The 56,353-nt window shown below is 72.6% G+C and carries 57 protein-coding genes, 1 tRNA gene and 1 pseudogene (1 of these 59 running past the window's edge); 33 read left to right on the top strand and 26 right to left on the bottom strand.

The window, feature by feature from the left end; genetic code table 11:
- The first annotated feature begins 112 nt into the window (after positions 1-112).
- From BM051_RS01145 to BM051_RS01135, 3 genes are all read left to right on the top strand, one after another.
- Positions 113-466, top strand: coding sequence for a YciI family protein (locus BM051_RS01145; protein WP_092526573.1), 354 nt, complete (start codon positions 113-115; stop codon positions 464-466).
- Positions 467-592: 126 nt separating this feature from the next.
- On the top strand, positions 593-1,816 hold the full coding sequence (locus BM051_RS01140) for an RNA polymerase sigma factor (RefSeq protein WP_092528337.1): 1,224 nt from the start codon (positions 593-595) through the stop codon (positions 1,814-1,816).
- 18 nt (positions 1,817-1,834) lie between these two features.
- Positions 1,835-2,461 (top strand): maleylpyruvate isomerase family mycothiol-dependent enzyme, encoded by a 627-nt coding sequence (locus BM051_RS01135; protein WP_092526570.1) that lies wholly within the window; start codon positions 1,835-1,837, stop codon positions 2,459-2,461.
- 86 nt (positions 2,462-2,547) lie between these two features.
- Here BM051_RS01135 and BM051_RS01130 read toward each other — a convergent pair.
- The 3 genes from BM051_RS01130 to BM051_RS01120 form a co-directional block, all read right to left on the bottom strand.
- Positions 2,548-2,622 (bottom strand) — tRNA-Val (locus BM051_RS01130).
- Positions 2,623-2,699: 77 nt separating this feature from the next.
- Positions 2,700-3,161, bottom strand: coding sequence for a peroxiredoxin (locus BM051_RS01125; RefSeq protein WP_092526567.1), 462 nt, complete (start codon positions 3,159-3,161; stop codon positions 2,700-2,702).
- Positions 3,162-3,254: 93 nt separating this feature from the next.
- Complete coding sequence (locus BM051_RS01120; RefSeq protein ID WP_092526564.1) at positions 3,255-3,680, bottom strand: DUF3052 domain-containing protein; 426 nt, start codon at positions 3,678-3,680, stop codon at positions 3,255-3,257.
- A 423-nt stretch (positions 3,681-4,103) separates the two neighbouring features.
- Between BM051_RS01120 and aceE the strand changes: the two genes are divergently transcribed.
- From aceE to BM051_RS01090, 6 genes are all read left to right on the top strand, one after another.
- Positions 4,104-6,911, top strand: coding sequence for a pyruvate dehydrogenase (acetyl-transferring), homodimeric type (aceE, locus tag BM051_RS01115; protein WP_092526561.1), 2,808 nt, complete (start codon positions 4,104-4,106; stop codon positions 6,909-6,911).
- Positions 6,912-7,253: 342 nt separating this feature from the next.
- Entirely contained in the window at positions 7,254-8,468 is a 1,215-nt protein-coding gene (locus BM051_RS01110; protein ID WP_092526558.1) for a PucR family transcriptional regulator, read from the top strand.
- 165 nt (positions 8,469-8,633) lie between these two features.
- Positions 8,634-9,584, top strand: coding sequence for an ACP S-malonyltransferase (locus BM051_RS01105; protein WP_092526555.1), 951 nt, complete (start codon positions 8,634-8,636; stop codon positions 9,582-9,584).
- Positions 9,581-10,576, top strand: coding sequence for a beta-ketoacyl-ACP synthase III (locus BM051_RS01100; RefSeq protein ID WP_092526552.1), 996 nt, complete (start codon positions 9,581-9,583; stop codon positions 10,574-10,576). Before BM051_RS01105 ends, BM051_RS01100 begins: the two co-directional genes overlap by 4 nt.
- Before the next feature lie 74 nt (positions 10,577-10,650).
- Positions 10,651-10,896, top strand: coding sequence for an acyl carrier protein (locus BM051_RS01095; RefSeq protein WP_092526549.1), 246 nt, complete (start codon positions 10,651-10,653; stop codon positions 10,894-10,896).
- 35 nt (positions 10,897-10,931) lie between these two features.
- Positions 10,932-12,179: a beta-ketoacyl-[acyl-carrier-protein] synthase family protein gene (locus BM051_RS01090; protein WP_092526546.1), complete on the top strand. Its 1,248-nt coding sequence runs from the start codon at positions 10,932-10,934 to the stop codon at positions 12,177-12,179.
- A 390-nt stretch (positions 12,180-12,569) separates the two neighbouring features.
- On the opposite strand, the gene BM051_RS01085 is transcribed toward BM051_RS01090, so the two are convergent.
- The 3 genes from BM051_RS01085 to BM051_RS01075 form a co-directional block, all read right to left on the bottom strand.
- The gene (locus BM051_RS01085) at positions 12,570-13,169 is read right to left on the bottom strand and encodes a hypothetical protein (protein WP_243859284.1); all 600 of its coding nucleotides are present in this window, start codon (positions 13,167-13,169) and stop codon (positions 12,570-12,572) included.
- A 63-nt stretch (positions 13,170-13,232) separates the two neighbouring features.
- On the bottom strand, positions 13,233-13,736 hold the full coding sequence (locus BM051_RS01080; RefSeq protein WP_092526544.1) for a DUF3145 domain-containing protein: 504 nt from the start codon (positions 13,734-13,736) through the stop codon (positions 13,233-13,235).
- Between the two features lie 243 nt (positions 13,737-13,979).
- Positions 13,980-15,458, bottom strand: coding sequence for a S8 family serine peptidase (locus BM051_RS01075; protein WP_092526541.1), 1,479 nt, complete (start codon positions 15,456-15,458; stop codon positions 13,980-13,982).
- A gap of 289 nt (positions 15,459-15,747) precedes the next feature.
- Here BM051_RS01075 and BM051_RS01070 point away from each other — a divergent pair, with 289 nt between their 5' ends.
- Both BM051_RS01070 and BM051_RS01065 read left to right on the top strand, forming a co-directional pair.
- Positions 15,748-17,796 (top strand): hypothetical protein, encoded by a 2,049-nt coding sequence (locus BM051_RS01070; RefSeq protein ID WP_092526538.1) that lies wholly within the window; start codon positions 15,748-15,750, stop codon positions 17,794-17,796.
- A 180-nt stretch (positions 17,797-17,976) separates the two neighbouring features.
- Positions 17,977-18,522: an Lsr2 dimerization domain-containing protein gene (locus BM051_RS01065; protein ID WP_092526535.1), complete on the top strand. Its 546-nt coding sequence runs from the start codon at positions 17,977-17,979 to the stop codon at positions 18,520-18,522.
- On the opposite strand, the gene BM051_RS01060 is transcribed toward BM051_RS01065, so the two are convergent.
- The 4 genes from BM051_RS01060 to BM051_RS01045 all read right to left on the bottom strand — a co-directional run bounded on the left by BM051_RS01060 (position 18,509) and on the right by BM051_RS01045 (position 22,118).
- Positions 18,509-19,894, bottom strand: coding sequence for an NAD(P)(+) transhydrogenase (Re/Si-specific) subunit beta (locus BM051_RS01060; RefSeq protein ID WP_092526532.1), 1,386 nt, complete (start codon positions 19,892-19,894; stop codon positions 18,509-18,511). The two genes, BM051_RS01065 and BM051_RS01060, sit on opposite strands and share 14 nt — an antisense overlap.
- Positions 19,891-20,196, bottom strand: coding sequence for an NAD(P) transhydrogenase subunit alpha part 2 (locus BM051_RS01055; protein ID WP_092526528.1), 306 nt, complete (start codon positions 20,194-20,196; stop codon positions 19,891-19,893). The genes BM051_RS01060 and BM051_RS01055 overlap by 4 nt, the downstream gene beginning before the upstream one ends.
- Entirely contained in the window at positions 20,196-21,311 is a 1,116-nt protein-coding gene (locus tag BM051_RS01050) for a Re/Si-specific NAD(P)(+) transhydrogenase subunit alpha (RefSeq protein ID WP_243859283.1), read from the bottom strand. Before BM051_RS01050 ends, BM051_RS01055 begins: the two co-directional genes overlap by 1 nt.
- 126 nt (positions 21,312-21,437) lie before the next feature.
- Positions 21,438-22,118, bottom strand: coding sequence for a TetR family transcriptional regulator (locus BM051_RS01045; protein WP_243859282.1), 681 nt, complete (start codon positions 22,116-22,118; stop codon positions 21,438-21,440).
- A 130-nt stretch (positions 22,119-22,248) separates the two neighbouring features.
- Here BM051_RS01045 and BM051_RS01040 point away from each other — a divergent pair, with 130 nt between their 5' ends.
- The 7 genes from BM051_RS01040 (at position 22,249) to BM051_RS01015 (ending at position 28,325) form a co-directional block, all read left to right on the top strand.
- A complete protein-coding gene (locus tag BM051_RS01040) occupies positions 22,249-23,349 on the top strand; it encodes a ferredoxin reductase (RefSeq protein WP_092526518.1) in 1,101 nt (366 codons plus the stop codon).
- Positions 23,350-23,360: 11 nt separating this feature from the next.
- On the top strand, positions 23,361-24,479 hold the full coding sequence (locus BM051_RS01035) for a fatty acid desaturase family protein (RefSeq protein WP_092526515.1): 1,119 nt from the start codon (positions 23,361-23,363) through the stop codon (positions 24,477-24,479).
- An 11-nt stretch (positions 24,480-24,490) separates the two neighbouring features.
- Positions 24,491-24,688, top strand: coding sequence for a hypothetical protein (locus tag BM051_RS01030; RefSeq protein ID WP_092528333.1), 198 nt, complete (start codon positions 24,491-24,493; stop codon positions 24,686-24,688).
- An 80-nt stretch (positions 24,689-24,768) separates the two neighbouring features.
- Positions 24,769-25,179: a secondary thiamine-phosphate synthase enzyme YjbQ gene (locus tag BM051_RS01025; protein WP_092526512.1), complete on the top strand. Its 411-nt coding sequence runs from the start codon at positions 24,769-24,771 to the stop codon at positions 25,177-25,179.
- A gap of 574 nt (positions 25,180-25,753) precedes the next feature.
- On the top strand, positions 25,754-25,900 hold the full coding sequence (locus BM051_RS28875; RefSeq protein WP_166677605.1) for a hypothetical protein: 147 nt from the start codon (positions 25,754-25,756) through the stop codon (positions 25,898-25,900).
- An 11-nt stretch (positions 25,901-25,911) separates the two neighbouring features.
- The gene (locus BM051_RS01020) at positions 25,912-27,066 is read left to right on the top strand and encodes a methyltransferase domain-containing protein (RefSeq protein WP_092526509.1); all 1,155 of its coding nucleotides are present in this window, start codon (positions 25,912-25,914) and stop codon (positions 27,064-27,066) included.
- 257 nt (positions 27,067-27,323) lie between these two features.
- Entirely contained in the window at positions 27,324-28,325 is a 1,002-nt protein-coding gene (locus tag BM051_RS01015; RefSeq protein ID WP_341770764.1) for an epoxide hydrolase family protein, read from the top strand.
- A gap of 45 nt (positions 28,326-28,370) precedes the next feature.
- On the opposite strand, the gene BM051_RS01010 is transcribed toward BM051_RS01015, so the two are convergent.
- Positions 28,371-29,264, bottom strand: coding sequence for a LysR family transcriptional regulator (locus tag BM051_RS01010; RefSeq protein WP_092526506.1), 894 nt, complete (start codon positions 29,262-29,264; stop codon positions 28,371-28,373).
- A 401-nt stretch (positions 29,265-29,665) separates the two neighbouring features.
- Between BM051_RS01010 and BM051_RS01005 the strand changes: the two genes are divergently transcribed.
- Both BM051_RS01005 and BM051_RS30570 read left to right on the top strand, forming a co-directional pair.
- Entirely contained in the window at positions 29,666-30,289 is a 624-nt protein-coding gene (locus BM051_RS01005) for a trypsin-like serine protease (protein WP_134045953.1), read from the top strand.
- Positions 30,267-30,524, top strand: a complete 258-nt coding sequence (locus BM051_RS30570; RefSeq protein ID WP_424923249.1) for a trypsin-like serine protease — start codon at positions 30,267-30,269, stop codon at positions 30,522-30,524. Before BM051_RS01005 ends, BM051_RS30570 begins: the two co-directional genes overlap by 23 nt.
- Positions 30,525-30,598: 74 nt before the next feature.
- Here the strand turns inward: BM051_RS30570 and BM051_RS00995 are convergent, their stop codons facing one another.
- Complete coding sequence (locus BM051_RS00995; RefSeq protein ID WP_092526497.1) at positions 30,599-31,435, bottom strand: NAD(P)H-binding protein; 837 nt, start codon at positions 31,433-31,435, stop codon at positions 30,599-30,601.
- Between the two features lie 92 nt (positions 31,436-31,527).
- Here BM051_RS00995 and BM051_RS00990 point away from each other — a divergent pair, with 92 nt between their 5' ends.
- The 4 genes from BM051_RS00990 to BM051_RS00975 all read left to right on the top strand — a co-directional run bounded on the left by BM051_RS00990 (position 31,528) and on the right by BM051_RS00975 (position 34,559).
- Complete coding sequence (locus BM051_RS00990) at positions 31,528-31,935, top strand: winged helix-turn-helix transcriptional regulator (protein ID WP_177216873.1); 408 nt, start codon at positions 31,528-31,530, stop codon at positions 31,933-31,935.
- A gap of 152 nt (positions 31,936-32,087) precedes the next feature.
- Positions 32,088-32,948: an EamA family transporter gene (locus tag BM051_RS00985; RefSeq protein WP_092526490.1), complete on the top strand. Its 861-nt coding sequence runs from the start codon at positions 32,088-32,090 to the stop codon at positions 32,946-32,948.
- A 187-nt stretch (positions 32,949-33,135) separates the two neighbouring features.
- Positions 33,136-33,648, top strand: coding sequence for a DUF421 domain-containing protein (locus tag BM051_RS00980; protein ID WP_092526487.1), 513 nt, complete (start codon positions 33,136-33,138; stop codon positions 33,646-33,648).
- 197 nt (positions 33,649-33,845) lie between these two features.
- Positions 33,846-34,559: an HAD family hydrolase gene (locus BM051_RS00975; RefSeq protein ID WP_243859280.1), complete on the top strand. Its 714-nt coding sequence runs from the start codon at positions 33,846-33,848 to the stop codon at positions 34,557-34,559.
- A 234-nt stretch (positions 34,560-34,793) separates the two neighbouring features.
- Here the strand turns inward: BM051_RS00975 and BM051_RS00970 are convergent, their stop codons facing one another.
- Both BM051_RS00970 and BM051_RS00965 read right to left on the bottom strand, forming a co-directional pair.
- Positions 34,794-35,822, bottom strand: a complete 1,029-nt coding sequence (locus BM051_RS00970) for a DUF8017 domain-containing protein (protein WP_092526484.1) — start codon at positions 35,820-35,822, stop codon at positions 34,794-34,796.
- Complete coding sequence (locus tag BM051_RS00965; protein ID WP_092526481.1) at positions 35,823-37,574, bottom strand: proline--tRNA ligase; 1,752 nt, start codon at positions 37,572-37,574, stop codon at positions 35,823-35,825. It lies immediately after the preceding gene.
- 129 nt (positions 37,575-37,703) lie between these two features.
- Here BM051_RS00965 and BM051_RS00960 point away from each other — a divergent pair, with 129 nt between their 5' ends.
- The 5 genes from BM051_RS00960 to BM051_RS00940 all read left to right on the top strand — a co-directional run bounded on the left by BM051_RS00960 (position 37,704) and on the right by BM051_RS00940 (position 43,001).
- A complete protein-coding gene (locus tag BM051_RS00960; RefSeq protein WP_092526478.1) occupies positions 37,704-38,051 on the top strand; it encodes a VOC family protein in 348 nt (115 codons plus the stop codon).
- A gap of 28 nt (positions 38,052-38,079) precedes the next feature.
- On the top strand, positions 38,080-38,820 hold the full coding sequence (gene yaaA, locus BM051_RS00955; RefSeq protein ID WP_092526475.1) for a peroxide stress protein YaaA: 741 nt from the start codon (positions 38,080-38,082) through the stop codon (positions 38,818-38,820).
- Positions 38,821-39,121: 301 nt separating this feature from the next.
- The gene (locus BM051_RS00950; RefSeq protein WP_092526472.1) at positions 39,122-40,117 is read left to right on the top strand and encodes a serine protein kinase RIO; all 996 of its coding nucleotides are present in this window, start codon (positions 39,122-39,124) and stop codon (positions 40,115-40,117) included.
- Between the two features lie 211 nt (positions 40,118-40,328).
- Entirely contained in the window at positions 40,329-41,711 is a 1,383-nt protein-coding gene (locus BM051_RS00945; protein ID WP_243859279.1) for a DEAD/DEAH box helicase, read from the top strand.
- 90 nt (positions 41,712-41,801) lie between these two features.
- Positions 41,802-43,001, top strand: coding sequence for an 8-amino-7-oxononanoate synthase (locus BM051_RS00940; protein WP_092526465.1), 1,200 nt, complete (start codon positions 41,802-41,804; stop codon positions 42,999-43,001).
- Here BM051_RS00940 and BM051_RS00935 read toward each other — a convergent pair.
- Together BM051_RS00935 and BM051_RS00930 are read right to left on the bottom strand one after the other, a co-directional pair.
- The gene (locus BM051_RS00935) at positions 42,998-43,468 is read right to left on the bottom strand and encodes a GNAT family N-acetyltransferase (protein WP_092526462.1); all 471 of its coding nucleotides are present in this window, start codon (positions 43,466-43,468) and stop codon (positions 42,998-43,000) included. The two genes, BM051_RS00940 and BM051_RS00935, sit on opposite strands and share 4 nt — an antisense overlap.
- A gap of 32 nt (positions 43,469-43,500) precedes the next feature.
- Positions 43,501-44,283, bottom strand: a complete 783-nt coding sequence (locus BM051_RS00930) for a S1 family peptidase (protein WP_092526459.1) — start codon at positions 44,281-44,283, stop codon at positions 43,501-43,503.
- Positions 44,284-44,591: 308 nt separating this feature from the next.
- On the opposite strand from BM051_RS00930, the gene BM051_RS00925 reads away from it, so the two are divergent.
- The 3 genes and pseudogenes from BM051_RS00925 to BM051_RS00915 all read left to right on the top strand — a co-directional run bounded on the left by BM051_RS00925 (position 44,592) and on the right by BM051_RS00915 (position 48,515).
- Positions 44,592-45,461 (top strand): M15 family metallopeptidase, encoded by an 870-nt coding sequence (locus BM051_RS00925; RefSeq protein ID WP_243859278.1) that lies wholly within the window; start codon positions 44,592-44,594, stop codon positions 45,459-45,461.
- A 3-nt stretch (positions 45,462-45,464) separates the two neighbouring features.
- A pseudogene (locus BM051_RS00920) lies at positions 45,465-47,003 on the top strand (cobyric acid synthase); the annotation flags it as partial.
- 114 nt (positions 47,004-47,117) lie between these two features.
- Positions 47,118-48,515: a mycothione reductase gene (locus tag BM051_RS00915; protein ID WP_092526450.1), complete on the top strand. Its 1,398-nt coding sequence runs from the start codon at positions 47,118-47,120 to the stop codon at positions 48,513-48,515.
- 24 nt (positions 48,516-48,539) lie between these two features.
- Here BM051_RS00915 and BM051_RS00910 read toward each other — a convergent pair whose 3' ends face one another.
- Positions 48,540-49,808 (bottom strand): CynX/NimT family MFS transporter, encoded by a 1,269-nt coding sequence (locus BM051_RS00910; RefSeq protein ID WP_243859277.1) that lies wholly within the window; start codon positions 49,806-49,808, stop codon positions 48,540-48,542.
- Positions 49,809-49,904: 96 nt separating this feature from the next.
- Between BM051_RS00910 and BM051_RS00905 the strand changes: the two genes are divergently transcribed.
- On the top strand, positions 49,905-50,585 hold the full coding sequence (locus tag BM051_RS00905; protein WP_092526444.1) for a FadR/GntR family transcriptional regulator: 681 nt from the start codon (positions 49,905-49,907) through the stop codon (positions 50,583-50,585).
- Between the two features lie 58 nt (positions 50,586-50,643).
- Here BM051_RS00905 and map read toward each other — a convergent pair whose 3' ends face one another.
- The 9 genes from map to ispG all read right to left on the bottom strand — a co-directional run.
- Positions 50,644-51,501: a type I methionyl aminopeptidase gene (map, locus tag BM051_RS00900; protein WP_092526440.1), complete on the bottom strand. Its 858-nt coding sequence runs from the start codon at positions 51,499-51,501 to the stop codon at positions 50,644-50,646.
- Between the two features lie 9 nt (positions 51,502-51,510).
- Complete coding sequence (locus tag BM051_RS00895) at positions 51,511-51,906, bottom strand: type II toxin-antitoxin system VapC family toxin (RefSeq protein WP_092526437.1); 396 nt, start codon at positions 51,904-51,906, stop codon at positions 51,511-51,513.
- Positions 51,903-52,184: a type II toxin-antitoxin system Phd/YefM family antitoxin gene (locus tag BM051_RS00890; RefSeq protein WP_092526434.1), complete on the bottom strand. Its 282-nt coding sequence runs from the start codon at positions 52,182-52,184 to the stop codon at positions 51,903-51,905. Before BM051_RS00890 ends, BM051_RS00895 begins: the two co-directional genes overlap by 4 nt.
- A 30-nt stretch (positions 52,185-52,214) precedes the next feature.
- Entirely contained in the window at positions 52,215-53,069 is an 855-nt protein-coding gene (locus BM051_RS00885; protein WP_092526431.1) for a GNAT family N-acetyltransferase, read from the bottom strand.
- Between the two features lie 68 nt (positions 53,070-53,137).
- Positions 53,138-53,575, bottom strand: a complete 438-nt coding sequence (locus tag BM051_RS00880) for a VOC family protein (protein WP_092526428.1) — start codon at positions 53,573-53,575, stop codon at positions 53,138-53,140.
- Entirely contained in the window at positions 53,568-54,158 is a 591-nt protein-coding gene (locus tag BM051_RS00875) for an AraC family transcriptional regulator (RefSeq protein ID WP_341770763.1), read from the bottom strand. The genes BM051_RS00880 and BM051_RS00875 overlap by 8 nt, the downstream gene beginning before the upstream one ends.
- A gap of 14 nt (positions 54,159-54,172) precedes the next feature.
- Positions 54,173-54,415, bottom strand: a complete 243-nt coding sequence (locus BM051_RS30425; protein ID WP_341770762.1) for a hypothetical protein — start codon at positions 54,413-54,415, stop codon at positions 54,173-54,175.
- Between the two features lie 23 nt (positions 54,416-54,438).
- Positions 54,439-55,008: a Uma2 family endonuclease gene (locus BM051_RS00870; protein ID WP_092526425.1), complete on the bottom strand. Its 570-nt coding sequence runs from the start codon at positions 55,006-55,008 to the stop codon at positions 54,439-54,441.
- Between the two features lie 232 nt (positions 55,009-55,240).
- A protein-coding gene (ispG, locus tag BM051_RS00865; protein ID WP_092526422.1) for a flavodoxin-dependent (E)-4-hydroxy-3-methylbut-2-enyl-diphosphate synthase crosses the window boundary here: on the bottom strand, positions 55,241-56,353 show its 3' portion. It continues 39 nt past the right edge of the window; 1,113 of the gene's 1,152 nt are visible here — the last part of the coding sequence; its start codon lies off the right edge, out of view; the stop codon is at positions 55,241-55,243.

The following is a 56,353-nucleotide window of genomic DNA, read 5'->3' as shown; positions in this document are numbered from 1 at the left end:
CCTCCCGGCCGGAAAGAAATTTCGGATGCTTGTCCATCGCGTGGGTCCTCGTCCGTAGTAATGGCGAACGGCGGCCACGCCGGACGCCGAACGACGATCCAAGGAGCCAGACATGAAGTACCTGCTGCTGATCAACAGCGCCCCCACGGACGGGACCGACGCCGCCGACCAGTGCGCGTTCGAGGACTGGCAGGGCTACGACAAGGCCATCCAGGACGCGGGCGTCGTCGTCGACTCGCACGCGCTGGCCGACCTGACCACGGCGACCACGGTTCGGGTCGGGCCCGACGGTGAGCGGAGCATCACCACCGACGGGCCGTTCGCCGAGACCCGCGAGGTCCTCGGCGGCTACTACGTCATCGACGTGCCCGACCTCGACACCGCGCTGGAGTGGGCCGCCCGCTGCCCGGGCGCGCGGGACGGCGGGTCGGTCGTGGTGCGGCCGGTCGCCGACTTCGAGGGCTGAGGCATCGCGGGCATCGCGGGCATCGAGGGCATCGAGGGCATCGAGGGCATCGAGGGCATCGTGGAGGAGAGCCAGGCGCCCGGCACGCCGCGTTCGGAATCACCGGTGGCCGTGTCGGTGGAGACGATGTTCCGCGAGGAACGCGGCCGGCTACTGGCGTCGCTGGTCCGCCAGTTCGGTGACCTCGACCTGGCCGAGGACGTCGCGTCCGAGGCGATCGAGGCGGCGCTGGTGCGCTGGCCGGTCGACGGCATCCCGCCGAAGCCGGGAGCGTGGCTGCTGACCACGGCCCGGCGCAAGGCGGTGGACCGCCTGCGCCGGGACCGGACGTACGCGGCCAGGCTGGCGATCCTGCAGGTCGAGACCGACCGGACCGGGCCCGTCCCACCGCCGGACGTGGACGGTGACCTGCCCGACGAGCGGCTGCGGCTCTTCTTCACCTGCGCCCACCCCGCACTGCCCGCCGAGGACCGCACGGCGCTGACCCTGCGGTGCCTCGCCGGGCTGACCACGCCCGAGGTGGCGAGGGCCTTTCTCGTGCCGACGGCGACCATGGCCAAGCGGATCGTGCGGGCGAAGCGGAAGGTCCGGCAGGCGCGCATCCCGTTCCGCGTGCCCGGGGCCGACGAGTGGCCGCACCGCCTGCCCGGGGTGCTCCAGGTCGTCTACTCGATCTTCACCGAGGGCTACGCGGCCAGCTCGGGCGCGGACCTGCAACGCCTCGAGCTCGCCGAGGAGGCCGTCCGGTTGGCGCGCATCCTGCGCCGGCTGCTGCCCGCCGAGCGGGAGGTCGCCGGACTGCTCGCGCTGATGCTGCTGGTCCATGCCCGGCGGGCCGCGCGGACCGGTCCCGGCGGGGAGCTGGTGTTGCTCGAGGACCAGGACCGCGGCCGCTGGGACCACGAGATGATCGAGGAGGGTCGCCGGTTGGTGCCGGTCGCGCTGGCCGGCGGCCCACCCGGCCCGTACGGGGTGCAGGCGGCCATCGCCGCCCTGCACGACGAGGCGGCGGATCTGGCGAGCACCGACTGGCCACAGATCGTGGCGCTCTACGACGTGCTGCTCACGCTCACCCCGTCACCGGTCGTGGCGGTGAACCGTGCCGCGGCGGTCGCGATGCGGGACGGCCCGCCGGCGGGCCTCGCGCTGCTCGACGCGCTCGCCGACGAGCCGAGGCTGCGGACCTACCTGCCCTACCACAGGGCGCGGGCGGACCTGCTGCGCCGGCTCGGCCGGTTCGACGCGGCGGCGGCCGCCTACCGCACCGCGCTCGACCTGGCCGGCACCGAGCCGGAACGCGCCCACCTGCGGCGCGGACTGGACGCCGTCGAGCAACCCCACTCCCAGTGACCCGATTAGGAGACCGATATGGACATGTTCCTTGCGTGGACGAAGGCCGAACGGCTCGACCTCGCCGACTTCCTCGACGACCTCGGCACCGCTGAGTGGGATGTGCCGTCGCTGTGTGCCGGCTGGACGGTGCGCGACGTGGCCGCGCACCTGGCACTGTCCACCAGCGACACCCTCCTCGGCACGATCACCGGGATGATCAGGGCCCGCGGCGACTGGAACCGGATGAACGCCACCGCCGCGCGGGACTGGGCGCGGCGCTGCTCGCCGGCGGAGCTCGTCGCGCAGTTGCGGGAGATCGCGGGCTCAGCCCGGCGGTCTCCCGGCGCCGGACCGCTGGACCCGCTCGTCGACCTGCTCGTGCACGGACAGGACATGGCCCGACCGCTCGGCCGGACCTGGGCGATGGACCCACGGCGGGCCGCCGCCGCGCTCGACCACGTTCTGAGCAGCCGGTTCTATGGCGCCCGTCGCCAGTTCCGCGGCCTGCGGCTGGTCGCCACGGACACGGACTGGTCGGCCGGTGCCAGCCCCGACGAGGTCCGCGGTCCGGTGGCCGACCTCCTCCTCGTGGCGACCGGCCGCGCCGCGGGCCTCGCCGCCCTGTCCGGCCCGGGAGCCGAACGCATCCAGGTGAAGCCGTGACCGACCACGCGGACCGGGCGCCCGTCTCGGCGCCCCGTTCGGGATAGGGCACACCGTTCCCACTCGGCGCGGAGATCGCGTCCGGATGGTGGGCGCAGCAGGGTTCGAACCTGCGACCCCCTCCTTGTAAGGGAGGTGCTCTTCCGCTGAGCTATGCGCCCCGGTGCGGCACCTGGTCACGGTACCGCCCGTGCCGGGCCGGCCCGACCACGCCGGTCGGGCCGGCCCGTACCGCGTCTCAGGCCAGCTCGGCGACGGCCTTCTTCCACGCCTGCTGGTCGCGGGCCTCGCCGGGCTGGTTCACCTCGGCGAACCGGACCACGCCCTCGGTGTCGATGAGGAACGTGCCCCGGTTGGCCAGCCCCGCCTGCTCGTTGAACACGCCGTAGGCCTTGGCCACCTCGCCGTGCGGCCAGAAGTCCGACAGCAGCGGGAACTGGTACTTCTGCTGCTCGGCCCACGCCTTCAGGGAGAACGGGGTGTCCACCGAGACCCCGAGCACCTGCACGCCCTTGTCCGCGTAGTCGGAGAACTCGTCCCGCAGCTGGCACAGCTCACCCTGACAGATGCCGCTGAACGCGAACGGGTAGAACACCAGCAGCACCGGCTTGTCCCCCTGGAAGGAGGACAGGGTCACCGGCTGCTTGTTGTAGTCGTTGAGCGTGAAATCGGGGGCCTTGGAACCGACCTCCACCGCCATCAGTGCTTCCTCCCGCGTCCGTGTTCTCGCTTGCCTCGATGTCGCGACCAAACCCTATCGCGCGGCATGCCGGGAACCGCGGGGCCGAACGGGCTACCGACGTGATTTCGCCCTCGGCACCAGCCGGGTGGCCATCCACTCCGGCCCCACACTGAGATTGGACGTCTGCGACAACCCGACCGTGGGCACCGCCTCGGCGATGTCGCTCGGCTCCACGTGCCCAGGCTGGCCGGTCTTCGGGGTCAGCACCCAGATCACACCGTTCTCGTCGAGCGTCGCCCTGGCGTCGACCAGCGCGTCCCCGAGATCACCGTCGTCGGACCGCCACCACATCAGCACGATGTCGACGACCTCGTCGGCCTCCTCGTCGAGGAGCTCGTCGCCGATACGTTCCTCGATCGCCGCGCGAACCGCCTCGTCGACGTCCTCGTCCCAGCCGATCTCCTGGACCACCATGTCCGGCTTGACCCCAAGCCTGTCGGCGACGCCGTTGTAGTCAGCGTCTCCCGCGGCGACCACGACTTCACTCCTCCAACTAACAGCCGGGTGCGGCAGGTCACACCAGGGGCGCTGACGACCGCACATTCGTACAGAGATGGGGTAAGCGAACACCGGCGCGGCGCACGGCGCAACCGGCCACACCGGATCGACGGCAAGTCGTGTCGCAGGATACGCCGAGCGTGCGGCACCGGCGAGCCGACCGGCGGACGTCGCGAACCCCGCTCCCCACCCCTCCCGGCCCCGGTCTCGCCTAGGCTGGGGAAGGTACGCCCCACCAGCCGAAACGCGCCCGTGACGCGAGCCGCCGACGTTACCGGCGGGTAGCGATGACACGGGCGGCGTTCGGCGACGACGATGGCGGGTGAGCGCAATCGCCGCCACCACCGGGACGGCGAACCGAAGCAAGACGGTCACGACAAACGCAGACGGCGAGGAGATCCCTTGGCCCCCCAGAACGACAAGGTCGGTCGCGACGGCGCCACCGGCCAGGCGGCCCCGGCCCGCGTCCGGGTCATCCGCGACGGTCTCGCGGCACACCTGCCCGACATCGACCCGGAGGAGACGTCCGAGTGGCTCGACTCCTTCGACGCGGCACTGGCCAGGGGCGGCCAGCAGCGGGCCCGCTACCTGATGCTGCGCATGCTCGAGCGCGCCCGCGAGCGCAACGTCGGTGTGCCACCCCTCACCGCCACCGACTACGTGAACACCATCCCCACGGAGAACGAACCGTGGTTCCCCGGTGACGAGGAGATCGAGCGTCGCTACCGCGCCTACATCCGGTGGAACGCCGCGATCATGGTGCACCGCGCGCAGCGGCCGGGGGTCGGCGTCGGCGGGCACATCTCGACCTACGCCTCCTCCGCCGCGCTCTACGAGGTGGGCTTCAACCACTTCTTCCGTGGCAAGGACCACTCCGGCGGCGGTGACCACATCTTCATCCAGGGCCACGCCTCGCCGGGCGTCTACGCCCGCGCCTACCTCGAGGGCCGGCTCACCGCCGAGCAGCTCGACGGGTTCCGCCAGGAGTTCTCCCACGCCGGTGAGGGCGGCGGCCTGCCCTCCTATCCGCACCCGCGGCTGATGCCGGACTTCTGGGAGTACCCCACGGTGTCCATGGGCATCGGCCCGATGAACGCCGTCTACCAGGCCCGGTTCAACCGCTACCTGCAGTCGCGCGGCGTCAAGGACACCAGCGACCAGCACGTGTGGGCGTTCCTCGGCGACGGCGAGATGGACGAGCCGGAGTCGCGTGGACTGATCCACGTCGCCGCGGGTGAGGGGCTGGACAACCTCACCTTCGTGATCAACTGCAACCTGCAGCGGCTGGACGGCCCCGTCCGCGGCAACGGCAAGATCATCCAGGAGCTGGAGACGTTCTTCCGCGGCGCCGGCTGGAACGTGATCAAGGTCATCTGGGGCCGAGAGTGGGACGCGCTGCTGCACGCCGACCGCGACGGCGCGCTGGTCAACCTGATGAACACCACGCCGGACGGCGACTTCCAGACCTACAAGGCCAACGACGGCGCCTACGTCCGCGAGCACTTCTTCGGGCGCGACCCGCGCACGAAGGACCTCGTCAAGGACCTGTCCGACGCCGACATCTGGAACCTCAAGCGCGGGGGGCACGACTACCGCAAGGTGTACGCGGCGTACAAGGCGGCGCTGGAGCACCACGGGCAGCCCACGGTGATCCTGGCGCACACCATCAAGGGCTACGGCCTCGGCCCCGCGTTCGAGGGTCGCAACGCCACCCACCAGATGAAGAAGCTCACCATCGACGACCTCAAGTTGTTCCGGGACGCCCAGCGCATCCCGATCAGCGACGAGGAGCTGGAGCGTGACACGAAGCTGCCGCCGTACTACCACCCCGGCGAGGACTCGCCGGAGATCGAGTACATGCTCAGCCGGCGGCGCGCGCTGGGCGGGTTCCTGCCGGAGCGACGGGTGCGGGCCAAGCCGCTGGTGCTGCCCGGCGACCACGTGTACGAGGCGGTACGGAAGGGCTCCGGCAAGCAGGAGGTCGCCACCACGATGGCGATCGTCCGGCTGATCCGCGAGCTGGCCAAGGACAAGGAGATCGGCCACCGGCTGGTGCCGATCATCCCGGACGAGGCCCGCACCTTCGGCCTCGACTCGATGTTCCCGACGGCCAAGATCTACAACCCGCACGGGCAGAGCTACACCTCGGTGGACGCGAACCTGATGCTGGCGTACAAGGAGTCCGAGCAGGGGCAGCTGCTGCACGAGGGCATCAACGAGGCCGGCTCCACGGCGTCGTTCACCGCGGCGGGCACCTCCTACGCCACGCACGGCGAGCCGATGATCCCGATCTACATCTTCTACTCGATGTTCGGGTTCCAGCGCACCGGCGACGCGCTGTACGCGGCCGCGGACCAGATGGCCCGCGGGTTCCTGCTCGGCGCCACCGCCGGGCGGACCACCCTGACGGGTGAGGGCCTCCAGCACGCCGACGGTCACTCACTGCTGCTGGCCGCGACCAACCCGGCGGTGGTCAGCTACGACCCGGCGTGGTCGTTCGAGATCGCGCACATCGTGCGGGACGGGCTGCGCCGGATGTACGGCGAGGGCGGGCCGAGCGAGCTCGGTGAGAACGTCTTCTACTACATCACCGTCTACAACGAGCCCTACCAGCAGCCGCCGGAGCCGGAGAACCTCGACGTGGACGGCCTGCTGCGCGGGCTGTACCGGTACGCCGGCGCCCCGGAGGGCGAGGGGCCGGAGGCGCAGATCCTGGTGTCCGGCGTGCTGATGCCGGATGCGCTGCGGGCCCAGCGGATGCTCGCCGAGGAGTGGGGCGTGCGGGCCGCGGTGTGGTCGGCCACGTCGTGGACCGAGCTGCGCAGGGAGGCCGTCGAGGTCGACCGGGACAACCTGCTCTACCCGGCGGACAGCCCGCGGGTGCCGCACGTGACGAAGGCCTTGCAGGACGTCGCGGGCCCGGTGGTGGCGGTGTCGGACTGGATGCGCGCCGTGCCGGACCTGATCCGGCCGTGGGTGCCCACCGACATGCTCACCCTCGGCACCGACGGGTTCGGCTTCTCCGACACCCGGCCGGCCGCGCGCCGGTACTTCCTGGTGGACGCCGAGTCGATCATCGTCGGCGTGCTCACCGCGCTCGCCCGGCGCGGCGAGGTCTCCGGGGAGAAGGTGGTCGAGGCGACCCGGCGGTACCGGATCGACGACGTCACCGCCGCCGGCCCGCAGACCTCCGACTCAGGGGTCGCCTGATCAGGTCCCCGTCCCGCCGGGGTGCTCCACGAACGGGTGAGCTGGCTGGCGTTCCTTGATCGCCAGGGTCCATAGTGGAATTACCGGTGGGGACCGGGGAGACGAGGCCGTCCGGCGCAGCGACAACCGCACGCGCCGGGCGGCCTCGGGATTTGCGGGGGACCGGCGAAACTCGTCGAGGGCGACTCGTCCGACCACTGGAGCCGGGCACGGATCGCTCCACGATCCCGGTTTTCTGCTCTCCGGTTCGCCCGGTTCGACACCCTCGACCGCTGGGACCGGCCGCGCCTCCCCGCTCGCCCGCGGCCGCCGGCGCCACCGCGACGTACGATCGGCGGTGCGATGACCCAGACCAACTCCCGCCGGCGCGGTCCGACGCGGCACGGCCTCTCCGCCAGGACGTTGCGCGAGCTCGAACGCGCCACCGGCCGGCTCGCCTCGGCGAGCGTCGCGGCCATGGAGGAGCGGCTGCCGTGGTTCGGCCGGATGCCGGCGGACCAGCGGGCCAGCGTGCTGCTCATCACCCAGGCCGGCGCGGCGGGCTTCGTCGACTGGCTGCGCGACTCGAAGGAGGCCCTCACACTCACCACCGAGGCCTTCCGCGGCGCACCCCAGGAGCTGTCGAGGTGGATCAGCCTACGACAGACCGTCAGCCTGGTCCGGCTGGCCATCGAGGTCTTCGAGGAGCACCTGCCCGAGTTCGCCGCCGACGAGGCCGAGCGGGCCGCGCTCGTCGAGGGCATCCTGCGCTACGGCCGGGAGGTCGCCTTCGCCGCCGCCAACTCCTATGCCGCCGCCGCCGAGACCAGGGGCGCGTGGGACGCGCGGCTGGAGGCGCTGGTGGTGGACGGCATCGTGCGTGGCGACGCCGAGGAGGCCGTGCTCTCCCGCGCCACGGCGTTGGGCTGGGACCCCGCGGCCGCCGCGACCGTCCTGGTCGGCAACCCGCCGTCCGACGACCCGCCGAAGGTGGTGTTCGAGGTGCGCAGCCGGGCGGCCAGGGTCGGCCGACCGGTGCTGCTCAGCGTGCAGGGCTCCCGGCTGGTGGTCGTGGTCGCCGGCCCGACCGACGCCGAGGGCGGCCACCAGAAGGTCCTCAACGGGATGGCGGTGGCCTTCGGCGAGGGCGCGGTGGTGGCCGGACCGACCGTGCCCAGCCTCGCCGAGGCCCACCTGAGCGCGGCCGAGGCGCTGTCCGGGCTGCGCGCGGTGGTCGGCTGGCCCGCCGCACCCCGCCCGGTGCGGGCCACCGACCTGCTGCCCGAGCGGGCGCTGGCCGGCGACGCCGAGGCCGAGCGGCTGCTCGTCGAGGAGGTCGCGCGGCCGCTGGAGGAGGCAGGGCCGGCGCTGCTGGAGACCGTGCAGACCTACCTCGACACCGGCGGCGTGCTGGAGACCTGCGCGCGCACCCTGTTCGTGCACCCCAACACCGTGCGCTACCGGCTGCGCAAGGCCGCCGAGCTCACCGGCCGGCAGGCGGCCGACCCCCGCGACGCGCTGGTGCTGCGCATCGCGCTCATCGTGGGCCGGCTGGCCAGGGCCCGCGGCCTGTGGTGAGGTCGTTCTCCCCCGTTCGGCGGTGACGGCGATCACGAAAAACTACCCGAACCCGACAACGATGTCTCGACCCCGGAGTTCATCCGCCCGTCACCTTTGTAGCCCGCCCACAACTCCATGGAACGGACTTGGTGACCCCCGGCATCCCGCGGAACCCGCCCGATTGTGTTCCCTAGAAGGGTGATTGCCCTCCTTGCGCCCGGACAGGGTTCCCAGGCTCCCGGCATGCTCGCGCCCTGGCTCGAGGCCGAGGGTGCGCGGGACCGCGTCGACGAGTGGTCGCGGCTCACCGGTCTCGACCTGGTCCGGCTCGGCAGCGAGGCCTCCGCGGAGGAGATCCAGGACACCGCCATCGCGCAGCCGCTGATCGTCGCGCTCGCCCTGCTCGCCTTCGAGCGGCTCGACCGCGAGGTCGAGGTGCCGGCCGGCGCCCCGGTGGCGGGGCACTCGGTCGGCGAGCTCGCCGCGGCCGCCGTCGCCGGGGTGCTCTCCCCCGCCGACGCCGTCGCGTTGGCCGCCGTGCGCGGGGCCGAGATGGCCAAGGCGTGCGAGGCGGAGCCCACCGGCATGGCCGCGGTCATGCTCGGCGAGCCCGAGCGAGTGGTCGACTGGCTGGCCGAGCACGGCCTGACCGCGGCCAACCGCAACGGCGCCGGCCAGATCGTCGCCTCCGGCGCCGCCGGCGCCATCGAGCGGATCGTCGCCGAGCCACTGGAGGGCACCAAGGTGCGGGCGCTCAAGGTGGCCGGCGCGTTCCACACCGAGTACATGGCCTCGGCCGAGGCCGCGCTGCGCGAGCACGTCGCCGGCATCACGCCCGCCGACCCCACCCGCCCGCTGCTGTCCAACGCGGACGGCGCGGTGGTCACCAGTGGCGCCGAGTACCTCGACCGGCTGGTGCGGCAGGTCACCCGCTCGGTGCGCTGGGACCTGACCATGCGGGGGCTGGCCACGCTGGGGGCCACCGCGACCGTCGAGCTGCCGCCCGCCGGCACGCTCACCGGCCTGGTCAAGCGGGAGCTGAAGGGCACCGTCACCAGCGCGGTCGCGCTGAAGACCCCGGCCGCGCTGGACTCGGTGCGGGACCTGGTCGCACCGGGGGAGGACACCCAGTGACGACACCATCGACGCCGCGCCCGGCGTTGCGGCTCTCCCGGGGGCCGGCGGCCACCCGCATCCTCGGCATCGGCAGCACCCAGCCGGAGCGGGTGGTCACCAACGACGACCTCGCCAAGACCATGGACACCACGGACCAGTGGATCCGCGACCGGGTGGGGATCATCGAGCGGCGGTTCGCCGACAAGGACGAGCTGCTGGTGGACATGGCCGTGACGGCGGGCACCAGGGCACTGGCCGACGCCGGCGTCGAAGCGTCCGAAGTAGACACGGTGATCGTGCCGAACTGCACGATGCCGGCGCCGATCCCGAACGCCGCCGCCCAGGTCGCCGACCGGATCGGGGTGCGGGCCGCCGGCGCGTTCGACCTCAACGCCGCCTGCGCCGGCTTCTGCTACGGCCTCGGGGTCGCCTCCGACCTGATCCGCGCCGGCTCGTCCGGCAAGGTCCTGGTGATCGGCGCAGAGAAGCTCACCGACGTGGTGGACCCGGTGGACCGGGCGAACGCGATCATCTTCGCCGACGGGGCCGGCGCGGCCGTGGTCGGTCCTTCCGACGAGCCGGGCATCGGACCGGTGGCCTGGGGCAGCGCCGGCGAGCTCGTCGACACGATCTACATGCGCGAGCAGAAGTACATCTACCAGGAGGGCCAGTCGGTCTTCCGGTGGGCCACCACGCAGATCGCCCCGATCGCGATGCGCGCGGTCGAGGTCGCCGGCCTCCGGTTGTCCGATGTGGACGTTCTGGTGCCGCACCAGGCGAACCTGCGGATCGTCGAGGCGATCGCGAAGCGGCTGCGGGCCAAGGGCGCGCGGGAGGACATGGTCGTGGCCGACGACATCAAGTACTCCGGCAACACCTCGTCCGCATCGATCCCGATGGCGCTGGACCACATGCGCGCCGATGGCAGGGTCCGCTCCGGCGACGTCGTGCTGATGGTCGGCTTCGGCGCCGGGCTCTCGTACGCCGGTCAGGTCGTCATCTGTCCGTGATATCAACAACGCCGGTGGGCGCGGTGCCCGCCGGCCCGACCCATCGCAGCACACATTGAGGAAGGAAGTCCACAGTGGCAGACAAGGAAGCGATCCTGAACGGCCTGGCCGAGATCGTCGAGGAGGTGGCCGGCGTCGCGCAGGACGACGTGACCACCGAGAAGTCGTTCGTCGACGACCTGGACATCGACTCGCTGTCGATGGTGGAGATCGCCGTGCAGGCCGAGGACAAGTTCGGCGTGAAGATCCCGGACGACGAGCTCGCCAACCTCAAGACCGTCGGCGACGCCGTGGACTACGTCGCCGCCAACTCCAAGTAGCCCGGGCCACGAGCCCGTAACCTCGGGAGACTCCAATGAGCAACACCGACGTCGTGATCACCGGGCTCGGCGCGACCACGCCGCTCGGCGGGGACGTCGCGGCCACCTGGGACGGCCTGCGCGCGGGCCGGAGCGGGGTGCGCAGCATCGAGGCCGACTGGGTCGACCGGTTCGACCTGCCGGTGCGGATCGGGGCCACGCTCGCCGAGGAGCCGACGGAGAAGCTCCCGCGGGTGCAGGCGCGCCGGCTGGACCGGTGCGAGCAGATCGCGCTCATCGCCGCCCGGCAGGCGTGGGCGGACGCCGGCTTCGCCGAGCCGACGGACGAGCACACCGATGTCGACCCCGACCGGCTCGGGGTGTCCATCGGCACCGGCATCGGCGGTCCGCTGACCCTGCTGGCCCAGGACGACATCCTGGAGCAGCAGGGCATCCGCAAGGTCTCCCCGCTGACCGTGCCGATGCTCATGCCCAACGGGCCCGCCGCGCACGTCGGGATCGAGCTCAGGGCGCGGGCCGGGGTGCACTCGCCGGCGTCGGCGTGCGCCTCCGGCGCCGAGGGCATCGCCACGGGGTACCAGCTGATCCAGTCGGGCCGGGCGGACGTGGTGATCGCGGGCGGCACCGAGGCCTGCATCGCGCCCATCACCATCGCCGGGTTCGCGCAGTCCCGCACGGTGTCCACCCGCAACGACGACCCGGCGCGCGCGTCCCGCCCGTTCGACACGGAGCGGGACGGGTTCGTGCTCGGCGAGGGTTCCGGTGTGGTGGTGCTGGAGCGGGCCGACCACGCGGCGGCCCGCGGCGCTCGGGTCTACGCCCGGTTGGCCGGGTTCGGCCTCACCTCCGACGCCCACCACATCACCGGCAACCACCCGGAGGGCATCGGCCAGATCTCGGCGATGAACAACGCGATCCGGATGGCCGGGCTCACCCCGGCCGATGTGGGGCACGTCAACGCGCACGCCACGTCGACGGTGGTCGGCGACATCGGGGAGGCCGCGGCGATCCGCAACTCCGTCGGCCAGCACCCGGTGGTCACCGCGCCGAAGAGCGCGCTCGGCCACCTGGTCGGCGGTGCCGGCGCGGTCGAGGGCATCGTCACGATCTTGTCGCTCTACCACGGGATCGTCCCGGCGACGCTGAACCTCGAGAACCTCGACCCGAAGGTGGAGCTCGACGTCGTGGCCGGCGAGCCGCGCAAGATGGAGCTCACCGCGGCGATCAGCAACTCGTTCGGCTTCGGCGGCCACAACACCGCCCTGCTGTTCACCACGTCCTGAGCCGGCGCCGGTGGGGGTGGCTCGGTCCAAGCCGCCCCCACCGGCCTGCCCGGTACGCGCCGCATCGTTTCCGTCGCGCGGCGAGAAGCGGTCCTGGGCGAGCACGTCCTGACGCGGAGTCAGCGGGCAGGGCACCGGAGATCGGTGCGTGATGGCAGCTGGCCCGACCATCGGCAAGCCCGAGGCGGTGGTCCCGTGGTTCTCCCCGTCCCCTTCGTCCTTGCCGGCTTGTGCGGGGTGGGGCTCGGGTCAAGGGTGAGCGAAGCGAATCGCGCAGCGACGCCGAAGGCGCCCTTGAGGCGAGCCCCACCCCGTAACACACTGCCGGCCAGAAGGGGACGGGACACCGCACCCGGAAGCCGAAAGTCTCAGAGCACTCCTGGCAACTGATCAGCTCTGCGGGCAGGGCTCCCGCTCGGGGGTGGTCCCCGCCGGGACCGTGTCCAGCTTCCACTGGCCGCCCTCCCGGAGCACCGGTAGCGCGAGGCGCCAGTGGACGCAGGTGGCCGGCAGCCCCGGCGGCGCGTCGGCGACGTCCTGGGTGCTGGTGAACGCCACCAGCACCTGCAGCCGCCCCTGCGGCGCGGTCTCGATTCGGTACACCAGGATGTTGCCGTCCCGGGTGCTGCGGTACTCGGTCAGCCACTCCCGCTTCGGCTTGACCGCGACCCGCTCGACGGTGACCGTGGTCTTCCAGCGCTCGTAGTTGCGCCCGTTGATGGCGTCGAAGTACGCCTGCAGCAGCCGGCGCACCGGCTCGCCCTCCGGATGGGTCGCGGCACCTCGTGCCAGCCGCACCATCGGGGAGCCCGGCTGCTGGTCCGGCGGCAGCGGCGTGCTCGTCGGGGTGGCGATCACCGCGTCGACCGGCTGCTCCGGCGGTCGGTACAGCTCGCGAGCCAGCAGGCCGCCGCCAACCGCGAGCGACACGACCACGACGAGCGCGGGCACCAACCACGGCAGCGTCACACGGGTTCTGTCGGCGGGCACGCCGACGAGCCTATCGGCAGTGGACCGGAGTCGTTCCCCCTCGTGGGTCGGGGTTACCGGGACTCAGCCGACCTGGTGCAGCCAGGTGACCGGAGCCCCGTCCCCGGCGTGTCGGAAGGGCTCCAGCGCCTCGTCCCAGTTCGCGCCGAGCAACTCGTCGAGCTTGTGCGCGAGCTGCTCGCCGGCCCGGCACTGCGCGACGAGGGTACGCAACTGGTCCTCGCCGACGACGATGTCGCCGTTGGCGCTGGTGCGGCCGTGCCACAGGCCCAGGCCGGGGACGTAGCAAAAGCGCTCACCATCCACCCCGGGACTCGGCTCCTCGGCCACCTCGAAGCGCACCATCGGCCACGCCTTGAGCGCGGCGGCCAACTTGGCGCCGGTGCCGGCCGGCCCGCGCCAGTCGCACTCGGCGCGCAACTGGCCGGGGGCGGCGGGCTGCGCCGTCCACTGTAGATCCACTCGGCCACCCAGGGTGCCCGAAATGGCCCACTCGACGTGCGGGCAAACCGCAGACGGCGACGAGTGGACGTACACCACACCATGGGTGCTGCCACGGGTGCTCACTGCTGACCTCCGCTACTCGACGAGGGGCGTCTTCCCCTACGACCTCGCGAGCATCGGATGCCTCGAGCGGGACTCGTGGCGAGTCCTAGCGCACATTGTGCACGGCGATCATCACTTTGGCCACAGGAACACCACAACTCTCATCCGTCGCAGCGCCGGTGACGTCGCCCCACCGTACCGGGAACCGCCCCCGCACGCTCGGCGATCACTCGTGCGGGGGCGTTGTCCCAGGTCGACGGCGGGTCAGAACCCGCCGAGCAGCCGTGCCGCGGCGACCGCGTCCACCAGGCCGGTGCCCTTGTCGTAGCTCGACGTGTATTCATCCACCCGTTCGTAGGGCGCACCATCGGTGTACTTGTAGGCGGTGGCCTTCAGCGCGTGCTCGATGTCGCCGGGCGTGGCGCCGGGGACCGCCTGGAACAGCTGCGCGACGATGCCGGTGATCTGCGGGGCCGCCATCGACGTCCCGCTGATCACGTTGTAGGTCGCCACGTCGAGCAGCCCCGGTCCGTTCCTCGACTGCAGGCCGGTGGAGCAGACCACGAGGTACGGTCGGCACGCGGAGAGGATCTTTTCACCCGGCGCGGAGACGTCCGGCCAGCTGCGCGAGTCGGTGCGCAGGCCGCGGGAGGAGAAGTCGGACACGGTGCCGTCCCTCGTCCCGGTGCCCTGGTCGAAATAGGACCCGACGGAGATCACTCCGGGTGTCGGGTCCTGGCCCGGCGGGTTGCTGTGGTTGGCCGAGCCGTCCCCGCCGTCGTTGCCGTTCGCCCACACGGTGACCACGCCCTCGGCGGCCAGCGCGCGCTGCAGCTTCACGGTCGCCGAGTTCGAGTCGAACTCCCCGCCACCGCTGGGACCGTACGAGTTGTTGATCACCTTGATCGGCGGGCAGGTGCTGTCGGGAACGCCTGCGCCACAGGGGGCGCGGTGGTTCTCCAGCACCCAGTTCAGCGCGGCGTCGCTACCGAGCACCACCAGCGCGGCGCCGGTGGAGATGCTGACGATCTTCGCGCCCGGGGCCGAGCCGCCGGCCTCGCCGCCGTCGGTGAGCGTCAGGTCCCGGCCCGCGGCGATGCCGGCGACGTGGGTGCCGTGCCCACCGAGGGAGAGGGTGTCGGTGTCCACGGAGTTGGGCACGGTGAGCACGCAACCCGTCTCGGTGCCGCTCAGGCAGACGCTCTTGAGGTTGCGCACCACGCGGGTGCGCCCGTCGGGGCCACGGAACGCGGGATGCGTCGGGTCGATGCCGGTGTCGATCACCGCCACGCTCACCCCGGTGCCGTCGAGCGGGGCCCCGTCCGCGCCGCGCAGGGTGGCGCGGGCCTCGGCGCTGCGGGTGGCCGTGGTGCCCGTGCTGGCGTACACCCGAATGGGGTCGTTGTGCTCGAGGTAGGTCACCCCGGGCGCCCCGCGGGCGGCCCGCACCTGCGCCGCGGTGCCCCTGGCGGCGACGACACCGATCCTGCGGAATGTGGTGACCTCGGTCAGGCCCGCGGCGCGCACGGCGTCGGCCGCCGCGGCGGCGTCGGTGCCGTGCACCAGCACGGTGAGCGGGGTGGTCGCCGTCGCCGACGCCAGCACGGCGTCGAGCGACCGCGACACCGGTGCCGGTGGGTCACCGCCGGTGGCCACGGCTGGGGTGGCGCCGGCCACCGCCAGTGCGAGGACAGCCACGACGATCGGGCCCGATCGGCCGCGGCGCAAGGTGCGTGGACGCATTCACTCTCCCACTTCGAGGCCCCCTGATTACTGGCCAGTAGCACTCAAGCTGGTGACACCAATCACTGTCAATATGGTGTTCCGGTGATCGGATCGGTACAGATCCCCCTTCTGGGGCTACCCCTGTCGGGTGAACCGACTGCGCTGCGTGTCGCCGGGGTGGGACCAGGGGCCGCGGCCGGCCGGCCCCGGGGCGGGGGACGCGGATGAGCGGGCCGCCGAGTGGTGTGGCCGGTGCCCCGCGCTAGCGTGGGGATCGGCGAGAAGGCCGGACTGCGGGAGGTGCGGCGTGCGAACGATCCGGCTGGCCCGGCAACCGTCGGTCGTGTCGGCGGACATCCGGGCCGCGCTGGCGTCGCTCGGCCGCGGAGAGATGGTGGTCGGCGGGGTGGCGCTGGTGGGGGTGCGCGCGCCGGACGGCGACGAGGTCGTCGACGCGGTGGTGGTCCTTCCCCGCGGCGTGCTCGTGGTGGTCGGCGTGGACCTGCCGGACCCGGCGATGCGGCTGACCGCGCCGCTGCACGGGCAGTGGCGGTCGGACGGGTGGCCGCTGGTCGGCGACGGCGACAGCGTGAACCCGGCGACCGAGGCGCTCGCGCTGGCCGATCGCGTCGCCACGCGGGTGCGCGCGCTGCCGGACATCGACACCGCCGTCGGCACGGTGATCGCGGTCGGTCCGTACGTGGACACGGTGGAGCAGCCCGCGGCCGAGTTGGCCGGGCCAGTGCGGGTGCTGTACCCCACGCCGACCACCATGCTGGCGGCCACGGTGTCGCTGGCGCTGGCCGACCGGTCGCTCACCGTCGGCCAGGCCCGCCGCCTCGTGCGGGCGCTGGCGCCGAGCGTGCCAGAGCCGAACGAGGAGACACTGGCCGCGGAGGGCTTCGTCGGGGACCCGGCGATGCCGGCGGGCGAACCGGGCCCGGCGTGGTCGGCGAGCGCGCTCCCGACCACCGTCGGGCCGGACCGTCCGGCGAGCCAGGGCCCTCGGCCCGAGCCGGCCGCCGGGGACGACGGGGAGGCCGACCCCGCGGACCGCGCTGACCACGCGGACCAGTCGTCGCGGTCCAATCCCTACCAACCCGAGCCCCACCACCCCGAGCACGCAACCACCACCGAGCACTTCCGGACCGAGCCACCGGCCATCCCGCCAGGTCCCCGGCCCGCAGCCGCGGCGCCGAGCGACGTGCAGGGGACGACCATGCCGGCCGGGGACGACGCGGAGCCCGTCCCACCGGCGACCCGGGAACCGCGCCCTCCGGCCGAGCACCCTGGAACGGCGAGCACCGAGCCCGCACCCGACCGAGCCGCCACCGTCCAGTCCAGCACGCCGGGCCACCGAGCCACCACGCCCGGTGCGCCCTCGGCGCGGCACCTGTCCCGCCCCGAGTCTCCGGCGGCACGCACGTCGACCCCGCCGAAGGACCCGCCCGCCTCCGGGCAGTCCGACGTCCGAACCGAGCGTCCGGCCCGGGACGTCCACACGGCGGCCACCTCGCCGAAGGGCGCGGAGCCGCACCCGGGAAACCAGGCACCGGAACCCTCGGTCCCCGGCGAGCATCCGGTCACGGAGACCACCACGCCGGTCGAGCACCCGGGACCACCCGCCCCGGCGGTCGCGACGGCCGCCACCGCGGCTCGCCCGGCGACGGCGCCGGGTGGCGAACCGACCACCCCGTCCGCCACACGCCCGGCCGCGCCACCCGGCCCGCTCGCCGCGCCGGCGCCGCCTCACCAGACCGGGAAACCACAGCGACTCTCCGCGGCGACCCGCTGGCTGCCGCTGGCCGCCATCGCCCTGCTGCTCGGCCTGGTGGTGCTGGCCATCGTGCTGGCCACCAGCGGTGGGAACGAGCCCCCACCGCCGCCACCGCCCACCGCGACGGAGACCCCCGCGCCCGCGGTGCACGGCGTCGAGCTGACCCCCCGGGCGTCCGGCACCGCGCCACGGTGCTCGGCACACACCACGGGCGACCTCCAGGCCACGCTGCAGGGCGGCGAGTGCACGGCCCTGCGCCGCGCCAGCTTCGAGGCCGTCGTGCAGGGCCGAAGGGCGGCGATCTCGGTCGCCGTGCTCAGCTTCCCCGACGAGCGGCGCGCCGAGGAGGTCCGGCGGATCGCCGACACCCCTGGTGGCGGCGCGGTGGTGGACCTCGCGACGCAGACCGACCAGTGGCCACCGCCGGCGCCGACCTTCGCCGGCGCCGCCTACACCAGCAAGCCCGGCGGGACGAGCATCCGCCTCGTCCAGGCGTGCTGGCTCGACGGCCCGTCCCGGCCGAACGACCCGGACCTGGCCCGCGCGGCCGACGCCGGACTCGCCGTGCCACTCCCCTGAGCCCGTCCCGGGCATCGCCCGCCCTGGGCCGGCGTGACCCCGGTCACCCCCACCGAGACTTACGGTCCACATCGGACAATAACAGGGCGACTGTTGGGTGTCGTCGCCCTCGCCCGCCAGGGATCGCCGCTACCCGACAGGTATTCTCGCCCGGCGAGCGCAACGAGTGGGGAGGACCAGGTGGCCAGGAGCAGGCAGGTGCGCGTGCTGGACGATCTCACCGGCGAGCCCGCCGTGGAGACGGTCCGGTTCGCCGTGGACGGCGTCCGGTACGACATCGACCTCGCCGCCGGCAACGCCTCCGCCCTACGGGAGATCTTCCAGCGCTACATCGACCACGGCCGGCGCACCGGCGGCCGGCGGCGCATCGTCCGGTTGGCCGGAAACGCCGGCGCGGCGAGCCGGACGGGCACCGGCGCCACGGCGAAAGCCGGACCGACAACCGTCGCGAAGGCCACGACCCGCAAGACCACGACCCGCAAGACCACGACCCGCGAGGCCGCGACCGGCAAGTCCGCCGCCGGCGGGACCAGCACCGCCGTCAAGGGCAAACCCCGCGCCGCGAACGGCAAACACGCCGACGCGAACGGCAAACACGGCAGCGCGAACGGCAAACACGCCGGTGGTGGCACGGCAGGGCGGCGGAAGGCGCCACGCAAGCCACCGCCGGTGCTGTTCTCCGCCGCCGAGCCGCCGCCCGCGCCGATGCCCGCTACAGCCCCTTGAGCTCCTCGACGATCTCGCTGACCGACGACTTCGCGTCACCGAACAGCATGCTCGTCCTCGGGTCGTAGAAGAGCTCGTTGTCGATACCCGCGAAACCCGAGCTCATCGAGCGCTTGATCACGATCACCGAGCGGCTGGTGTTCACCTTGAGGATCGGCATGCCGTAGATCGGCGAGCTCGGGTCGCTCTGCGCGGCCGGGTTCGTCACGTCGTTGGCGCCGATCACCAGCGCGACGTCGGTCTGCGGGAACTCCGAGTTGGCCTGGTCCATCTCCTTGAGCTGGTCGTAGGGCACGTCCGCCTCGGCGAGCAGCACGTTCATGTGGCCCGGCATCCGGCCGGCCACCGGGTGGATGGCGTAGGACACGGTGATGCCCTTGGCCTCCAGCAGGTCGGCCATCTCCCGCACGGCATGCTGGGCCTGCGCCACGGCCATCCCGTACCCGGGCACCACCACGACCCGGTCGGCGTAGGCGAGCTGGATCGCCGTGTCGGCCGCGCTGGTGGTGCGCACCGGCCGGTCGGTGCCGCCACCGCCGCCGGCGGCCACGTCACCGCCGCCGAAGCCGCCGGCCACGATCGCCGGGATGGAGCGGTTCATGGCCTTGGCCATCAGGTTGGTGAGGATCGAGCCGGACGCGCCGACGATCATGCCGGCGACGATCAGCGCGGTGTTGTCCAGCGCGAGCCCCATCGCCGCCGCGGACAACCCGGTGAGCGCGTTGAGCAGCGAGATCACCACGGGCATGTCCGCGCCGCCGATCGGCAGCACGACCATCACACCCAGCACGCCCGCGGCGACCAGCACACCGACGATCCACCACTCCGAGTGCCCACCCGCGGCGATCACCACCGCGCAAACCACCGCGCCGACCAGCAGCAGCACGTTCAGCGGCTGCTGCAGCACGCCCAGGGTGACCGGCCGACCGGGGAGCAGCTCCTGCAGCTTTCCGAACGCGATGTTCGAGCCCCAGAACGAGATCGAGCCGATGATCGCGGCGAACAGCGAGGCGATGGCGACGTAGCGCGGCTCGTGCGCGTAGCCGGCGGTGTCCCGGAACTCCACCCACGCGATCAGCGCGACCGCGCCGCCGCCGACACCGTTGAACAGCGCCACCATCTGCGGCATCGCGGTCATCTTCACCTTGCGCGCCGCGGGGATGCCGACCGCCGTGCCGATCGCCAGCCCGAGCACGATCAACCACCAGTTGCCCATGCCCGGGATGAGCAGCGTGGCGACCACCGCGATCAGCATGCCCACCGCGGCGATCCAGTTGCCGCGCACGGCGGTGCGCGGGCCGGTGAGCCCCATCAGGCCGTAGATGAACAGCGAGAACGCGATGATGTAGAGAACGCCGATGAGGCTCGTCATGCGTCGGTCCCGTCCTTCGCCTTGGCCGGCTTCTCCTTGAACATGCCGAGCATCCGGTCGGTGACGAGGAACCCGCCCACGACGTTGATGGTGCCGAAGGCGATCGCGATCACCAGCAGCACCTTGTTGAGCACGCCCTCGGTGCCGAGGCCGAGCACGATCAGCCCGCCGAGCAGCACGATGCCGTGGATGGCGTTCGTGCCGGACATCAACGGTGTGTGCAGTGTGTTCGGGACCTTGGAGATCACCGCGAACCCCACGAATCCGGCGAGCACCAGGATTGCCAGGCTCTGTACCAGCATCAGTCCACCTCCGCCCGCTCGGCCTCCGGCGCCCCGGCGACACACGCCCCCGCGACGATCTCGTCCGAGAAGTCCAGCGCGAGCCGCCCCTCGGCGTCCACCAGCAGCTCGAGCAGCTCGGTGAGGTTGCGCGCGTACAGCTCGCTGGCGTGCACCGGCATCTCGGCCGGAAGGTTCAGCGGGGCGCAGATCGTCACGTCGTGCGCGACCACCTCCGCCCCGGGCTGGGTGAGCGCGCAGTTGCCGCCGCTCTCCCCCGCCAGGTCGACGACAACGCTGCCGGCCCGCATCCCTCGCACGGCCTCCTCGGTGACCAGGGTCGGCGCCCGCCGCCCCGGCACCAGCGCGGTGGTGATCACGACGTCGAAGCCGGTGATCGCCTCGGTGAGCCGGCGTTGCTGCTCCGCGCGCTCCTCCGCGGTGAGCTCCCTGGCGTAGCCGCCCTCGCCGACCGCCTCGATGCCGAGGTCCAGCCACTGCGCGCCGACCGAGCGCACCTGCTCGGCCACCTCGGGGCGCACGTCGTAGCCGGTGGCCTGGGCACCCAGCCGCTTGGCGGTGGCCAGCGCCTGCAGCCCGGCCACGCCGGCACCGAGCACGAGCACCTTTGCCGGGGGCACGGTGCCCGCCGCGGTGGTGAGCATCGGGAAGAACCGCGGCAACCGCCGCGCGGCCAGCAGCGTGGCCCGGTAGCCGGCGACGCCGCTCTGCGAGGACAGCGCGTCCATCGCCTGCGCCCGGGAGATCCGCGGGACCGACTCCATCGCGAAGGCGGTCACCCCGGCCTCCCGCAGCGCCCGCACACCATCCACGTCGGACAGTGGGGCGAGGAATCCGATGAGGACGGTGCCGCGGGCGAGCCGGGTGATCTCGACCTCGGTGGGCGGCGCGACCTTGAGCACGACGTCGGTGGCCCACGCGTCGCCGATCCGGGCACCGGCGCGCTCGAAGTCCTCGTCGGCCAGGCGCGCGGCGGCGCCGGCGCCACTCTCGACGACGATCCGCAGGCCGCGACCGGTCAGCCGCTCGACGAGCTTGGGGACCAGCGCCACCCTGGTCTCACCGGCCCGTGACTCCCGCACCACGCCGACGGTGAGCGGCTCGGTATCTCCCACGGCGACCTCCGGATCGCTGTCGTCTCGATCCCCAAGGTCTACCATGACCGGGCAACGAAACGGCAGCAACATACCAAGGACCGGAACCAAGCCGACTACCGCGACGTGCTGATTGGGTCGAAAAGCCTACTTTCGGTTGGATTGGTCTCCACCGGCACGGTACGAGGGCGAACCACGCCAGTGGGCGGCACCGAGCGCGATCAGCCGCAGCCGCTCGCGCGCCGTGTCGACGATCCGCCCGTCGGCCTCCTCGTCGGGCCCTCGCGTGTCGAGCAGCTCGACGACGGTGGGCTGCAGCGCCGCGACGACCAGGTCGGCCACCAGGTACAGGTCCTCGGTGCCCAGCTCGCGCAGCGCCGGGAAACGTGCCAGGTCCACCGCGAGCTCCCTGGCGAGCAACCGCAGCTCGACGTCGATCGCGAAGCGCACCCGCTCGACGCCGCCGTAGCGTTCCTTGACGAGGAACCGAAAGTGGTCCTCGTGCGTCCGGACGTGCTCGCGGAGCACACGCACCGAGGCATGGATCGGGTCGCCGCGCCCGGCGGCGTGGCGGACCGCGCGCATCGTCGCGTGCAGGGTGCGCGCCGACTCCTGGGCGAGGGCGAGGCCCAGCTCCTCGATCGACTGGAAGTGCCGGTAGAACGCGGTCGGCACGACACCGGCACGCTTGGCCACCTCGCGCAGGCTCAGGCTGACCAGGCCGCGATCGCCCAGCAGCCCCCACGCGGCTCGCTGCAACGTCAGCCGGGTGCGCTGCTTGCGCTCCACCCGGCTCGCGGACGCGGCAGGCTCCCCGGCTACGGCCATACCGGACAACCTACGCCCGTCCGCGGCATCGTCCATGTCACACCACCTCCCCTCCCCGGGTTGACATCCGCCCCGGCTCGCGGTTCAGTGTACATATGTTCACCGACTTCCCCGAGTCGTGGAGGTCCCGATGACCGCCCTCCTGACCCGGCCGCGCGCGGCCGCCGGCCGGCTGGCCGCGTTCGCCGAGGCGCTGCTCACCCCACACGGCGTGGACCGCTACCTGGAGCTGCTGCACCCGATGCTGGTGCGCGGGGAGGTCCGCGGCGTGGTGACCGGTGTGCGGCGGCAGACCCGTGACACGGTCACGCTCACCGTGCGGCCGAACCGGGCGTGGCGCGGGTTCACCGCCGGCCAGCACGTGCGGGTGTCGGTCGACATCGATGGGGTGCGCCACGTCCGCTGCTACTCGCCGGCCAGCTCACAGCACCGGGCCGGGACGGTCGAGCTGACCGTGAAGGTCGACCCGCAAGGCCTGGTGTCGCGGCACCTGCGCCGGACCGCGGCGCCCGGCATGGTGCTCGGCCTCTCCCAGGCCGAGGGCCCCTTCACCCTCCCCTGGCCACGGCCGGAGCGGCTGGTGCTCATCAGCGGTGGCAGCGGGATCACGCCCGTGCTGTCGATGCTGCGGACGCTGGTCGACGAGGGGCACACCGGCGAGGTCGCGTTCGTGCACTACGCGCACACGCCGGAGGACGTGCCCTACCGCGCCGAGTTGGCCGGGCTCCGCGCGCGCCATCGCGGGTTGCGCGTGCTGTTCGGTCACCCGCGCGCCGAGCGGAGTGGCGACCTGCCCGGCCGGTTCGGCGTCGAGCACCTGCGGGTGGCGGCGCCGTTCCACCGGAGGGCGCGGGCATACGCGTGCGGGCCGCCGTCGCTGCTCGACGCGGTGCGGGCCACCTACGCCGCCGAGAGGTTGAGTGAACAGTTGCACACCGAGGAGTTCAGCCCGCCGCCGGTACCCGCGGACGGCACGGCGACCGGGACCGTCCGCTTCACCCGTAGCGGGCGGGAGTTCGCCAACTCCGGGCGGACGCTGCTGGAGCAGGCCGAGGAGGCGGGACTGCGGCCGGAGCACGGCTGCCGGATGGGGATCTGCCTCTCCTGCACCAAGGTCAAGTCCCGTGGCCACGTCCGCAACGTCCGCACCGGCGAGCTGTCCGTCGACGACGACGTCGAGATCCAGTTGTGCCTCTCGGTCCCCGGCGGGGACGTCGAGATCGACGCCTGAGGAGGCGACCCATGACCGGACTGCAGGACCGCCTCACCCCGGAGCAGGTGGAGGCGTTCGGCCGCGAGCTGGACGAGCTGCGTCAGCGCGTCGTGGCCGACCTCGGCCAGGCCGACGTCGACTACATCCGGAAGCTGATCAGGACGCAGCGCGGGCTGGAGGTGCTCGGCCGCGGACTGCTGTTCGCCGGGTTCTTCCCGCCGGCCTGGGTCGCCGGCGTCGCCGCGCTCTCGCTGTCCAAGATCCTGGACAACATGGAGATCGGCCACAACGTGATGCACGGCCAGTACGACTGGACGCGCATCCCGGAGCTGAGCTCGCGGCGGTTCGAGTGGGACACGTTGGCGCCCGCGGAGAACTGGCGGCACTCCCACAACTACGTCCACCACACCTACACGAACGTGTTGGCCAAGGACCGCGACATCGGTTACGGCGTCCTGCGGATGGACCCGGACCAGCCGTGGCACCCCTACTACCTGGGCAACCCGGTGTACGCGGCGCTGCTCGCGGTGTTCTTCCAGTGGGGCGTGATGCTGCACGACCTGGAGGTGGAGCGGCTGGTCAGGGGCGAGCGGCGGTGGGTGGAGCTGCGCGAGGTGCGGGCCCGGATCCGGCGCAAGGCCGCGCGGCAGATCGGCAAGGAGTACGTGCTCTTCCCCCTGCTCACCGGCCCGCTCGCGCCGCTGACCCTGCTCGGCAACGCGACGGCGAACCTGACCCGCAACCTGTGGGCGTTCGCGATCATCTTCTGCGGGCACTTCCCAGCCGACGTGGAGAGCTTCACCGAGGAGGAGACCGCGAACGAGACACGCGGGCAGTGGTACCTGCGGCAGATCCTCGGCTCGGCGAACATCACCGGCGGCCCGCTGTTCCACGTGCTCAGCGGCAACCTCTCGCACCAGATCGAGCACCACCTCTTCCCGGACCTCCCGGCGCGGCGGTACCCGCGGATCGCCGCGGAGGTGCGGGAGACCTGCGAGCGGTACGGCCTGCCCTACCACACCGGGCCGCTGCACCGGCAGCTCGCGTCGGTGGCGAAGAAGATCGTCTCGCTGGCGCTGCCCTGGACCGGGCGGCGGAGGGCGGACCGGACTAGCCTGACCGGGGACGGATCCCGGTCGGCCGCGTAGGAGTGGGGCAGATGGTGGGGCGGTTCGAGAGCGGCAAGGACACTGTGCAGGAGCTCACCGAGTCGGCGGCGACGCACATCGGCAACATCGCGACGATCATCACCGGCGCGGTGCGGGACATCACCAGGGAGACCGGTGACTGGCTCACCGACCTGATCGAGATGCGCGAGGCGGTCCGGCGGGCCCGCGCCGACGACGAGGTGGACTGAGCCGGGCCGAGCGGGTTGGCCGGCGACGCCGGCGGGAACCCTGGCCGCGGTAGCCGAACGCGCGAGGGAGGGCGAGGCGCATGTACTCCACCGAGATCGAGGTGCGTACCGGCCGGAGCGCGGTGGTGCACGACCTGACCAAGGACGCCGAGGCGTTCCTCACCGAGAGCACCGGCGGGGACGGCCTGCTGCACGTGTGGGTGCCGCACGCGACGGCCGGGCTGGCCATCCTGGAGACCGGCGCCGGCAGTGACGACGACCTGCTGATGGCGCTGGACGAGCTGCTGCCCCGGGACGACCGGTGGCGGCACCAGCACGGCAGCCGTGGTCACGGCCGGGATCACGTGCTGCCCGCGCTGCTGCCGCCGTACGCGTCCGTTCCGGTACTCGGGGGCATCCTCGCGCTGGGCACCTGGCAGTCGATCTGCCTGGTGGACACCAACCTGGACAACCCGGTGCGCCGCGTCCGGCTCAGCTTCCTGCCGGGCTGACCGGCCGGGCAGCAGCACCAGCACCAGGCCGAGCACCGCCATGCCGGTCAACACCCAGACGCCCAGGGCCACGTCGGGCGCGGCGAAGCACGATCCGGGAGATCGCTTCCCGTTGCTCCAAACGGGTGACGCGAAGGGGGGCCGCCATAGGCGTAAGTAAAACACTGACGCCTGCGAGGGGGGTGATCATGGAGTGCGGATGGCTTGACGAAGGCCGGCCGACTGCCCGGCGGCGGTGAGGGAGCCACGCCGCTGACCAGCAGCTTAGCCGCATAAGGCCGGGGTCACCACGCCGTACAACCTGCGGAGGTCGTCCACTGAGTGGCTGAAGTGCACGGGAGTCGATGATCTGAGGGGATTCTCCGCCGCTCGTCGCCGGCCGACGTGCACAAGCCAACCGTCGGCCAACGCGGCATGAGCCCCTCCCACCGCAGTGGCGTGCCCTGCCAGTCGTGCAGCTGCTCCATCACTTCGTGCCCAACTGCCTATCGATAGATGACCCTCTGCATGGGCACCATGCTCGCCCGGATGGTGCTTGCCTGTTCTCGTGGCGAGTCCGACGATGGGGCGAAGCATGACCAGCCCTCGAGGGGAGGCCGGGGTGGGGAAGCGCGAGGAGAAGGCCAACCAGGACCGGCAGACCGCCGACCACAAACCGCAAGGCAGCGGGCCGCAGGGCCCATCGGATCCGGACAAGCCCGACGGGCGTCACACGAAGTGAGCGGCGCTGCGATGCTCGCCGAGCGGCTGGCCGCGGCCGGCTGGCTTCCCGCGGACTGGGCCGGTTCGTTCGCAGCCGTGGACCGCGGCGCCTTCGTCCCGGCCCGAGCGTGGGTGGATGACGAGTACGGCAGTCCGCACCCGATCGACCGGGACGCTGACCCGACGCGGTGGCGAGCCGCGGTCTATGCCGACGTGCCGATCGTGACCCAGCTTGACGACGGCGCCACGGTCTGGCCGGCTACCGGGGGCCATGCCACAAGCTCGGCGTCCCAGCCCCGCGTGGTGCTCGAGATGCTGACGGCGCTCGACGTGCACCCCGGGCACCGGGTACTCGAGGTCGGTACCGGCACTGGCTACAACGCCGCGCTGCTCGCACACCGCCTCGGTGACGACCAGGTCGTCACCGTCGAGGTCGACCCGACCCTCGCCGAGCTAGCCCGCGCCCGGCTCGCCGCGGCCGGATACAAGCCGATGGTGATCTGTGGGGACGGCGCGGTAGGTTGGCCGGCGGGCACGCCCTACCATCGCGTGGTCAGCACCGCAGCGGTCGTCGCCGGTCACGTGCCCTACCCCTGGGTCGAGCAGACCCGCCCTGGCGGACTGATCCTCACCCCCTGGGGCACGCCCTTCCGCAACGGCGGGCTGCTTCGGCTCACCGTGCACGACGACGGCGCTGCGACCGGGCGCATCGTTGGCGACGCCGCGTTCATGCGGCTGCGTCAGCATCGCGCGGCCGCGCCGTTCGGCCACGCTGCACGGCTTGGCGACCTGCTGGACGCCAGCACCACCGCCGAGGAGAGCACGACGACCGTCCGTCCACTGGAGGTCGCCACCGGGCACGCCGCGTTCGCCATCGGAGTCGCCATCGAGGGTGTGCAAAGCGGCGTCTTTCCCGATGCCGAACCAGGCCACGTCGAGGTGCTGCTCTACGACGTGCGATCCGAGTCCGGCGCCGCCGCGCGCATCACTCCTACCGCCGACGCCGCTGGTCGCTGGCCGGTCCGCCAGCACGGCCCCCGACGCCTGTGGGATGAAGTCGAGACCGCCTACACCTGGTGGGCACTTCTTGGCCGACCCGAGCGCACCCGTTACGGCGTCACCGTCACTCCGACTCGGCAACAGGTCTGGCTCGACCACCCCTCCAACATCGTCCCCACCCCCTGATCGCTCAGCAGCGAATCGAACGCTCAGTCGTCGGGAGGCGAACTTGTGGGTGCGCCAGGATCGAGTGGGTCAGGACGGATTCCACCACCAGCCCATCCGAGAAGAGCACCGCATGGAGAATCGGCGGACCGCCATCCGCCCCTTCCGCGTCGAGGTAAGCCAGGCCGCGCTGGACCTGGCCGACCGCCTTCGCCGCACGAGCTGGCCGCACGAGCTGCCCGGCACCGGCGACACCTACGGCGTGCCGGGGGGAGCGGGTGCGGGACCTCCTCCGGTACTGGCTGGACGGCTTCGACTGGCGGGCGGTCGAGGCGCGGCTGAACTCCTGTCCGCAGTTCGTCACCGAGATCGACGGCGAGGACATCCACTTCCTGCACGTGCGCTCGTCCCGAGCCGACGCCACGCCACTGGTGCTCACCCACGGCTGGCCCGGTTCGGTCATCGAGTTCCTGGACCTCGTCGAGCCGCTCACCGAGCCGGGCTCGCCGGAGCTGCCCGCGTTCCACCTGGTCATCCCGTCGCTGCCGGGCTTCGGGTTCTCCGGCCCCACCCGCGGCGCGGGCTGGAACCGCTATCGCACTGCCCGGGCCTGGGTGGAGCTGATGCACCGGCTCGGCTACGACCGGTACGGCGCGGTCGGCAACGACGCGGGCTCGATGATCTCGCCGGAGATCGGCCGGATCGACCCCGAGCACGTCGTCGGGGTGCACGTGACCCAGCTGTTCTCGTTCCCGACAGGCGACCCGGCCGAGTTCGTCGGGCTCAGCGATGCCGACCAGGCGGCGCTGAAGCACCTGCAGTGGTTCCAGGACACGATGTTCTCGTTCAACATCCTGCACAGCCAGCAGCCGCAGACGCTGGCCTTCGCGCTCGCGGACTCGCCGGCCGGCCTGCTCGCGTGGAACGCCCAGCTGTTCGGGAGCAGCCTCGACGCCGATTTCGTGCTGGCCAACGTGGCGCTCTACTGGCTGACGGGCACCGCGGCGTCGGCGATCCGCTTCTACTACGAGGACGCCCACACCGCGCAGCACCCGACGCAGCCCACCACCACGCCGACGGGGCTGGCGATGTTCGCCGGCGACTTCCGGTCGATCCGGCGCTTCGCCGAGCGCGACCACCACAACATCGTGAGCTGGAACTCCTACGACCCCGGCATTCCCAGTGGCGGCGGGCGCGACGCCGCCGGCCACTACGCCGCGCACGAGGCGACCGACCTGCTGGTCGGCGACATCCGGCAGTTCTACGCGCAGCTGGGGTGACCACCGCGTCGGCGAGCCGGGACCGGATCTGCGGTCCCGGCTCGCTCACGTGGTGAGGGCGGCGAGACCGGCGGCGACCACCGGGTGCTCGGTGCTGCCGCGCCGGACGCACGCGACGAACCGGCGCGACGGCAGGGGCCTGCCGCGCAGTGGGATCCGGACGACGGCGTGCTCCGCGGGCACGGGCACCAGGCGCGGCAGCAGGCAGACCCCGAAGCCTTCCGCGACGAGGGCGGACACCGCGAACCACTCCTTGGCGTGATGGGTGATCCGCGGGGTGAAGCCCGCGGCCGCGCACGCCACGGTGAGCAGCGCGTAGGTGTCGTTGTTGTGCGGCTTGACGATCCAGGACTCGCCCGCCGCCTCGGCCAGCGGCACCCCGTCCGGACGGTCCAGCCGATGGCCGCGGGGGACGAGCAGGTCCTGCGGGTCCTCGAGCAGGGGGTGCTGTTCGAAGCGGGGGTCGGTGACCGGCGGTGCGTCCGGGGTGGGCAGCACCACCGCGAGGTCGGCCTCGTCGGCCAGCAGCAGCTCGTAGCAGTCGGCGCTCTCCTCCTCGCGCAGGTGCACCCGGAGGCGGGGGTGCCTGCGCCGCAGATCGGTGGTGGCGCGGGCCAGCAGCGCGGCGATGGCCGAGGACACCGCGCAGATCCGCAGTGTGCCGGCAATGCGCTCGTGCCGGTGTGCCGCCAGGTCGGCGCGGGCCCGCTCCCACTGGGCGGCCAGGGTGTCGGCGTGGTCGAGCAGTACGCGCGCCGCGGGGGTGAGCCGCACCCGGCGGCCCTCGGCGTGCAGCAACTCGACGTCGAGGTCGCGGGCGAGCTGCCGAAGCTGCTGGGACACCGCCGAGGGCGTCAGGTGCAGCGCCGCGGCGGTGGCGGTCACCGTGCCCTGCTCGGCCAGCACCTGGAGCACCCGAAGCCGCCGCAGGTCAATCATGTAGTCCAGGCTAAACGAATCGATGCCCGAACGTTCGGTGAACGTTGACGGGTGCTGGGCGCACGCTGCCGCGGGCATTGCGGGCAGAAGGTGCGTCGACGCGGTGCGCCCTTGTTCGCCGTGGAGGTGACGGCTGGTCACCACGTCCGGACCAGCCGGATCCGGGCAGGGCGATCACGCAGGGTTTCCGGCTGCCCCCGGCATCACGACACAAAAGGGCCAACGACGGAGTTACTCACTGAAGGTCGAGGTTTAGTTCTTGGTAATGGGTATTTCCGAAGGCTGGTAGCTGTGGTTGACGGTTTACTCGGCCACTCACGCAACATAGACAGTGGCGATCACTCCTTGGGGGCGACACATAGTCCGTCACAACCATTCATGCCTTAGAGGAGTCGACTCTCGTGGCCTGGTCGCGTACGGTCAATGATCATCGCTACCAGCAAGGAGCAGGGGTTGCGTTCATTCGAAAGATCAGCATTGCTGCAGCCGCTGCGACTGCTGTGGTAGCGGGGGTGGCTCCCGCCCAGGCGATCGAGGGTGGCTCGCGCGCCACGGTCTCGGAGTTCCCGTTCATGGTGATGCTGCACAACAAGCATTGGTTATATGGTTGGAGCAACAGCTGCGGCGGCGTGCTTGTGACAACGATCCATGTACTGACCGCGGCGAGCTGTATAAATCCACGCGTCAATATCAACACCGACTATCGGGTGACTTCGGGCGAGGACGACACCGGAAAGGATGAGGGCCGGGAGGTTGTCCGTTCGCTGAGCAACGTTCAGTTTCATCCCGACTATGGCAACAATGTCCACGACCTGGCAGTCCTGACCTTGTCGACTTCGCTGGATCTGGATGGGCAATATCGCTATCTGAAGACAGCCAAGCTGTCGGAGCCAGGCTTCCCTGGGCCGGTCGGCACACCGGCGGAGGTTGCTGGGTGGGGGGGACACCGGATGGTTATTGGGGAACGACCCTCGTTTTCTGCAGTCGGCGACGGTACCGATTGTGTCGAAGCGCGAATGCGCTGAGGTGTATGGGAACATTGACGTCAACACGGACGCGTACCTGTGTGCGGGTTCCGACGAGGCGACAGCGTGCCCGGGCGACGAAGGAGGACCGTTGATGGCCGGGTCCGGGAGCAACGCGCGGCTCATCGGGATCGTGTCGGCGACGGCTCTGTGCGGCTCAGGGTTGCCCTCCGTATTCACCGAGATCACCTCGCACGCGGCCTGGATCAAGGATGCCGCACCAGGGGCACAGTAAGCCTGGATGCACGGTCTCGGCCAGAAAGGCGCTGGCCGAGACCGACAACGGCAGTGCGGTCGTCTCCAGCCGGCCTACCTGAAGGCCGCGATGTGGCGCGCCGCCCAGTCGGCGAAGGGACGGGGCGGGCGGCCGAGGACGCGCTCGACGTCGGGGCTCACCCGCTGCTCAGCGGCGGACGGCGTGCCCAGGATGTCGAGAGTGGCGGCCACGACTGGCTCGGGCATGAACCGCAGCAGTTCTGCCCTGGCCTCGTCGCGGCTCTGCTCGACGAAGCGCACCGGCTCGCCCAGCGCGTCCGCGATCGCCATGGCCTGGTGGTGAGGGGAGATCAACGCAGGTCCGGTCAGCTCGTAGGTGGCGCCGTCGTGGCCGGGTTCGCGCAGCGCGACGGCGGCGACCTCGGCGATGTCGGCCGGGTCGACGGTCGGCAGTGCGACATCGCCGAACGGCGCGGCCACCACCCGTTGCGCGCGGACCAGATCGGCCCACGCCAGGGTGTTGGAGTGGAAGCCACCCGGTCGGAGGATCGTCCACTCCAGACCAGAACGCCGGACGGCGTCCTCCAGGTCCGGCGGATGGCGCAGTGTCCCGACGCCCTGCGAGGACAGCGGGACGACCCGGCGGACGCCACCGGCCCGCGCGGTGTGAAGGATGTCGGCGATGACCTCGGGCCCGCCCCCGGTCGCCAGCCGGTCGCCGGAGGTCAGCAGGAACAGCGCCGCGGCGCCGTCGAACACGGGTGCCAGGCTTGCCGGTTCGGCCAGGTCGGCCCGCTGATGCCGCACCTGACCCGGCGTGTCCGGCGCCGCGGCTCCTCGCGAGACTGCCGTCACCTGCTCGCCGGCGGTGACGAGCGCTCGCACGAGCGGCCGCCCCACGTTGCCCGTTGCTCCGGTCACCACGATCATTGGCTGCTTCCTGGAGTGCGGTGGACTCGGAGCACGCGACAGCCCGCGGTATAGTAGGTACCTACCGGAAAGTATTGGCGAAGGGAGCCACTGTGCGCGGGAACACGACTCGATCGGCCGGCGTGGTGGCTCACCCCGAGCAGGCCTGCCCGATCGCCCCGGTGGTCGACATCGTCTTCAGTCGTTGGACCACGCCGATCCTCTGGACACTCAACGAGTACGGCCGGCAGCGGTTCGTGGAGCTCGAACGCCGCATCGCCACGATCACGCCCAAGGTGCTGACCCAGCGGCTACGGCAGCTGGAACGCGACGGCCTGGTACTGCGCACCTACCACCCGGAGGTCCCACCGCGGGTGGAGTACGAGATCAGCGAGCTGGGGCGCAGCCTGGCGCCGCTGTTCGCCACGCTCGCGGAGTGGTCCACCGCGAACCTGGACAGGGTCGAGCAGGCCCGGCAGGACTACGACACCGCGCAGCGGCGCCCGGCCCGCCGCTCGTAACCCGAGGGGCCGCCGGGCCGTGGGCGGCAGCGCAACCCCGGCCGGTCCTCGGCAGAGCGTGGGGAACCGGGGAATCTTGTATCCCAGCCTGAACGATTCCGTGCACGAACATTCGATGGACGTTGACGGTGGGTGCGGCCGAGGGTGGAGGTATGACGCCTCTTCCCGCCCCGGTACTGGTACTCGGAAGCGTGGCGAGCATCCAGTTCGGCCAGGCCATGGGCAAGCAGCTGTTCGGGCAGGTCGGGCCGCTCGGGGTGGTGGCGCTGCGGCTCGGCCTCGCCGCGGTGATCCTCGGGCTGGTGTGGCGGCCGCGTCCGCCGCGCGGGAAACGCGAGCTCGTTCTCGCGCTCGGGTTCGGCATCGCGATCGCGGGGATGAACCTGATCTACCTCGCGCTGCGGTACCTGCCCCTCGGCCTGGCGACCTCGCTGCAGCTGCTCGGGCCGATCACGCTCGCGCTCGTGACGTCGCGACGCGCGGTCGATCTCGGGTTCGCCGCGCTGGCCGGGGCGGGAGTGTGGTTGTTCCACGCGCCGGGTGCGGCCGAGGTGCCGTTGCCCGGAGTGCTGCTCGCGCTGGGCTCGGGCGTCGCGATGGCGTCCTACCTGGTGCTGAGCAAGCTTGCCGGGGCGCGCACCGCCGGTGGGGCGCCGCTCGCGCTCGCCGTGGGGTGGGCGGCCGTGCTCACGATCCCGTTCGGTGTCGCGGAAAGCGGCGCCGCCCTGCTCGCCGCGCCCGCGCTGGCGCAGGGACTGGCGGTGGCCGTCCTTGCGGCGGTCCTGCCGTACTCACTCGAGCTGGCCGCGCTGCGCCGACTACCCCCGAGGACGGTCGGGGTGCTGCAGAGCCTGGAACCCGCCGCGGCCGGCCTCGCCGGAACCGTGGTGCTGGCCGAGCATCTGGCGCCGGCCCAGTGTATCGCGATCGGCTGCGTGTGCACGGCCGCCGCCGGCGCCGTGCTGCACCCCCACCCCGCCCGCAACACCAAGACAGAACCGTCCCGCCGCTAGACCTCTTCAGCCCTCTCGGCCTCCCCAGCCCTCCGCGCTCCCAGGCTTCTCGAAGCGTCCCGGGTTTGGTGCACACTCTGGTGTGTCCCGGGTTCTTCGGAGTCGGTTTGCTGGATTCTTGAGCCACTCGATCTTGCAAGGAGGGGGTGGTATGTGTAGCGCCTTCGCATTCGGGTAAGCGTGGGGCGTGTTCTTCGACTCGTGGTCGGGCTTGATCCGAGTGGTCTCCGTTGGAGTCCCGGCGTACGTCGTGTTGGTCGCCGTGGTACGGCTTTCGGGCAAACGAACCCTCGCCAAGATGAACGCGTTCGACCTCGTCGTCACGGTCGCGTTGGGTTCCACGCTGGCGACGATCCTGCTCAGCGCTGATGTGGCACTGGCCGAGGGACTGCTGGCACTAGCTCTTCTGGTGGCGGCCCAGTACGTCGTCGCCTGGTCGGCCGTGCGGCTGCGGGCGGTGCGGCAAGCGGTCCGGTCCCGCCCGACGCTCCTGGTATGGCACGGTCGGATGCGAGAACAGACACTCCAGCAGCAGCGCGTCAGCCGAGCAGAGGTCCTGCAGGCAATCCGATCGCAAGGGTTGGGCGGACTCGATCAGGTGGCGGCTGTGGTGCTGGAGACCGACGGGGGGCTCAGCGTCATCCCCACCACCAAGGTCGGCGACCACCACGCGCTCGACGACGTTCCCGACGTCCCCTGAGCCGGCAGAGCGGACAGGGGCTCTGTGATCGGACCGGACAAGCCGTCAGCTCGTGGTGGTCGGCGCTGTCGGCGCGGGGTCATGCCGTCCACTGTCTTGTTATTCTCCGATTGTTGAATTTATGGGCCCGAGGTAGGGCAACGCGATCGCGAAAGTCAACGAAAGTTGAACAAATCCCAGCCGGTACGGTCGGTGCCGTGGAGACCTCGGACGCGCACCGGCTGGTGCTCTGGGACATCGACCTGACCCTCGTCGACCTGCGCGGGCTCGGCGGCGACTGGTACCGCCGCGCGTTGGCCGACATCGCTGGTGTGCCGCTGCGATACGTGCCGGCGTTTCCCGGTCGGACGGAGCGGGCGATCACGCTGGAGCTGCTCGCCGCGCATGCCGTGGAGGCGAGCGAGGAGACCGTGCGGCGGATGTGGCAGCGATTGGTCGACATCTCGACCGAGTCGCTGCCCACGCTCGCCGAGCGCGGGCGGGCCCTACCCGGTGCGGCGGCGGCGCTGGCGACCATGGCCGTGCGGGCCGGCGTCGTGCAGACCCTGGTGACCGGCAACCTGCCGGAGATCGCCAGGCACAAGTTGTCGGCGTTCGACCTGCACGGGCACATCGACTTCGAGATCGGGGGCTACGGCTCGCTGTCGGCCGAGCGGGCCGAACTGGTGGCACACGCGATGGCTCGCGCGGCGGCCAAGCACGGCCGGGAGTTCCCGGGCACCTCGGTGGTGGTCATCGGGGACACGCCGCACGACGTGGACGCGGCCCTGCGCCACGGCGCCACCGCGATCGGCGTGGCCACCGGCCGGCACGGTGTCGCGGAACTGAGGGACGCGGGCGCCCACACGGTGTTGACCGACCTGACCGAGACGGAGGCCGTGGTCACCGCCATCCTCGCCGAGCGAGAGTAGCGGCAGGACACCTTCGACGTTTCGCGCACCTCCCCACCCACCGCACACATCCCCACCCCGAGCAGTAGCACTCCTCACCTCGACGCCATCGGCCAACGCACCGACGGGAACGGCAAACACAGCGACGGGAACGGCAAACACGCCGACGCCACGCGCGAACACGGTGACGCGAAGCGCGAACACGCGCGCACGGGACGCGGACACGTGCGCGCGGAGCGGGACGTGGATCTCGGGTCAGGGGGTGGCGGGGATGGTGGTGCGGTCCTCCGTGGGGACGGCGCGGAGGCTGGTGACCAGCCGAACGAGGTCGTCCCGGCCGGTGGCGTCCGGGTAGCCCTGGTCGGCGTAGGCCACCAGCACCGGGCTCTCGGCGTCGCCCTCGGCCGGCGTCACCGCGAGCGCCGCGACCAGCGCGGTGGTCGGCAGGCACGGTGAGACGCCGGCCGCGGGTGTCACCTCGACGACGACCACGCTGGCCTCCCGGGTGGCGTCGCCGAAGGGCACCTCGGCCGGTTGCGGCGACCCCACCGCGAGAACGGGCGGTGAGCCGCCGTCCGTCGAGTAGGCGTGGTCGGCGACGGAGGTCGCGGCGTTGCGGGCGGCCAGCGCGGGATCGGACCAGGGCACCGACGCGACCCCGGACCCGCCGCGGTCCCGCCGCGGGTCCGCCGGGCAGTGGGCCTCACCGGTGAACGCGCTGGCGGCCAGGGTGATGCCGGGGTTGGCGTTGGCGTCGTCGGCCTCCCAGCCGTGCAGCGTGGACGGCTTCGGCGTCCACGAGGGCGGCACGTCGTAGGCGTAGCCCCCGTCCCGGCCCGGCACCGGCTGCCAGCCGTCGACCACCGCGGGCACGACCACGCTCGGCCGCGGTGATTCGGCGGTGTAGGTCGACGTCACCGGCGGCGGGGAGTCCGAGACCGTGGAGTCCGGCATCGCGTTGTTCACCAGGACACCGGCCACCACGAGCCCGAACACCACGAACCCGGCCGGCGCGAACGGCCGCCGGCGGCGCACGGTCGGGCGCGCGGGAGGTCGGTCCCGCGACGGCACCTGGCCCGCCGGTCCCCGCTGGAACGGGCTCTGCTGGGGCTGGCCCCGCTGCCCCCGGGGCCGAGCCGTGGAAGTCTCCGCCGGCGGAGGCACGGGCGGCGGAGCGGCCGGCGCGACGTTGCTGCCGTCCGCCGGCTCGTAGCCACCGAAGCCCCTGAGCGCCGCCCTGTCCTCGTAGCCGGGCGTGCTCGGCTCCTTCCGGAACCAGCCCATCTACCGGCCCACGAGGGTCACCAGGTGCTCGATTACGTCGTCGACGGGGACCTCCTCGCGGTCACCGGTGCGCCGGTCCTTGATCTCGACGACGCCCTTGGCCAGCCCGCGCCCGACCACGACGATGGTGGGCACGCCGACCAGCTCCGCGTCGGCGAACTTCACGCCAGGGGTGGCCTTGCGGTCGTCGAGCAGCACCCGTACCCCGCGGGCGGACAGCTCGGCCGCGATCCGCTCACCACCCTCGGCGACCGCGTCGTCCTTGCCGGCGATCACGACGTGCACGTCGGCCGGCGCCACCGCCCGGGGCCAGACCAGGCCCAGCTCGTCGTGGTGCTGCTCGGCGATGGCCGCCACCAGGCGGGAGACGCCGACTCCGTAGGAGCCCATGGTGATCCGGACCGGCTTGGCGTCCGGGCCCAGCGCGTCCACCTCGAACGCGTCGGTGTACTTGCGGCCGAGCTGGAAGATGTGCCCGATCTCGATCCCGCGGGCGGCGACCAGGGTGCCGCGACCGTCGGGCGAGGGGTCGCCCTCGCGCACCTCGGCGGCCTCGATCGTGCCGTCCGGGGTGAAGTCGCGCCCGCAGAGCAGGTCGACGACGTGGTGGTCCACCTTGTCGGCACCGGTGACCCAGGCGGTGCCCGGCACCACCCGCGGGTCGACGACGTACCGGACGCCGTTGGCGGCCAGCGCCCCCGGCCCGATGTAGCCCTTGACCAGGAAGGGGTGCGCGGCGAAGTCGGCGTCGTCGAGCAGGCTCACCTCGGCCGGCTCGAGCGAGGCCTCCAGCCGCTTCATGTCCACCTCACGGTCGCCGGGCACGCCGACGCCGAGCAGGCGCCACTCGGTCTGGCCCGGCTGCCGGACCTTCACCATGACGTTCTTCAGCGTGTCCGCGGCGGTGAAGACGCGGCCGAGGTCGGCCTCGTGGTTCAGGAAGTCGACCAGCGTCTCGATGGTCGGCGTGTTCGGGGTGTGGTGCACCTGCGCCTCGGGCCGGCCGTCCAGCGGCTGGGGAGGCGGCGCGGGCGTGGTGACGGCCTCGACGTTGGCCGCGTAGTCCGACTCCGTGCTGCGCACGTAGGTGTCCTCGCCGGTGGGCGCCACGGCGAGGAACTCCTCCGACGCCGAGCCGCCCATCGCGCCGGACATGGCCGCGACGATCACGTAGTCGAGGCCCAGCCGGTCGAAGATCTTGATGTAGGCGTCCCGGTGGAGCTGGTAGGAGCGGGCGAGGCCGGCGTCGTCGAGGTCGAAGGAGTAGGAGTCCTTCATCACGAACTCGCGCCCGCGCAGGATGCCGGCGCGGGGCCGCGCCTCGTCCCGGTACTTCGTCTGGATCTGGTACAGGATGACCGGGTAGTCCTTGTAGGAGCTGTACTCGCCCTTCACGGTCAGCGTGAACAACTCCTCGTGGGTGGGGCCGAGCAGGTAGTCGGCGCCCTTGCGGTCCTTGAGCCGGAAGACGCTGTCGCCGTACTCGGTCCACCGGCCGGTCGCCTCGTAGGGCTCCTTCGGCAGCAGCGCGGGGAACTGGATCTCCTGGGCGCCGATGGCGCCCATCTCCTCGCGGACCACGGCCTCGATGTTGCGCAGCACCCGCAGGCCCAGCGGCAGCCAGGTGTAGCCGCCCGGGGCGACGCGGCGCACGTACCCGGCGCGAACCAGCAGCCGGTGGCTGGGTACCTCGGCGTCGGCCGGGTCCTCGCGCAGGGTGCGAAGGAACAGCGACGACATCCTGGTGATCACTTCTGCGCTCCTTGGCGGCGAGCCGGATTCGGCGGTCCTGCTGTTCTGCGCAGCGTAGTCACCCGCCCCCGAGCAGCTCCAACCGGTTAACGCGGGGGAACTGTCGGTGCCCCCGCCTACTCTCCCGCCATGACGCTCGAACTCGGCATGGTGACCATCGACTGCGCGGATCCCCGGCGACTCGCCGACTTCTGGTCCGCCGCGCTCGGCCTGCGGGTCGACCAGGACTACGGCGAGTATCTCGTGCTGGCCGGCCGGGACGGCGGCGTGCGGCTGGGCCTGCAACGCGTGCCCGAGCCGCGCGCGGGCAAGAACCGGCTGCATCTGGACCTGGTGACCGAGGACCGGGCCCGCGAGGTGGCGCGGCTGGTCGGGCTCGGCGCGATGGAGGTGGCGGAGCACGACATGCCCGGGCTGGGCTGGACCGTGCTCACCGACCTGGAGGGCAACCTGTTCTGCGTCGGCGAAGAGCACTGACGCGCGGCCGCCGACTACCCTGCTCGCCGTGCTGGTGCTGCTGCCCCCTTCGGAGACCAAGGCCCCCGGCGGCGACGGTCCCCCACTGGAGTTGGCCACCCTGGCGTTCCCCGAGCTGAACCCGGTGCGGGCGAAGCTGGTCGACGCGCTCGTTGAGCTGGCCGGCGACGTCGCCGCCAGCAGGGCGGCCCTCGGCCTGTCCGCGCGCCAGGACGGCGAGATCGCCCGCAACGCGCGGCTCTGGTCCGCGCCGACGCTGCCCGCGCTGCGCCGCTACACGGGAGTGCTCTACGACGCGTTGGACCTCGCCGGTGTCGACCGGGCTCGGCTCGCCAGGGCCGAGCGGCGGCTGGCCGTGGCCTCGGCGCTGTTCGGCGTCGTGCGCGGCGTCGACCGGATCCCCGGCTACCGGCTCTCCGCGGGCAGCGCGCTCCCCGCGGTCGGGCCGCTGCGCACGCTCTGGCGGCCGGAGCTGGAACCGGCACTGGCCGCGGTGGACGAGCTGGTGGTCGACCTCCGCTCGGGCGGGTACGCCGCGCTGGCCCGGATCCCGGGGGCGGTGTCGGTGCGGGTGGTCACCGACGACGGCCACCGGCGCACGACGGTGAGCCACCACAACAAGGCGCACAAGGGCCGCCTCGCCGCGGCACTCGCCACCCGGTCCCGCCAACCGTCCACTGTCGACGGTGTCGTCCGCGCGGCCCGAGCGGCCGGGCTCGCCGTCGACCGCGTGGGCGAGCGGGACCTGGAGCTCGTCGTCCCCGCCTGACAGCCGGAAACGCCGGAGGCAGCCGGCTGTCCACTGTGCTCGCGGCGGCGTCCCGCGAGCGAGCGCCCGTGGCGCCGCGTCCCCGTGCCGAGAACCACCGGCAGCGCAAGGGCGGCGAAAATCGGTTGCGGGGAGCCGGCCGACCGGGCGAGAGTGGGCGCGTGCCGGCGCCAGGCCGGCGGAAGCGGAGAGGAGGTGCCCGATGTCCGTCCCTGTCCCGGGCGTCATCCGCGCCCTTCCGCCCGCCCCGCCAGGCTGACCGGACCTCGCCGGTGGGGCCACCTCCCGCAGGAGACCCACCGTGCGTCGCTACGACCGCTTCACCGACTCCGACTTCGACGAGCCCGACTTCGACCGGCCACGCCCGGCCCCGCGCGGCCGCCGGCCCCGGTTCGACGACGAGCCCGAGCCCACCCGCCGCGGGCGGCTCACCGAGCACGAGCGCACCCGCCTCGCCCGGCTGCGCGCGGATGCCTACACCGAGACCGTCCCCGGCGGCGCGGACCACTGGTCCACCTGGGGCGACGCCGAGCAGGGCCCGGCGCCCCACCCCGCCTGGCTGGTGACCGAGCTCGCCGCCGTGGACACCGACCTCGGCGTGCTCAAGACCGGCAAGGAGGCCGACGTCCACCTCCTGCGCCGCGGCCTGCCCGACGGGTCGGCCAGCTGCCTGCTTGCCGCCAAGCGGTACCGCGGCGACGAGCACCGGCTCTTCCATCGGGACACCGGCTACCTCGAGGGCCGGCGGATGCGCCGGTCCCGGGAGATGCGCGCCATGAGCCGCCGCACGACCTTCGGCCGCAATCTCATCGCCGAGCAGTGGGCGGCCGCGGAGTTCGCCGCGCTGCGCCGGCTGTGGCCGATCGGCGTGCCCGTCCCCTACCCGGTGCAGCGCGACGGCACCGAGCTGTTGCTGGAGTTCGTCGGCGAGCAGGACGGTACCGCCGCGCCCCGGCTGGCGCAGCTCCGCCCGGCACCCGCCGAGCTGCGTGACCTGTGGCACCAGCTCACCGCGGCCCTCGAGCTGCTCGCCGCGGAGGGACTCTGCCACGGTGACCTGTCCGCCTACAACGTCCTCGTCCACGACGGCCGGCTCGTGCTGATCGACCTGCCCCAGGTGGTGGACCTGGTGGTCAACCCGTCCGGCGCCGGCTACCTGGATCGCGACGTGCGCACCATCGCCAGCTGGTTCGCCGCCCGCGGGCTGCCGGACGACGTGGTGAACGTCACCGGTCTGCTCGATGACCTGCGCCGGGCCGCCGGGCTGGGCCTCGACCGAGCCCGATTCGAGCCGTGATCACCCACCACACCGCGGAGTCCGATCGACCCTCGGCTAGACTGGACAACGCTGCCGCGGCCGCCGATCGGCTCGCGGCGATTCCATTACCGTCAACGGTGCTCCCCAGCACCGGGTTCGTCCCTGTGAACGCCCACTGCTTCATCGTCAAGCCCTGCCTGCGCGCGGGCAGCCGGGCCTCCTTGTGACGTGCCACGTCCGAGAGGCAACCTTGACCGTCACGTTCGAGTCCACCCGTCCGGCCACCGCGAGCCAGGACCAGGACATCACCTTCGCCGACCTCAACCTGCCGGCCCCGCTGCTGCGGGCGCTGCGCGAGGGCGGCCTGCACACCCCCTTCCCCATCCAGTCGGCCACGCTGCCCGACGCGCTCGCCGGCCGGGACGTGCTCGGCCGCGCCCAGACCGGCTCCGGCAAGACCCTCGCCTTCGGTCTGGCGCTGCTCACCCGGCTGGAGGGCGGCACGACCCGCCCCCGGCACCCACGGGCCCTGGTGCTGGTGCCCACCCGCGAGCTGGCGATGCAGGTCGCCGACGCGCTGGTGCCGCTGGCCAGGGCGATGAACCTGTGGTGCCGCACCGTCGTCGGCGGGATGTCCTTCACCCGTCAGGTGGACGGGCTCAGCCGCGGTGCCGACCTTGTGATCGCCACCCCGGGCCGGCTGTCCGACCACGTCCGGCAGGGCACCTGCGTGCTCTCCGACGCGCGGTTCGTCGCGCTGGACGAGGCCGACCAGATGGCCGACATGGGCTTCCTGCCGCAGGTGCGGCAGATCCTCGACCTCACCCCGCGCGACGGGCAGCGGCTGCTGTTCTCCGCGACCCTCGACGGAGACGTCGAGCGGTTGGTCAAGGCGTACCTGACCAACCCGGTCACCCACTCGGTGGCCCCGGTCACCGCCAGCGTCACGACCATGGAGCACCACCTGCTGCAGGTGGCGCACCAGGACAAGCAGGTGGTGCTCACCGAGATCGCCGCCAGGGAGGGGCGCACGATCATGTTCGTGCGCACCAAGCACCATGTCGACCGACTCGCCGAGCGGCTGCGCGCCAGCGGCGTGCGGGCGGGCGCGCTGCACGGCGGCAAGACCCAGGGGCAGCGCAACCGGGTGCTCACCGACTTCAAGGAGGGCCGCAGCAGCGTGCTGGTGGCCACCGACGTGGCCGCGCGCGGCATCCACGTCGACGGCATCGATCTCGTGGTGCACGTCGACCCCGCCGCCGACCACAAGGACTACCTGCACCGGGCCGGCCGCACCGCGCGGGCCGGCGCCTCGGGCACGGTCGTCACACTGGTCACCCACGACCAGCGGCGCACGGTGCACCGGATGACCGCCAAGGCCGGGGTCAAGCCGACCCAGACCCAGGTAGGGCCCGGTGACGCGGCGCTCAACAGGATCACCGGGGCGCGCACGCCGAGCGGCGTGCCGGTCGTCGAGCCGCGCCAGCACGCGCCGCGCCCGCACGGCCGCCGCGGTGGCGGGCGTGGCGCCGGCGGCGAGCGCGGCCGGGCGCCCTTCGGCAACCGTCGCGGGCATGGCGGTGACCGGCCGCAGCACGCCGGCCGCCGGCCGGCCCGCCGGCGCGCCGCGTAGTCGCCCGACCCGAATCCGACCAGTGGGCCGGGCCGCCGATGTCGGCGGCCCCTCGTCCCCGTACCGGTGGCCGATGCGAGACTGCGGGGCGTGAACACGTCCGGCTCCGCCCCCACCAAGCCCGACACCGTCCCGACCGAGCCCGAGCACGTCTTCGACTGGCTCGACACCGAAGCCGACAAGCGCGCCGCCGCCGGGCTGGTCCGCCGGCTGCGCCCGCGCGGCTCCGACGCCGGCGAGCTCGACCTCGCCGGCAACGACTACCTCGGGTTGGCCAGGGACAAGCGAGTGGCCGGCGCCGCGGCGGCGGCCGCGCTGCGCTGGGGCGCCGGCGCCACCGGCTCGCGGCTGGTGACCGGCTCCACCGAGCTGCACGCCGAGCTCGAGCACGAGCTGGCCCGGTTCTGCGGCGCCCAGGCGGCGCTGGTGTTCTCGTCGGGCTTCGCCGCCAACCTCGGCGCGGTGACGGCGCTCACCGGGGCCGAGGCGGCGATCGTGACGGACAGGTACATCCACGCCTCGCTGATCGAGGGCTGCCGGCTGTCCCGGGCCGACGTGGCCGTGGTCGCGCACTGCGACCCCGCCGCCGTGGCGCACGCGCTGGCCACCCGGCGCAAGCGGCGGGCGCTGGTGGTGACCGACTCGGTGTTCTCGGTGGACGGCGACCTGGCGCCGCTGGGCGAGCTGGCCGCGACCTGCCGGGAGCACGGTGTCGCGCTGCTGGTGGACGACGCGCACGGGCTCGGCGTGCTCGGCGACGGCGGCCGCGGCGCGGTGCACGAGGCCGGCCTTGCCGGCGCGCCGAACGTGGTCACCACCGTGACACTGTCGAAGTCGCTGGGCGCGCAGGGCGGCGCGGTGCTCGGGCCGCGGCGGGTGATCCGCCACCTGGTGGACACCGCGCGCAGCTTCATCTTCGACACCGCGCTGGCGCCGGCCAGCGCGGCCGCCGCGCTGGCCGCGCTCGGCGTGCTGAAGGCGGAGCCGGAGCTGCCCGGCAGGGTGTGCGCGGCCGCCGGCGAGCTGTCCGCGCGGCTGGGCGCGGCGGGCCTTTCGGTGACGGCACCGGCGGCCGCGGTGGTGTCGGTTTCCGCGCCGAGCCCGGACGAGGCGGTCGGCTGGGCGGCGCGCTGCGCCGAGCACGGGGTGCGGGTCGGCTGCTTCCGGCCGCCGTCGGTGCCGGACGGCGTGTCCCGGCTGCGGCTCACCGCCCGCGCCGACCTCACCGAGGCCGACCTCGACCGGGCGGTCTCGGTCATCACCGACACCGCCCCGCCGGCGGCCCGCTAGGGCGTTCGGGGCACGCGGCGCATCCGCACGTGCGGGATGCCGTCCTCGAGGAACTCCTCCCCCTCGGCCACGAACCCGAAGCGGCCGTAGAAGCCGGCCGCGTAGGTCTGCGCGTCCAGCACGCACACCGCGGCGCCGGCCGTCTCCAGCGCCGCGGTCATCAGCCGCGCGGCCAGTCCGCGGCCCCGCGCCGCCGCCGCGGTGCACACCCGGCCGATCCGGCGGGTGCCGTCCGGCTCGGCCAGCACCCGCAGGCAGGCGAGCACCTCGTCGCCCTCGGCCACCCAGAAATGCGTCGTGCCCGGGGCCAGGTCGCGGCCGTCGAGCTCGGGATACGGGCACTCCTGCTCCACGACGAAGACGTCGACCCGGAGCTGGAGCACGCGGTACAGCTGGGCCGCGGACAGCTCCGGGCCCGCGGCGGCGACGACCTCGACGGTGGGCGCATCCTCGACGACTTCACTCATCCGGCGTGTATAGCAAGGCCGCAACACGTCGGCTAACCGCGGATCCGCTTCGCGATCTCGTCGGAGTAGGTGGACAGCCTGGTGTAGACGCCGGGTTTGCCCGCCTGCGCGCAGCCCTCGCCCCAGGACACGATGCCGATCACCGTGTTGCCGACCAGCAACGGCCCACCCGAGTCACCCTGGCAGGCGTCGATCCCGCCGTCCGGGTAGCCGGCGCAGAGCATGGTCCTGGCGTCGTAGTTGCCGAACGCCTTTCGGCAGCCCTCGTCGCTGATCACCGGCACCTGGGCGCCCCGCAACGTGTTCGACCGCGGGCCGCCGTCGGAGGTCCGGCCCCAGCCGAGCACGGTCGCCTTGGTGCCCTCCGCGTAGAGCGACCGGTCGCCCGCCCCGGCCACCCGTGCCGACCGGTACGGCATCCGCTCGTTCAGCCGCAGCACGGCGAGGTCCCCGCCGGATCCGGGGTCGCGGTACCCGGGGGCGACCCAGATGTCGTTCACCGCGGACTGCCGGCCGTCGCGCGACCGCTTGTCCTGCCGGCCGCCGACCACCCGCAGGTCGGAAGGGTCCACGGCCTTCGCGCAGTGCGCGGCGGTGACCACGGCGTCCGGGCTCACCAGGACACCGCCGCAGAACTGCGCGTCCTGCCGGTCGGCGAGGTACACCGCGTAGGGATGGTCCCGGATGGACACCTCGCTGCCACCGACGATGAAGGGCTGCGCGCCCACCGCCGTGCCGGCGGACGCCGGGGCGAAGGCCGCGCCGGCCAGCAGGGCGAGCGCGGCCGCGATCCTGCGCCGATACCTCTCCGGCATGAGCTCCCGTTCCTTCCTGCGGCGCCGGACCACGGGGGCGGGCCGGCGGATGCCGAGATGTGCTGATGTCACGCTGTTGTCGTCATGCTGTGCCGGCGTCGAGCCGTGGCGGTGTCCCGCCGGGGAGCGGCCCGGGGACGGCCACTCGGCGCGGTGGGCCCGGGCCACCCGGCCGGCACGGGCTGCGCCGGGTGGCGGTGCCGCGTTGCTCCGACGGCGCTAAAACCCTAATCGGAAACCGCTCGAACCGGTGTCGCTGAACCGGGTGGTGTGCGGGGACGGCCCGTTGCTCTGCGAAGCTGGACCGCGTGGGAGCTCGGAGTGCGGTGGTCGGCCTGCTGACGGTGGGCACGCTGCTGGCGGCATGCACCGCCGAGCCAGTGCCGTCCACACCGCCGCCCGAGGCCGCGCCCGCGGCGACCACCCCCAGCGGCGAGCCGGGGAGCACCACCCCGGCGGAGCCGAGCGATCCCGCCGCCGCGCCGGTCTGGCGGGTGGGCGCCCGCCCGCTGCCGCTGCGGCCCGACGGCTACGGCCAGGTGCTGCCCACCCCGCCGGAGCTGGTGGACCGCGCACTGCCCACCGCCGACCTGCTGCCCCCTCCGCAGGACGGCCGCTACGCCGCGACCGTACGGCCGGTGCCCGCGGACGTGCTGGCCCGCAGCAGCTGGCGACCGGAGTGCCCGGTGGCCGCGGCCGACCTGCGCTACCTCACGATGTCGTTCCGTGGCTTCGACGGCCGAGCGCACACCGGCGAGATGCTGGTCAACGCGTCGGTCGCGGAGGCGGTGACCACGATCTTCGGGGAGCTGTTCGCCGCGGGCTTCCCCATCGAGGAGATGCGGGTGACCAGGGCCGACGAGCTCGACGCGCCGCCGACCGGGGACGGCAACAACACGTCGGCCTTCGTCTGCCGCCCGGTCCGGGGCCGCACCACCTGGTCGGCCCACGCCCACGGGCTGGCGATCGACGTGAACCCCTTCTGCAACCCGTACCTGCGCGGCGACCTGGTGCTACCCGAGCTGGCCTCGGCCTACGTCGACCGGAGCCGGGTGCGGCCGGGGATGCTGCTGCCGAGCGGTCCGGCGGTGCGCGCGTTCAGGGCCGCCGGCTGGACCTGGGGCGGCACCTGGACCGACCCGAAGGACCTCATGCACTTCTCGGCGAACGGCGGGTAGGCGGTGCGCACGGGAACGCGAGCACGCGGCGGCCTGCTGGTCGCCGGCACCACGTCCGACGCGGGCAAGTCCACGGTCACCGCGGGGCTGTGCCGGTGGCTGGCCCGGCGGGGGGTCAAGGTCGCGCCGTTCAAGGCGCAGAACATGTCGAACAACTCGATGGTGTGCGCCGACGGCGCGGAGATCGGCCGGGCCCAGTGGCTGCAGGCCGTCGCCGCGGGCGCGGAGCCGGAGTCCGCGATGAACCCGGTGCTGCTCAAGCCCGGCGGCGACCGGCGCAGCCACGTGGTGCTGCGCGGACGGCCGTGGGGCGAGCTGACCGCGGGCGAGTGGACCACCGGGCGCGCGGCGCTGGCGGAGGCCGCGCACGCCGCGCTGACCGAGCTGCGCGAGCGGTTCGACATCGTGCTCTGCGAGGGCGCGGGCAGCCCGGCCGAGGTCAACCTGCGGGACGGCGACTACGTCAACATGGGGCTGGCCCGACGGGCGGGGCTGCCGGTGGTGGTGGTCGGCGACATCGACCGCGGCGGGGTGCTGGCCGCGATGGCCGGGACGTTGGCCCTGCTCGACGCCGAGGACCAGGCGCTGGTGGCCGGCTTCCTGGTGAACAAGTTCCGTGGCGATCCGGAGCTGCTCCGCCCCGGACTGGACACCCTGCACGCGCTCACCGGCCGACCGGTGCTCGGGGTGCTGCCGTGGCTGCCCGGCGCCTGGCTGGACTCCGAGGACGCGCTGGCGATCGCCGGCTGGGCAGGGCGCGAGGAGCGGCCGGGCGGCACGCTGCGGGTCGCGGCCGTGCGGCTGCCCCGGGTGTCCAACGCGACCGACCTCGACCCGCTGGCCGCCGAGCCCGGCGTGTCGGTGACCTTCACCGCCGACCCGGACACGGTGGCCGCGGCCGACCTGGTCGTGCTGCCCGGAAGCCGGTCCACCGTGCGCGACCTCGCCTGGCTGCGCCGGCACGGCATCGCCGCGGCGATCGCCGAGCGGGCCGCCGCCGGCCGCCCGGTGCTGGGCGTCTGCGGTGGCTACCAGATGCTGGCCGGCACGATCCACGACGACGTGGAGTCGGGCGATGGCACGGTGACCGGGCTCGGCCGGTTGCCCACCGCCGTCCGGTTCCGCCGGGAGAAGACCCTGGGCCGGCCGAGCGGCACGTGGCGCGGGCATCCGGTGACCGGGTACGAGATCCACCACGGCGTCGCCGAGGCCACCGGAACGGCCGAGCCGTTCCTCGACGGCTACCGCCGCGGCGCCGTGTGGGGAACGATGTGGCATGGGGTGTTCGAGAACGACGACTTCCGGCGGGCCTGGCTGACCGAGGTGGCCGGGCAGGCGGGCGTGGCCTGGCGGCCGGCAGGAGGACCGGGGTTCGGCACGCTGCGCGAGGCCATGCTGGACCGGCTGGCCGACGCGATCGAGCAGCACGTGGACACCGCCGCGCTGCTGGACCTGATCGACCGCGGCGCACCGCCCGACCTGCCCGCGGTGCGGCTGACCACGGCGGGGAACAACCCGGCCCGACCCGGGGTTGGGCGGGACGAACGCACCGCGACCGGACACGACCGCGCGACGACCGCCGAGCATCGACCGAGCGCCAGCGAGGAAGGAGCGCAGGCGGGAGGAGTGCGGCCCAAAGGATGATGAGGTGAGGGCGTGCCGCACTACGACCTGGTGATCGTCGGGACCGGATCGGGCAACTCGATCCTCGACCCCCGCTTCGCCGACTGGAAGACGGCGATCGTGGAGAAGGGCGTCTTCGGCGGCACGTGCCTCAACGTCGGCTGCATCCCGACGAAGATGTTCGTGCACACCGCCGACGTGGCCGCCGCACCCGCGGCCGGCGCCCGGCTCGGCGTCGACCTGCGGCTCGAGGGCGTGCGCTGGCGGGACGTCCGAGACCGGATCTTCGGCCGGATCGACCCCATCGCCGAGGGCGGCCGACGCTACCGGAAGGAGCACGAGGACAACGCCGCCGTCACCGTGTACGAGGGGCAGGGGCGGTTCACCGGGCACAAGGAGCTCACGGTCTCCCTCGCCGACGGCCGGCCGCCGGAGACGCTCACCGCCGACCGCTTCGTGCTGGCCGCGGGCGGGCGCTCGGTGCTGCCGGACGTGCCCGGCCTCGCCGACGTCCCCCACCACACCTCGGACACCGTGATGCGGATCGACGAGCTGCCCGAGCGGATGGTGATCCTCGGCAGCGGCTTCGTCGCCGCCGAGTTCGCGCACGTCTTCGCGTCGTTCGGGGTGCGGGTCACGATCGTGGCGCGCTCCGGTGCGCTGCTGCGCGCGGAGGACGTCGACGTGAGCACCCGGTTCACCGAACTGGCCGCGCGGCGCTTCGACGTGCGGCTGAACCGGACCACGGTGGGCGCCCGCCGCACCCCGGACGGTGGGGTCGCGCTCGACCTGGCCGGGCCGGACGGCGCGGAGAGCGTCGAGGGCGACCTGCTGCTCGTGGCGACCGGCCGGCGCCCCAACTCCGACCTGCTCGACGTCGCCGCCACCGGCGTGACCACGCTGCCCAGCGGGCACGTCGTGGTGGACGATCACCAGCGGACCGTGGTGGACGGCATCTACGCGCTCGGTGACATCTCCTCGGCGTTCGAGCTCAAGCACGTGGCCAACCACGAGTCCCGGGTGGTGCAGCACAACCTGCTGCACCCGGACGAGCCGATCGCCGCCGACCACCGGTTCGTGCCGCACGCGGTGTTCAGCTCGCCGCAGGTCGCGTCCGTGGGGCTAACCGAGCAGCAGGCCCGCGAGCGCGGTGTGCCGTACGTCAGCGCGACCCAGGACTACGCCGGCATCGCCTACGGCTGGGCGATGGAGGACAGCACCGGCTTCGCCAAGCTGCTGGCCGACCCGGCCACCGGGCTGCTGCTCGGCGCGCACATCATCGGGCCGCAGGCGTCCACCCTGATCCAGCCGCTCATCCAGGCCATGAGCTTCTCACTCGACGCGCGCACCATGGCACGCGGCCAGTACTGGATCCACCCGGCGATGCCGGAGCTGGTGGAGAACGCCCTGCTCAACCTCCCGCTCAACTGAGTTCGGGCTGGGCGGTGGCCCGGTTCAGACGTACCGGGGCCGGCCCGCCACCCAGCCGGCCACCAGCTGCACCAGCATCGCGGCGATCAGCATCCCGAACGGCACGGTCCACCCGCCGGTCAGGTCGTGCAGGAAGCCGAACAGGAACGGCCCCAGCGCGGCCAACAGGTAGCCGAGCCCCTGCGCCATCCCGGACAGCGCGGCGGTGTCCTCGCCCGTCCTGGCGCGCAGCGCGATCGTCGTGAGCGCCAGCGAGAACACGCTCATCCCGATCCCGAGCAGCACCGTCCACAGCAGCGGCGCGGCGCCCGGCGCCACCAGCAGTCCCACCAGCGAGGCCAGCGCGAACGCACCGAGCCCGACGATCCACCCGCTCTGGCTGCCGCCCCGCGCAGCCAGCGGCGGCACCACCAGGCTGATCGGCACGGCCAGCATCGACACCAAACCGAGCAGCAGGCCGGCGTCCGTGCGGCTCACCCCGGCGTCGACCAGCACCTCGGGCAGCCACCCCATCACCACGTAGGCCAGCAACGCCTGCAGGCCGAAGAACAGTGTGACCACCCACGCCAGCGGGCTGCGCAGCAGCGAGCGGCGCGGCGCGGAGCCCGGCGGCGCGGAGCCGGTCGACGCCGGGCGCAACCGGCCGCCACGGGTGGCGAGCAGCCACCCGGCGAGCGCCACCGCCGCCAGCAGCGCCCATCCGGCCAGCGCCGCCCGCCACCCGCCGAACGTGCCGGCCAGCGGCGGGGTCAGCGCCGAGCCGAGTGCCCCGCCGCCCTGCAGCGCGGCCGTGTAGATCCCGGTCATCAGCCCGACCCTCGCCGGGAAGGAGCCCTTGACCACCACCGGGACGAGCACGTTGGCCAGCGCGATGCCGGCGGTCGCGACGAGGGTGCCGCCGAGCACCACCAGTGGGCCGTCGAGCACGCGCAGCACGAGACCGGCGGCGAGCACGGTGAGCGCGAGGCCGACCGCGGCGGCCAGGCCGGCCCGTCGGGCCAGCCACGGCGCGGCGAGCCCGGCGACCGCGAAGCACAGGCCGGGAAGGGTGGTCAGGACGCCGGCCCAGGTCGCGGAGGCCCCGAGGTCGTCCCTGGCCTCGCCGAGCACGGTGCCGACACTCGTGATCGCGGGCCGCAGGTTGAGTGCCACGAGTACCACGGCGACCGCCAAGAGCAGGCTCGCACTGCGCCGTCCGGTGCCATCCTGGCCCCGGGACTCGATCGCGTCCTCCGACCCGAGTTGAATGGCGGGGGTGTGCTGGCTGCCGGAGACGGAGGATTCGGCGGTCACGCCATCGAGTGTCCCAAAGATGGGATGTCTGGACGACACCGTGTGACACGGTCGCCGACCACGCATCCAGCAGGAAACGGACGAAAGGACAACGCCGTGCCACTGGCCACGACGCGCCGCACCGGACTCGTCGAGCAGGTGATCGGGCAGCTTCGGGCGGCGGTCACCCAAGGCGACTGGCCGGTGGGCCAGCGGATCCCGCCGGAGGCCGAGCTGGCCGCCCGGCTGGGCGTGGGCCGCAACACCGTGCGGGAGGCGGTCCGCGCGCTCGCCCACGGCGGGCTGCTGGAGGTACGCCAGGGTGACGGCACGTACGTCCGCGCCACCAGCGAGGTCTCCGGCGCCATCCGCCGGCTCTGCGGTTCGGAGCTGCGGGAGGTGCTGCAGGTGCGGCGGGTGCTGGAGGTGGAGGGCGCGCGGCTGGCCGCCCGCCACCGCACGGCCGAGGAGCTGCGCCTGCTCACCGACCTGCTCGACGAGCGCGACCGGATCTTCGCCGAGCGGCCCTTCGCCGAGTTCGCCCGCGTCGACGCCGAGTTCCACTTCGCCGTCGTGCGGTGCGGCCGCAACGCGCTGCTCACCGAGATCTACCGGGGGCTCACCGAGGCCGTGACGGCGAGTGTGGCCGCCACCTCGGACCCCTACCCGGAGCCGGCGCCGATCGAGCACGGCGGACTGTTGCGGGCCATCGCCGACGGCGATCCGGAGCGCGCGGCGGCCGAGGCGAGCGGCTTCCTCGACCAGCTGCTGGCCGGGCAGGACCAGACGGCACGCTGATCGCCGGCCGGTCGCGGAGGCTCCGGCGCGCTCGCCGTCCCGAGCGTCGAGCTCGCGGTCAGGGGAGGGTGAGGATCTCCGCGCCCGTGTCGGTCACCAGGATGGTGTGCTCGAACTGGGCGGTCCACCGCTTGTCCTTGGTGGTGACCGTCCAGTCGTCGTCCCACACGTCGTACTCGATGGTGCCGAGGGTGATCATCGGCTCGATGGTGAAGGTCATGCCCGGCTCGATCAGCGTGGTGACCGACGGCTCCTCGTAGTGCAGCACGGTCGGCGGGGTGTGGAACGCGGGGCCGACGCCGTGCCCGGTGAAGTCCCGCACCACGCCGTAGCCGAACCGCTTGGCGTAGGACTCGATGACCCGGCCGATCACGTTGAGCTGCCGGCCGGGGCGCACCGCCCTGATCGCCCGGTTCAGCGCCTCCTGGGTGCGCTCGACCAGCAGCCGCGCCTCCTCGTCGACGTCACCAGCGAGGAAGGTGGCGTTGGTGTCGCCGTGCACGCCGCCGATGTAGGCGGTGACGTCGATGTTGCAGATGTCGCCGTCCTCGATCACCGTCGAGTCCGGGATGCCGTGGCAGATGACCTCGTTGAGCGAGGTGCAGCACGACTTCGGGAAGTTGCGGTAGCCCAGGGTCGACGGGTAGGCGCCGTGGTCGAGGAGGAACTCGTGCACCACCTTGTCGATGTCGTCGGTGGTGTTGCCGGGCTTGACCGCCTTGCCACCCTCCTCCAGCGCCTGCGCCGCGATCCGGCCGGCGACCCGCATCGCCTCGATCACCTCGGGGGTACGCACGCCGTTGCCGGTGTCCCGCTTCGGGGCGGGCTTGCCGACGTACTCGGGATGGGCGATCGCGGGTGGGACGGGGCGGGGCGGCGACTGCACGCCGGGGGTCAGTGGTGCACGCTGGGGCATACCTCCACCCTACGACGCCCCCGGGGCGGCCGTGACGAGGCCGACCAGTTCCGCGGCGTCTCGCAACCGGTGGTCATAGGCGACGAACACCTCCAGGTCACCGCGTAGCGCCATCGCCGAAGCGAGGTGGATCGCGTCCAACGACCGAAGCGGTCCTGGCAGCGATCCCGCCGCGTCCAGCAACTCCGGCGTCATGGGCAACTGCATGATGTCGCCGAGGATCACCTGGGAGCGCAGATAGGCGACATCGCCGCCTTTCCGGACCGCACGCGGCACCTCGACGCGGCACAGCGCCGAGCTGACCTTCGCCACCTCCCGACGGTCCGCCAGCCACGCGTCCAACGCCGCGGTCTCCTTCTCCTTGAGCACCAGCTTCACCAGGGCCGAGGCGTCGAAGTAGATCACCAGCGCTCCTCGTCGCGCAGCCTGGCGAGCTCGTCGGACGCGCTGAAACCCAGGTCGAGCGGCTCGGGAAGGTTACCGCTGAGCGCGCCGGTCGGGCGCTCGGGCGGTAGGAGCGCTCCGGTCGCCAGCATCTCGTCGACCCGACTCCGGGGCACCACCGGCCGCAGCTCGGCCACGGGGTGACCGCGGTCCGTCACCGTGAACGACTCACCCGCGGCCACTCGTCGCAGATACACGCTGGCATTCTGCCGCAGCTCACGCACGCCGATCCGATCCATGTGCTACATGGTAGCACATTCTGGGGTTGCTCAGAACAACACGGTGGCGTAGCGGCCGACCTGGTGGAAGCCGATCCTGCGGTAGGCGGCCAGCGCGGGCGCGTTGTAGGAGTTGACGTACAGGCTCGCGGTGCGGCCCATACCGCGGACCAGCCGGTTCACCACTGCCGCCGTGCCGGTGGTGCCCAGCCCCTCCCCGCGGCGCTCGGGGTGCACCCACACGCCCTGGATCTGCCCGACGCTGGACGAGAGCGCGCCGATCTCGGCCTTGAACACCACCTCGCCGCCTTCGAAGCGGGCGAACGCTCGGCCGCCGGCGATCAGCTCGGCCACCCTGGCCCGGTAGCTGGCGCCGCCGTCGCCGGCCCGGGGGTCGACGCCGACCTCCTCGATGAACATGGCGACGGCCGCCGGCAGGTACCGGTCGAGTTCGTCCGGGCGCACCGAGCGCACCAGCGGGTCGGGCGCGCGCAGCGGCGGCCCGTCCAGCGCCATCAACGGCTGGTCGGGGCGCAGCTCGCGGGGCGGCCCCCACTCGCCGGCCAGCTCGTCCCACAGGCCGAGGACCTGCTCGGCCGGCCCCACCAGGGACGAGCAGGTGCGCGGGCGGCGCAGGGCGCGGTCGGCGAACGAGCGCAGCGCCGCGCCGTTGCCGCGCAACGGGATGAGGTTCGGGCCGGAGAAGCACAGCCCGGGCAGCCGGCCGGCGCGGCCCGACCGGCCCTCCGTCGCCCACAGCTCGCCGCCGAGGCGCCACGGCTCCAGCCCGGCGACCTCGACCCGGGCGGCCACCATGCAGCTGCCGACCGGGTCGGCGGCGAGAGCGGCGCGGACCGCCGGATAGTCCCGATCGTCGAGCAGCCGCGCACCAGCTAGCCGCAACACGTGGTCAAGACTGCCAGAAAACGGCGGTCACGGAAATCCAACCCACCCAACACGCTGGGTTCGGTCGGTCAGGCCCCCGGATAGGTCCCGAACACCCACAGGTTGCCCTCCGGGTCGGCGATCTCGACGTCCCGCGAACCGTGGTCGGTCTCGTGGGGCTCCCGCTCGATTCGGGCACCGGCGGCCGCGGCCCGCCGGTGCACCGCGTCCGGGTCCTTCGTCACCACGTACACCCCGTGGCCACCCTGGGCCCGCGCCCGCCGCTCCGGATGGCAGAGGCTCGCCGAGCCGTACATCACGCCACCGCCCTCGGGCCACCGCAGCTCGCCGTGCGCGATGGACGTGCCGTCGGCGCCGTGGACGGTCATCGTCTCGGTGAACCCCAGCACCTCGACGAGGAAGCGACGCGCCGCCTCGGCGTCGGTGTACAGCAGGGCCGGCCACACTCCTGGGCCGGTCGTGCCCGCCTTGGTGGTGGTCGCCTTGGTCGTGGTCGCATCAGTCATGGGCACAGTCTCGCGCCGGAGCGCCCGGCTCGGCTTGGAGAAAGGGGAGCTCCTCGGCCAGCCAGGTACCGGGCGAGCAGCCGGCGAGGGCGCGCCACTCGTTGGTCAGGTGGGCCTGGTCGTAGTAGCCGCAGGCCACGGCGAGCTCGGCGAGCGGCAGCGTGGCCTCGCGCCAGAGCAGTGCGCAGGCCCGCTCGAAGCGGATCACCCTGGCGGCCTGCTTCGGGGTCAGCCCGAGCTCTCGACGGAAACGCTCGCCGAGGTGCCGCCGGCTCCACCCGACCTGGTCGGCGAGCGCCGAGGTGCGCGCGGTGCCCCCGGTGGCCAGCAGCCGCCGCCACGCCGCGGTGACCTCGGGGACCGGCGGTCCCGCCTCGGTCAGCTCGGCCCGCAGCACGTCGTCCAGCACGGCGAACCGGCGGGACCAGCCGGTGGTGGCGGCGAGCCGCTCCGGCAACGTGGCCAACCGGGGCGGGCCGAGGTCGCGGAGATCGACGACGCGGCCGCCGAGCTCGGCGGCCGGCATCCCGAGCAGCCCGCGGGTGCCCAGCGGGTTCAGCTCGAGGTGAACGCCCTCCTGCACCGGGTCCTGCCCGATCAGATGGGTGCCGCGTGCATGCCGCCGACCAGGGCGCGCAGGCGGCCCGGCGGACGGCTCGGATCGGGCAGCCGGAGCATCCGAATCGGGTCGGCCAGGCTGATGATCAGGGTGACGTGCCGGCTGGGCAGGCCGCGGTGCACGGCCATCGGGACCGCTGACCTCCGGTAGCCGATGTAGCGGTTCACCAGGTGCCGCAGCGCCGGGTGCGGAGCCCGGGTGACGAACTCGTCGTCGGCCATCGCGGCCTCACCGGCCTTCGGTCTCAGAACATTGAGGTGTCCAGCTCGACGTCGAACGGCGCGCCGATCCGGATCGGTTGCCCGAACGGGACCCGGAGCGTCCGACTGTAGACGCCCTGGACCGGCTCGGTGAACAGTGACACCGCGGGGCCTTCCTGGTCGAACTCGTCGATCAACAGGTACCGCGGGATCCCGCCGTGGGCATAGGCCCACTTCTTCTTCCGCCGGTCGTGCTCCGCGTTGCCCGGAGAGGTGATCTCGACGGCCAGCGACACGTGCTCGGCCGGCACCGGGTCGGCGTTGCGGGGGATCACGTCACGAGGCGCGACGCAGAAGTCCGGCACGTAGATCGCGTTGACCTCACGGATGCCCACGCCCTGGGGCTGGAACAACTCACAACCCTCGGGCATAGCAGGAAGCAGTGCGCGGTTCACCCGGCCGGCGATCAGATTGTGCGATCCCCCGGGCGGTGGCGTCATGTGGATCCCCTCGACGGTGAGCTCCGGCCGCCAGCCTTCCGGGACCGTCAGCTCCCGCCAGGTCTCCAGCAAGTAGTCCCAGCTCGGGCCGGTGTCCACCGTCACGGCGCTCATCGGTCCACTTCCTCCCCGCTCACGACCGTCGATCAGGATAGCCGGCACCGGTGACGACGCCTCAGCTCCGCGGTCCTCCCTGCCGGCGATCTCGCGACGCACTACCGAGGCCATCTCGGTGCCCAGCAGCTCGGTGCCCCCTCGATGCCCCGCGGCGTCTCCGCTGCGGCTCACCGGTGTGCGGACCGGTGGTGAGCTCGCCGAAGGAGTAGATGTCGAACTTCGAACGGCATCAGCCGACGGTGACCACCGGCTCGCCGCCGCCGTCCGCCTCACCGGCCTCCTCGGCGATGCGCATGGCCTCCTCGATCAGCGTCTCCACGATCTTGTGCTCGGGCACGGTCTTGATCACCTCGCCCTTGACGAAGATCTGGCCCTTGCCGTTGCCGGACGCCACGCCGAGGTCGGCCTCCCTGGCCTCACCGGGCCCGTTGACCACGCAACCCATCACCGCGACCCGCAGCGGCACCTCCATGCCCTCCAGCCCCGCGGTGACCTCGTCGGCGAGCTTGTACACGTCGACCTGCGCCCGCCCGCACGACGGGCAGGACACGATCTCCAGCTTCCGCGGCCGCAGGTTCAGCGACTGCAGGATCTGGCTGCCGACCTTGACCTCCTCCACCGGCGGCGCGGACAGCGACACCCGGATGGTGTCGCCGATCCCCTGCCGCAGCAGCGCCCCGAAGGCCACCGCGGACTTGATCGTGCCCTGGAACGCCGGTCCGGCCTCGGTGACGCCGAGGTGCAGCGGGTAGTCGCACTGCTCGGCCAGAATCTCGTAGGCGCGGATCATGGTGACCGGGTCGTGGTGCTTGACCGAGATCTTGATGTCGTGGAAGTCGTGCTCGGCGAACAGGCCGGCCTCCCACAGCGCCGACTCCGCCAGCGCCTCGGGGGTGGCCTTGCCGTGCTTGCTCAGGATCCGCGGGTCCAGCGACCCGGCGTTGACCCCGATGCGGATGGGCGTGCCGTGGTCCTTCGCCGCCCGCGCGATCTCGGCGACCTTGTCGTCGAACTTCTTGATGTTGCCGGGGTTCACCCGCACCGCCGCGCACCCGGCCTCGATCGCGGCGAACACGTACTTCGGCTGGAAGTGGATGTCGGCGATCACCGGGATCTGCGACTTCGTCGCGATCGCCGGCAGCGCCTCGGCGTCGTCGGCGCTCGGGCAGGCCACCCGGACGATGTCACAGCCGGCCGCGGTCAGCTCCGCGATCTGCTGCAGGGTCGCGTTGACGTCGGCGGTGACCGTGGTGGTCATCGACTGCACGGAGATCGAGTGCTCGCTGCCGACCCCCACCGGGCCGACCATGAGCTGACGGGTCTTGCGGCGCTCGGCGAGCAC

The sequence above is a fragment of the Amycolatopsis arida genome (assembly GCF_900115565.1).
Taxonomy (GTDB): Bacteria; Actinomycetota; Actinomycetes; order Mycobacteriales; family Pseudonocardiaceae; genus Yuhushiella; species Yuhushiella arida.
This window is presented reverse-complemented; position numbering and strand designations above follow the sequence as displayed.

What these genes read in the sequence shown, in the direction of transcription:
- BM051_RS00870 (WP_092526425.1), bottom strand. Translation starts at nt 55,008, where the DNA reads ATGAGCGCCGTGACGGTGGACACCGGCCCGAGCTGGGACTACTTGCTG.
- BM051_RS01125 (WP_092526567.1), bottom strand. Translation starts at nt 3,161, where the DNA reads ATGGCGGTGGAGGTCGGTTCCAAGGCCCCCGATTTCACGCTCAACGAC.
- BM051_RS00935 (WP_092526462.1), bottom strand. Translation starts at nt 43,468, where the DNA reads ATGAGTGAAGTCGTCGAGGATGCGCCCACCGTCGAGGTCGTCGCCGCC.
- BM051_RS01030 (WP_092528333.1), top strand. Translation starts at nt 24,491, where the DNA reads ATGGTGGGGCGGTTCGAGAGCGGCAAGGACACTGTGCAGGAGCTCACC.
- BM051_RS00985 (WP_092526490.1), top strand. Translation starts at nt 32,088, where the DNA reads ATGACGCCTCTTCCCGCCCCGGTACTGGTACTCGGAAGCGTGGCGAGC.
- BM051_RS01145 (WP_092526573.1), top strand. Translation starts at nt 113, where the DNA reads ATGAAGTACCTGCTGCTGATCAACAGCGCCCCCACGGACGGGACCGAC.
- BM051_RS01110 (WP_092526558.1), top strand. Translation starts at nt 7,254, where the DNA reads ATGACCCAGACCAACTCCCGCCGGCGCGGTCCGACGCGGCACGGCCTC.
- BM051_RS01090 (WP_092526546.1), top strand. Translation starts at nt 10,932, where the DNA reads ATGAGCAACACCGACGTCGTGATCACCGGGCTCGGCGCGACCACGCCG.
- BM051_RS00960 (WP_092526478.1), top strand. Translation starts at nt 37,704, where the DNA reads ATGACGCTCGAACTCGGCATGGTGACCATCGACTGCGCGGATCCCCGG.
- BM051_RS28875 (WP_166677605.1), top strand. Translation starts at nt 25,754, where the DNA reads ATGACCAGCCCTCGAGGGGAGGCCGGGGTGGGGAAGCGCGAGGAGAAG.
- BM051_RS00930 (WP_092526459.1), bottom strand. Translation starts at nt 44,283, where the DNA reads ATGCCGGAGAGGTATCGGCGCAGGATCGCGGCCGCGCTCGCCCTGCTG.
- BM051_RS01010 (WP_092526506.1), bottom strand. Translation starts at nt 29,264, where the DNA reads ATGATTGACCTGCGGCGGCTTCGGGTGCTCCAGGTGCTGGCCGAGCAG.
- BM051_RS00890 (WP_092526434.1), bottom strand. Translation starts at nt 52,184, where the DNA reads ATGGATCGGATCGGCGTGCGTGAGCTGCGGCAGAATGCCAGCGTGTAT.
- BM051_RS00970 (WP_092526484.1), bottom strand. Translation starts at nt 35,822, where the DNA reads ATGGGCTGGTTCCGGAAGGAGCCGAGCACGCCCGGCTACGAGGACAGG.
- BM051_RS01055 (WP_092526528.1), bottom strand. Translation starts at nt 20,196, where the DNA reads ATGCTGGTACAGAGCCTGGCAATCCTGGTGCTCGCCGGATTCGTGGGG.
- BM051_RS01020 (WP_092526509.1), top strand. Translation starts at nt 25,912, where the DNA reads ATGCTCGCCGAGCGGCTGGCCGCGGCCGGCTGGCTTCCCGCGGACTGG.
- BM051_RS01075 (WP_092526541.1), bottom strand. Translation starts at nt 15,458, where the DNA reads ATGCGTCCACGCACCTTGCGCCGCGGCCGATCGGGCCCGATCGTCGTG.
- BM051_RS01060 (WP_092526532.1), bottom strand. Translation starts at nt 19,894, where the DNA reads ATGACGAGCCTCATCGGCGTTCTCTACATCATCGCGTTCTCGCTGTTC.
- BM051_RS01045 (WP_243859282.1), bottom strand. Translation starts at nt 22,118, where the DNA reads ATGGCCGTAGCCGGGGAGCCTGCCGCGTCCGCGAGCCGGGTGGAGCGC.
- BM051_RS01040 (WP_092526518.1), top strand. Translation starts at nt 22,249, where the DNA reads ATGACCGCCCTCCTGACCCGGCCGCGCGCGGCCGCCGGCCGGCTGGCC.
- BM051_RS30425 (WP_341770762.1), bottom strand. Translation starts at nt 54,415, where the DNA reads ATGGCCGACGACGAGTTCGTCACCCGGGCTCCGCACCCGGCGCTGCGG.
- BM051_RS01140 (WP_092528337.1), top strand. Translation starts at nt 593, where the DNA reads ATGTTCCGCGAGGAACGCGGCCGGCTACTGGCGTCGCTGGTCCGCCAG.
- map (WP_092526440.1), bottom strand. Translation starts at nt 51,501, where the DNA reads ATGCCCCAGCGTGCACCACTGACCCCCGGCGTGCAGTCGCCGCCCCGC.
- BM051_RS01025 (WP_092526512.1), top strand. Translation starts at nt 24,769, where the DNA reads ATGTACTCCACCGAGATCGAGGTGCGTACCGGCCGGAGCGCGGTGGTG.
- BM051_RS00995 (WP_092526497.1), bottom strand. Translation starts at nt 31,435, where the DNA reads ATGATCGTGGTGACCGGAGCAACGGGCAACGTGGGGCGGCCGCTCGTG.
- BM051_RS01135 (WP_092526570.1), top strand. Translation starts at nt 1,835, where the DNA reads ATGGACATGTTCCTTGCGTGGACGAAGGCCGAACGGCTCGACCTCGCC.
- BM051_RS00880 (WP_092526428.1), bottom strand. Translation starts at nt 53,575, where the DNA reads ATGACTGATGCGACCACGACCAAGGCGACCACCACCAAGGCGGGCACG.
- BM051_RS01035 (WP_092526515.1), top strand. Translation starts at nt 23,361, where the DNA reads ATGACCGGACTGCAGGACCGCCTCACCCCGGAGCAGGTGGAGGCGTTC.